Below are 57,671 nucleotides of genomic sequence, written 5' to 3'. Positions count from 1 at the left end.
CGACAACCATGGGTCGTTTATGGCTTGATGAAAACTAGTCAGGCGGTATCAGATATTGCTTTGGAAGAAGTCGTTATATCATTTGCCCTGCTGATTATAGCTTATGGTATTGTATTTGGATTTTTCCTTTATTATGTTTTTAAGTTGATTCGTAAAGGGCCCAAAGAATTAACGCTTCATGATACTGAACATCATTCATTCCAGTATATGACTGATCTCAAAAAAAGAGGAAATTAAGATGTTACCTTTTGTTTTTGCTGCGCTGATAGGTTTTATACTTATCATGTATGTCATACTTGATGGATTTGATTTAGGAATTGGCATTTTGTTTCCTTTGACAAGTAATGAACGTGATCGAGATAGAATGATGAATGCGATTGCGCCAGTATGGGATGGCAATGAGACTTGGTTAGTTTTCGGTGGAGCAATGCTATATGGGGCTTTCCCCCAAGTATATGGGACACTTTTACCCATTTTATATATGCCAATCATGCTAATGCTAATTGCATTAATTTTCAGAGGTGTGAGTTTTGAGTTTCGATTTAAGGCACATCGCTCAAAACCATTATGGAATTGGGTTTTTTCATTGAGTTCTATATCTGCTGCCTTTTTTCAAGGCATTGTACTTGGATGCTTTATTCAAGGTTTCCCTCATGAAAATGGACAAATACTATCTCAAGAAATCATTTGGCTGACGCCCTTTAGCTTGGTTACAGGGATTGCATTGGTATGTGGGTATGCCCTTCTTGGAGCAACTTGGATGAACATTAAGAGTGACAAGCGGCTCCAACGGAAAATGGCCCATGCTGCGAAGGGACTACTCATCATGGTATCAATCTTTCTTGTTATAATAAGTATCTGGACTCCACTACACAATGACGAAATATTTAATCGATGGTACAGTGTTCCCAATATTTTCTTATGGTCACCACTCCCATTACTTACCATTGGCATGGTCTATATGACATGGAGCAGTTTAAACAAAGGCCAGGAATGGCGCCCATTTCTGTATAGTATTTTTATCTTTCTTTGCGCATATGCTGGGATTGCGATTAGTATCTACCCATACTTAGTTCCCTATCATCTCACATTCTGGGAAGCAGCTGCGCCTGATACGACACTAAAATTTATATTGATTGGGGTGGCAATTATGTTACCTATATTAATAAGTTACACCGTCTATGCATACCATGTTTTTAGAGGAAAATCAGATGAGGGATACCACGAATGAGTGATGGAAATTTAATCGTTATTTTAGGGGATCAACTTTCCATGGCGATCTCGTCTCTGAAAGATTTTAGACTAGATACCGATCAGATTCTGATGATGGAAGTGATGGCAGAAGGACAATACGTACCTCATCATAAACATAAACTTGTCTTTATCTTTTCTGCCATGCGGCATTTTTCCGAGGAATTAGCAGAAAAGGGATATCGGGTTAACTATATTAGTTTAGACAGTACTGACAGTAGAGGAAATTTTGCAAAGACGCTAAATGCTTTTATACAGAAAAAAAACTTTAAAAAAGTGATTGTAACCGAACCTTCAGAATATCGTGTATTACAGGATATAAAAAATAATTGGACCCAATATTTGCCGATTGATATTCGAGAAGACTGTCGATTTTTTTGCTCCATCGATGAATTTAAGAAGTATGCAAAAAATCATTCCTCATTACGCATGGAATACTTCTATCGGGAAATGCGAAAGCGTACCGGTCTTTTAATGGATGGGGACAAACCCCATGGTGGGCGGTGGAATTATGATAAATTTAACCGGAATGCCTATGATTTCAAAACGCCTTTTCCAACTGCTATGACAAATGCGAATTCTCCTCTTACATTAAAAGTTATCGACATGGTGAATCAACTGTTTCCCGATAATATTGGGAAAACCACAACATTTCATTGGGCAGTTACCCGTAATCAGGCATTAAAGCAGCTCAATTTTTTTATAGATAATTGTCTTCCTTTTTTCGGAGAATTTCAGGATGCGATGTTATCGAGTGATCATCGTTTGTTTCATAGCATGCTATCCGCCTATATCAACGTTGGTCTGCTATTACCCAAAGAAGTCGTGACTCGGGCTATTGAGGCATATGAGACTAAAAGTGAAATTTCGATAGAATCTGTCGAAGGATTTGTCCGTCAAATATTAGGGTGGCGTGAATATGTGCGGGGTATTTATTGGCTTAAAATGCCGAATTATAAAAACAGCAATGAACTGAGTGCCAATAAACCTTTGCCTGATTTTTATTGGAATGCACAAACGGATATGGCCTGTATGAAAAGCGTTATTCAGCAAACCATTGATTTTTCTTACTCTCACCACATCCAACGTCTGATGATTACCGGTAATTTTGCGTTGTTGGCTGGGTTAAACGTTGGTGAAGTCTGTGATTGGTATCTTGCTGTTTATCTTGACGCATTTGAGTGGGTTGAGCTTCCGAATACATTGGGCATGGCCTGTTATGCCGATCAAGGCCTGATGGCTTCAAAACCTTATGCGGCTAGCGGTAATTACATTAATAAAATGTCAAATTTTTGCGGCGGTTGTTTCTATGATGTTAAAAAGAAAACGGGTGAAAACGCATGCCCATTTAATTCCCTATACTGGTGGTTTCTAATTAAAAACGAAAGCAAGCTATCACCTAATCCAAGACTTAAATTCCCCTATGCAAATTTAAAAAAAATGCCGCAGGGTATGAAGGCGGAACTGGTGGCCCAGGCTAAAGACTTTTTAAAAAAACTATACCCATGACAATCTCTTTAAATTAGCGTCACATCCTATTATCTTTGTGAGTATATTAAAAGAAATGAACTAGACTGCTTGGTATTACTTGCAGCGACGGCGAAGGTATTTTTAGACGGTTTTCAGTCCGGCGTTGACGGGACTCAAAAAAATACGCTTTGTTCTTCAAGTCCGCTATACTATACTGAGTAAAGTTTGAATTTAATTGGCTGTAGAGTGCGTTTGTAATTATGTTTGAACAGAACTGGAGCATTGTCATGACAAAAGCTATATGGAACAATACCGTCATTGCAGAAAGTGATCAATGTGAGCAAGTTGAGGGGAATTATTACTTTCCCCCAGATTCCGTAGAACGCAATTATCTTAGCGATAGTCCCCATACTTCACGATGCCCTTGGAAAGGCGTGGCACACTACTATGATCTGAACGTCAAGGGCAAAGTCAATCCTAATTCAGCCTGGTACTACCCTGAACCAAGTTCCGCCGCGGCGCACATCAAAGATTATGTCGCATTTTGGAATGGCGTCGATGTGGTTGAGTAATTTTTTCTCATTAATTCGATAAGCAAAGGTGTTAACTGTTTAAATGTAATAGGCTTATTTGTATTTAAGGGGGAACTACACTTTGTAGGAGCATTTTGCCGATTGGTTCCGATCAAACATCTATTTTCGACGTTGTAAATAAGCTATAAATACAATATCTTGGTTACCAAGGATAGGATTAATCCATTATTCAGGAGGAAAATTATGTCTCTATTCAAATTAGTATTGGCGACCACAATCACGTTTTTAATTCTTGATGCCATTTGGCTTGGATATCTTGCAAAAGCATTCTATATAAAGCATATGGGAGAGCTTATTCATGTAAAAAATGGAAATATTCAAGCTAATTGGATTGCGGCATTACTAGTCTATATCGTCTTGATTGGCGGAATTCTATGTTTTGTTCACCCACTTGCTGGTGATAGTCTAAAGGCTGCATTCGCTTATGGATTGCTTTATGGGCTGATTACATATGGTACCTATGATTTAACCAATATGGCGGTCATTAGAGACTGGTCTTGGACAGTAACAATAGTCGATATTCTTTGGGGTATGACCATTTGTTCAATCACATCGATTGTTGGGGGCTTTTTTAAAATATAGGAAAATATATTATCTCAGGCATTTATAGGCAATCTTTAAAACACTAAAATATAAAGGCAGGCATCTCATTGAAATTATTAAGCATATTAAAAATTACCATCTGGGTTGTTGTATTTGAAGGAATTGGTTTTATATTAGGTCTAATGACTAAACAAACTATGTCACCTTGGTATGAAAACTTAAACAAATCAGCATTGACACCACCAGCCATTGTTTTTCCAATAGCTTGGTCTTTGCTTTATGCAATACTCGCAGTTGTTGGCTTTTTGTTGTGGAAGGAGCGTTATAACGAAAAGCTAAAACCGGTATTATTTTTATTTATAGTGCAAATGATTATGAATTGGTTTTGGACTTTCATATTTTTTCGCTGGCATTATCTTGGGTTTAGCTTCCTATGGATTGTCATATTAACTTGTCTGGTTTTAGCATGTATTTATTTAAGTGTTGCAAAGAAAAAAGAGGTTGCTTTGTTATTAATTCCCTATTTTGTCTGGTTGGTGTTTGCTGCCTATTTGAATGGTGTAATTTGGTATAAGAATTGATTTAATATAGACACGAATACAACTTTAGGGTTCTGTCGGAGGCAAAAATTAATACCAATCCGATTCCTAAAACTAGCATTTATTTTTCAGCTTTAGGAAGAAAAAATCTTGCCAAGTCGATACTTTCGCTAAGATTTACTCTAGCATTTATCCAATTTAACTTGACTTGGGCTGAGGTTTGTTCGCGTTGATTTACAAGAAATAAGGTGCTATCCCCGGCGTAAAACTTTTTAGTTTCACCATTTTCAACTTGTCTTGCTAACATGAGTTCTCTTTTCAGTAAGACCACTTGTTGCTTATAGATTTTTATAGCCACTAGAAGGTTATTGATTTGATTGCGCAATTGTTCATAGGTCAATTTTTTTTGAGCACGAACCTGGTGTAATTCGCTGGTAGTGCTAATTAACTTACCTCTTGCTTCACGTTGAAAGATAGGAAATTTTAAGTTTACTCCTATCATGGCCCCTTGAGGAAGCAATAAGGGGTAGCCTCCAGTACCATTTTGCTTAAATGTATAGGCGGTTGCATCTAAGTAGGGAAGAAGCTCATTTTTTGCTAATTTTTGTTTTAATTTAACTATGTTTGAATAATTATGTAGCTTACATAAAGCAGGGTGATGTTTTAATTGAGATAGTATTTGACTTGGACGAATGGTTGGCGTGGGAAATGCCTCTGGGAGTTGAGTCTCTTCTGCCCTCAACGGATGGCCCTTGTTGTCTCGGTAAAAAAGGGAAAGATTAATTCCTGCCTGAGTGAAGACCAGTTTTCCCTGATTGACTAGCTGTTCCCGTTTTAAAATAATCTGTAAATTTTCTGCTATCGCTAATTTAGGTAATGCCCCTTGTTGCGCTTGCTGAACAATAGCATTTTGTCTTTTTTTCGCTAATTTCAACAAATGATTTAACGTTCTTAATTGTAAGCCGGCTTCAACCCATTGCCAATAAGCTTTTATGCCATCTTGATAAATTTGAATTTTTATTGAAGCGGCATCATGTTGTTTCATTTGTATGGATTGTTCTTTGGTTAAGACATTGGTTCGATCTTTATCAATTTCTCTATTGCGTAGCAAAGGCATGGAAATTCCAGCACGATATTCACCACCCGAGTTAGTCAGATAGTTTTGGTAATAAATTGGCCAATCTCCTCTGCCAATTCGATATCCTGCAAACAACTGAACACCATTGTAAAAAGTTGGTACATTAAATAGCGCATCTGCATAATTATTAATATACCCTCCAACCGGTTGAGACTGAGTATTGATATCAAAGTTAGGATCAAACTTACCCAAAGCCTTCACAAATTCGCCTTCAGATTTAGTTATCTCAAGACGAGCGATTAATACTTGCGGATAGCAACGATTGATGCTGTTTATCACCTGATCAACGACTAACGTGCTATTAGATTTCGAAATACAATCGAGAGGAAATATAATTAACAGAAGTAAACAAGCTAAAATTTTTTGGTATGATGACAATACAATCATAATGCATTATTCTCACGATCACTTTCAGGTGGAAAGCCATTAAATTGTCGCCAAATTTCATACCATAGAGGAACTTGGCCTAATTGAACCCAACCATGTACTTGCACTCCTTGTCTAAGGAAACGTGGGCTTGGCCATGGTTCATCAGGCACGATAACGACCCGAAAAGAACCAAAACCATTATCAGTTGGATCGATAAATGAGACAATCCCGCCAAACGTTCCAACCGCTATTTCAGGCCATCCTCGAAATTGAATAGCCGGCCATCCTTCAAATTGAAGACGTGCTTTTTGTTGGAGTCGAACAAAAGGGATGTCATTTCCATCTATCCAAAGCTCAACAGCGCGTGATTCCGTATCAGGGATAATTTGGGCTAATTCGTCACCCGCACTGACAACCACACTTTCCTGGCCTGTCAAACGCCTAAATATTGTTCCAGCCACGTGGGCTTTGATGATTTGAGTTTGTTGCCGAGCAATACGGACATCAATATTTACTTTATCAATGTTAGCCTGTGCTAGCTCATTTTGGTATTTTGCATATTCAATTTGTGCGAGTTCATATTGCCTTTTTGAATTGATTCCTTGGTCGTATAACTTCTTCTGCCTATCCACATTGGCTTTGCCTGCAATAATTGCTTGTTTGGCTGCTTTTATTCGCAGTAAAACAGCCTTTTTTTCTAATAAAAGGCGAGATAGTAGTTCAGGATCATTGTCACTGATATCGACAATTGGATCGCCTGGTTTAACGTGCATACCTTCATCAACGTACCACTTTTTTATTCTTCCATTAATGGGCGAATTGACCATATGCTTTCTTTCGGTTGGTGAGAACGCGATTACCTTCCCATTGCCAAGTGCAAATTGTTGCCATGGAGTAAAACTTAAAAAAAGAATGATGATAACCAAGATAAGCGAAGTGATTTTTGCTATTTTTTGTGGCTTGGGCAATTTTCTTATCATTGAGTATGCATGAAGTTTCATTTTGGAATTACCAGGGTGTTGGTCAATGGGATAAAGTCGGAGCGTTGACTGAGTACGATTAACAATTGGGTGTGTAAGCCTGATAACAATGCAAGCATCTCGATTACTTCCTGGGCATTGAAGGAATCAAATATGCGGTCAATAACAATCAGTTCAGGTTGGGCAATTAGGCACCTTATTATCATCAGTTTGGTGATTTCAACAGACGTAAACATATCTTTCCATTCATGAAGCATTGTGTGAATACCATCAGGTAAGTTCAAAATTTTATCTGCAAGACCCGCCAGCTTTAATTGCTCTATGATGACCTTGAGCGATACATTCCGGTGATTGAGGACTAAATTGTCGAAAATGCTGCCTGAAAACCATTCGGGTTTTGCGATTAATAAACTAAAGCGGCGAAGCGGAAATAAATTGTCTTTAGAACAAGGGATGCCATTTATTGTGATATTAAGAGCGGATGCTTGTTGAAAGCCAAATAATTGATCAACAAACATACGGCATTTATCGGATTGCTCAGAAATAATTAACAGCGGGTTTTGGGCATTGACTGTTGCTCTTAATGTATTGTCTAACTCAATGGATATATCATTTATAGGGATGAGAAACTCCCCATGCGCTTCATCTTTTATTTTTTCCACAGGCAAATTAAGTACAGAGTCTATTTTATTTTCTGAAGCAATTAAATCGTAGTAATTTTCTAAAAGGACGCCAAATCGTTTGAAGGAATAAATAAGAGCGCCCAGAACAATTTCTGATGCAACTAACTGTCCTAAGCTTAACTGGTTATTAATCACTAGATAGCCTCCTAACCCTAATAACAGGCTGCTTGCTAGTGCTGATAAGGTATAAAAGCCGATTTGATGTTTGATGAGTTGCTTAAAGTGCGTATTTCTTGCTTTCAAGAAAGCAACTAATTTTCTATCCGTTTGTTGTGTAACATAACGGTTATATAAATTAAAGCGGAACAAATATCGATTGATCAATATTTCCTCAAGCCATGCGCCTACTGCGTGTTTTTCATAACACTCCTGTTTTGCGCTGCTCAGGGCTGTTTTATAGGGGATAAAAATGATAAGAAGGATGCCGATTATGATGAATATATCAAACACGAGGAAAAGTGGATGGTATATCAAAATTAGTAACAACCCAAAAAAGAGTTGTAAACCCAGATTGATGCCATACAGCAATAGGCTTGCTAACGATTTTTTGATAGTAACGACTTCAAAAAATCGGTTAACCAATTCTGGACCGTGATGGGTTGAAAAATTGTCTAGCGATAAATGGGTAAAGTGTTTTGTTAAGTTTAAGCTAACCTTGACCATAAGTTTTTGTTGAACGACCTCGACAACCACTATTTGCCATACGTTGAGCGCACCTAAGGCAATCATGAAAATAAATACCATGATACTTAATGTGATGACTGGCTGTAACAATTTACCAAATGCGATTAAATTGACAAGTGTCTGTGCTGCTATCGGTATACTTAAAGAAAGTATACTAATAAGCACACTCAGCATCATAATGGATAAAAGTGTTTGACGATCTAATACATCAGTGATGGAGTTAAGTGTATTATTACGCATTCCTTATGTATCCCTTTGGTCCCTAATAAATGAATTTTTACTTTTGTAATTTTTGTAAAATAAAATATTGAAGTGATTCAATTGCCTTATTCGTTTCGCTATTTTTTAGTAAAAAAACATGAATATCATTTAAAATTGGAAGTATATCACTATCTAGCCTTTCCAAATAGTTTGGAATCATGCTCCTTTGAATCGCTGTTATTCCCAATCCCGCCTGAACAGCTGCCATTTTACCCGTGTAACTTGCGCTGCTATAAACAGGACGCCAATTGATATGTGCTTTATCCAATGTTTCAATGGCATTATGTCTATAAACACAAGGCGAAGGGGAAAGGACTAATGGAATTGAGCTATTATGACTCAATGAAGGCATCAATTCCCTTTTCCCCACCCATTCAACCGGTTCAGAACAAACATGGACAGATTTCGACGAAATCTGCTGTTCATTGGTCTTAATCAGTATTAAATCCAACTTTTTTTCATTAAATCGTTCTAAAAGATTGAGTGTTAAATCACATTCCACGTTTAGTAATACGCGCGGGTGCATTCTGGAGAACTCAACCAGCACATCAGATAAGATTATGCTGGCAAAGTCTTCAGGCAACCCAAACCGTAATTCCCCTTGTAATTCAGGTTCCTTAAATCGGTCAAGGGACTCTCGGTGTAATTCATAAATTCTTTTAGCATAGCCAAAAAATATTTCGCCATCTGTCGTTAATGAAAGCTCTTTTCCACGATTTAGCAGTGGCTTTTCAACAAGATTTTCCAATTTAGCAATTTGTTGACTAATTGCTGATTGCGTTCGACCAACGCGTTGAGCAGCTTTAGTAAAGCTGCGTGTTTCAGCAACAGCTAAAAAGCATTGCAAGGTTATGGTATCTAGAGACATAAGAAATTCTAATAAATAAGATTAATATTTTTAATTTTACTTATATTAGCATGTCTTATATATTCATGCAATATAAATAGATTCCCTAATGGAGAAAGAGTGTGTATAACATGGTAACTATATTATCAATATCCTTTTTTGTAATGCCTATTTTAGCAATGTCTAGCTATTTTCTTCTTGGAAGGCGGAGAGTCATTATTGCGACTCAGTTCGGGACAGGGTTGATGGGAATAGGGTTTATAGCGAGTTTTATCGCATTAACTTATTCATTAGAGGATCCAATAAGCCGAAGTAATTCGATGTTATTTAACGCCAACACATTAAGCTTATTGCTAACGACATTGATATTATTCATTAGCTTCATTATACATCGCTTTTCATTAAGATATATGCATGGTGATAAAATTTATCGACGTTATTTTTTTAACCTTTCAGCGATTACACTAAGCACCATTTCAATGGCCTTAGCAGACAATCTCGTTTTATTCTGGGTCTCCTGGACTGCCAGTAACGTGTTTTTAGCATCCCTTATGATTCATAAAGCCCAATGGAAAGCAGCCTACAACTCAGGCGTTCTTGCATTTAAAACACACCTGTTAGGAAGCCTGTTTCTATTAACAGCAATATTTTTTCTCTATACATTCACGGGTTCTTTCTCAATTCAAAAGGTAGTGTATGACAATGGCATTTCTTCCTCTTTAACTATCTTATTTTCATTGGGCCTCATCATTTTGACAGCAATGACTCAATCAGCCATTTGGCCATTTCATCGTTGGCTTTTAAGCTCTTTGAATTCCCCTACACCCGTATCGGCTCTGATGCATGCAGGATTAGTCAATGGAGGAGGATTTTTAATTGTTAAATTTTCTCCACTTTTGACAACCCAACGTGACTTATTAACTGTTCTTTTTATCTTTGGTGCATTGACTGCTTTGTTGGGAACGGTATGGAAGCTCATGCAATGGAATATTAAAAGCATGCTTGCTTGTTCAACGATGGCGCAAATGGGCTTTATGATGATGCAATGCGGTCTAGGTCTTTTTTCTGCGGCCATTACTCATCTTTGTTGGCATGGTTTGTTTAAGTCCTACCTTTTTCTAAACTCAGGGTCGGCTATTCATCAACAACAAATAATGAATAGCCCACATCCCACAGTAAAATCACTGTTAACATCATTTGTTGGCGGATTTATTGGAATGTATGGGTTTGCTCTGATGACAGGCAAACCAATCCTATCAACCCAGACGACTACATTTCTTTTAGGCTTTGTTTTTATGACAGGGACCCAGCTAATGCTTAGCATTATTGCAGAAGAAAGATCATTTAAAAGAATCACATTGGCTTTAATATTAGTTTTTATCAGTGGTAACTTTTATGGGACAAGCATTCATGTTATCGAAATGCTTCTGCCGAATCTTATGACTGATGACCAGCAACAATTAAGCATCTTACAACTATCAACACTCGTTGTTTTCTTTTCTCTATGGATTCTTTTTAGCTTAGGGATCTATCAAAAAATAACCGATAAAAAATTATGGGATTGGTTTTATATTAAAATGCTTAACGCAAGCATGCCTCACCCTAAAACAATCACGGCAAATCGAAATACGTATAACTACTAATGAGGAGTCTCAAAATGAACCACTCGGCAGCAATCAAACCAAAGTTATCAAATAGTAAAAAAACGCAATCAGTCAATTATAAAATTGAAAATCAACGCGTCGCTATAAGAGCAATTGTTGATAATGCATCGAAAGAAATTGCACCTGTCTGGCCGCTTGAAAATTTCATTGCCTGTAATCCACTACATGGGTTTGAAACAATGCCATTTGAACAGGCTTTAGCACAAAAGAAAACAGCAAAAAAGGACGCATTATTCAACGAAAATTTAGAAAAAGTAAATTGGCATATGATTAAATGGTGTGGCAGTTTTCTCGACATTGGACAAGGCACGATTGAAATACCTCATCGTGACAAGGGGTTATATATCGGATTTTTAAAGCTAGCTCAGTTTGACAGCACGCTACACCAAAATAATATATCATCGAAGCAATGGTTATCCAGCCTGCCAACTTGTGCTGAAGATGCAATCGTTGCGTGCCTTGATAAACTGAGTGTATCCGCTGAAAACCATGAGGAATTTCTTAAGGATACCTTGTCGCACTTACCTGGTTGGGCTGGTTACATCAAATGGATGAGCGATTGGAAAGCTGACAAAAAAAGTGAAGAAAATCCAATTTGTCTCACTGATTTCCTAGCAATACGACTCGTTATTACCTGTTTATTATGGCCAGACGCAGCGATAGAAAAAAAAAATTTTTTGAGTTTGATCACCAAGAAATTATTCAGTTAATAAAAAACAATGAAGATAATTACAGGCAATGGCTTTTTAAGAAGCTTTTGCCTGAGTTAAAAAAGGTCAATGCGAAAATAGAAAGGGCTGAGGTACAAATGGTATTTTGTATTGATGTTCGTTCCGAGCCCTTTAGACGCTCCATAGAAAAATTAGGCAATTATGAGACATTAGGTTTTGCAGGATTTTTTGGATTACCGGTTAGTATTAAAGACTATGATAGTGAAAAAATAAAGGACTCTTGCCCCGTATTATTAAAGCCCCGCTTCCATATTGTTGAAAAACCAATTGCTGCAAATGAGCATTACCTGGCGCGTCATAAGCAAGGAAAAAAATTTAAAACGCTTATAAGGCAGGCTTATCAGCAATTAAAGTATAATTTTTCAACACCTTTTGCGCTAGTCGAGTCATTAGGGGTTTGGTGCGGGATTAATATGTTCTTAAAATCGTTCACCCCGCGCTTCTATCGACGGATCACGAGAGATTTTAATCATATGATATGTCCTCCAATTCAAGGCAAACAAGATTTTGAATTAGATAGGGTTGATACAGACAGTGGAATGTCGCTTGAAGAGCAAATAACCTATGCTGAAATGGCATTGCGGTTAATGGCATTGACTGATAATTTCGCGAAACTTGTCATTTTCTGCGGGCATGGCAGTTCAACCCAGAATAACCCTTATGCTTCTGCGCTGGATTGTGGCGCGTGTGGAGGCAATCAAGGAGGGAAAAATGCACAATTACTCGCTTTTATTCTTAACAAGGAAATAGTCAGACAGGCATTAGCAAAAAATGCAATCAATATTCCCTCTGATACCCAATTTTATGGAGCTCAGCATGATACGACGACCGATGAAGTAACTATTTATCCTCCAAATCATAGTCAAAGCATTCACCAAAGCAGATTGGAGCAACTTCAAGCGGATCTAAAATTGGCAAAGAGAAATAATAACTTGCAAAGAGCGTGCGACTTAAATGCATTTGAAAATTCTGAAAGTAATATTGATCGTCGAAGCGCAGATTGGTCCGAAACTCGACCCGAATGGGGCCTTGCGCGTAATGCAGGATTTATTGTTGCGCCTAGGCAGTTGACGAAAGACATTAACCTTGAAGGCCGTTGCTTTTTACATTCATACGATTGGCGCCAGGATAAAGAGGGGCAATTACTTGAAACCATTTTGACCGCACCTATGGTGGTTGCCCAATGGATAAATGCTCAATACTTATTTTCAACCATTGATAATGCGGCTTATGGCAGTGGGAGCAAAATCACGCATAACATCACTGGAAAAATTGGGGTTATGCAGGGAAATGCGAGCGATTTAATGCATGGATTGCCTTTGCAATCAGTCATGTCCCATGACGACATACCTTATCATGAGCCACAGCGGCTATTAACTATCGTCTACGCTCCTCGAGCGATGGTAACTGAGATAATTGCAAAGCACCATCTCCTAAAAACGCTATTTTTTAATCAATGGGTGCATATAGCCGTAATTGATCCTCAAAGCAATCAGTTTTTTTGTTTAGAAAAAAACAATACTTGGCAATTAATTCAATAAAAGGAGTGCTCAATGAACATCATTCAGGTCTTAGATAAAAAGGATATGAGTATTACGCTGCATCCAATGAAAAAAATTGAATTGGTGGTACCTAGTGAGAATGAACATGTGGTGGCAGCCATGATTGAAAAAGCAAATATTACGGGATTTACGTTAATAAAAAATATTTCTGGAAAAGGCCATAGTGGGTTTCATGAGGGATCAGCCATATTCAATGATAAAGAATCCTTTGTGATGTTCATTGCTGTTGCGCCAGAAGACGCAATTGCATCGATTGCCTTTGGGATGAAAACATTATTTCAAAAAAACTCGGGTGTGATGTTTGTATCAGATGTTTCTGTTGCAAGAGTTGACTATTTTTCGTAACTCAAAAAATCAATGCAGGGAGTATCGACATGTACTATAAAGATAAAAAAGTATTATTAGCCACAAAGCATGAAAAAGAAAAAGTGATTAAACCTCCCTTTGAACAAAACCTAGGTTGTCATATTCATGTTCCAGATGATTACGATACGGATCAGTTTGGAACCTTTTCAGGAGAAATTCCAAGAACTGCTTCAGCATATGAAACATTAATTTTAAAGGCTAAAAAAGCGGCACAAGCTTATGCATATCAATATTGCATATCCAGTGAAGGCAGTTTTGGGCCTCACCCTCAAATTTACTTTTGTCCTGCAGATACAGAGCTCATGGCATTTATCGATTTAGAAAATGATTTAATTATTATGGAGTATGAGTTAACCACAAAGACAAATTTTAATCATATCGATATTCGCGCTAACGATAATTTCGAGGGCTTTCTCAAAACCGTAAAGTTCCCCAGTCACGGGATGATAGTTCGAACTCTTGATTCAGAAAATGAAATGATTGAAAAGGGCATTCAAGAATACACTCGTCTTAAAGAAATTATTAGAAAAGCATTCGACTACAGTAGCATTATTCGCCTTGAAACAGACATGCGAGCCATGATGAACCCACTTAGGATGCAGGTTATTGGCATTTTGGCTAAAAAATTAGTTAAGCGCATTCAACAACGTTGCCCACATTGTCAAACGCCAGGGTTTGGGGAAGTTTCAACGCAAGGATTTCTAAACTGTAGTTATTGTGGCACACAAACGGGACTCTATAAAAATCAGGTTCTAAGTTGTCTTAAGTGTGAATATAAGACCTATAACAAGCGTGAAGATGGGAAAGAATTTGCTGAACAAAGTTATTGTCCTCATTGTAATCCTTAACGTAGACAAGTATTTGGCGATCGAATGTTTCAGTTACGAGGCAATGTTTATGATTTATCATTCCTTAATTACCCCATTTGTTCTAACTAAATGGATTTTCTAATATTGTCTTGCGATACACCATAAATCAACCCGACTAGCACCTTGCCTTTTCAACTCCTTCGCCAATGCATTCGCTGTGGCTCCGGTTGTCATAATATCATCGATAATGACAAGATTTAATTGATCGGCTGGTTTAGAGCGGAATGCATTTTTAATATTGCTTTGTCTGCTTGTTTGGTTCAATAGCGCTTGCGGACTATGAAAAACGATGCGTTGGCAAAGCGTTTGGTTCATGGGTATCCCCGTTTGTTTACTTAAGGCCTTTGCTAATAAACTTGTTTGATTAAACCCACGGCTGCGTAAACGTTTGCGATGTATTGGCATTGGGATCAAATAGTCAATGTCTGTTAAAGGTTGGGGGAGATGGCGCTGCATGCAGTGGGCTAAGAAGGGTGCTAAAAATAATTGATTATGATATTTGAAATCATGGATTAAGCCAGTTAAGGGTGGGGTGTATCGCCAAAAAATATGCGCGTTATCAATATAGCCCTGAGACGGTTGGCATTGGCCACATAACGTATCTGAGGAAGTTTGCATGGGCATAGCACATCGTCGACATGCTTGATTAATTTGCTCGAAATAACGTTGGCAGCGTGTGCAAATGGCGTGTTGATTATCGATTGGCAAACGACATAAATAACATCGACAAAAAGCGCAACGCAATGAATGGATAAAATGACTAAACAAGGTTGGATTTCCTATAGCTAACACGTGTGTCAAAGCATGCAATACCTGCTTTTAAAATGCAAGTGCATTAGGCATGGGTGGCTAAGGTTTGTGCTGCAGCAATTTCTGTATTAACCATTAACGGTTTTATCTCCTGCTCAAATTGGGTTAAAAGCGCATGCAAGCTGAGTTCGTAGCCTGGTTGCTCTGGTTTAACGCGAGGGGGGAAATGGGTAAGCCCATACTGAATTTTTGCTTGCAAATGACTTTTACAATCAGGGTCGCCAGGATTAGCGACTAAAGCTTGTGTTATATTCGATAACTGGGCAACGTATTGTTCACGTTGGCTTTGGTCGGTTTGATAGCCAAAACAGCCTAAGAAAACGGCTAGGATATTTCTCAAAATATCTTTAATAGCATATTTTGCCGCGCGCTGGTGAAGATAATCCGCAAAAATACCGCCATACTTTGCCTCCACACTGCCAAAATAACGCTGATTAACTGGCAAATTTTGAAAAATTTGGCTGGTCTGTTTTGAGAGATTTTGTTTTGGGGGTATCACTTGGATGGCATCAAGGCGTTGTTTTAACAGAGCAAGTGCGTTTGTTTCATGATTATTTGAATTATCCGAAATAGGGTTGTCTTCCTTAAGATGGAGTTGGTCGAATTTAATTGTAAATGATGTGATTAGTTCGGTTAGTTTCTGTTTAGTCTTGATTTGCATCGTTCTTGTTAACGTTGCTTTCTCGAAATCATTAACGATGGCTTGGAGGCATTCTATGATAAATGGTTCGATCGATAAGCTATAGGTTTTGTTATCAAGGCTTTGTTGAACCCTTGTATTTATGTGCTTTATAGCATCCGCTTTTTCTTGCACAGAAGTTTGATATTCTATGGCCTGGCTCTGATATTGATGATGCAAAATATCGGTATCATCTGCTTGGATAAGCTCTTGAATAGACTTGCACAACTTGCGCAGATCGAGTTCCTTTTCCTCTAACGATTTGAGCAGTATTGGAATACTTGAGTTATGGCCCGATTCGATTGGTTGAATGGTGCCATAAGTTTGAATCGCCTCATCAATCAAACCAATCGAATCATCGATGGATAGACTCTTAGACTTATCCAATTCTCGGATGCTTTTTCTTACACTGGTTTCTAACGCCAGCTTGTTGGCTACGTTATGGTTCAATAATAGAATATATTTTTGTTGAAGCAATAGCTCATAATCAAGTTGGCAAAACAAAGCTTTCATTATAGAAGAATAAATAGCTTGGCGTAATGGTTGTTTTTGTTGGTATGTGATTGCTTGATCCAGGTGCGATAGCTTAAGAAACTCACTGGCTTTCAGAAGGCTCAATGGAGAGGTTGTTGGCATCTGTCCCAATTGTGAACGATATAGGGATAATTTGTCTTTAACGATATCTTTTAAATAATCAATATCCGTTGACTCTACATCAGAAATATAATGATAAGCGTGATATTTAAATTGGTATAACAAACTGTTTGCATAATTCTCGCCTTCATCTAGAAAATGGTCTAAATATTTCCTCAACTGTTTCCATCCGGGAGCGGGAATGTCTTCATTTTCGTCGAGAGATAGATAGTATATTAAGTCGCGTCTAGTTGCCTGCGATAATTGGATAGGAGAATTACTAAGCTTTGCTAAATCAATGAGGAGGTTCTCAAAAAATGAGCAAGCATTCACCATGTTGTTATGTAGGGCTTGACGTTGTTCTACTAACTGGCTGGATGAATACTGTAATAAAGAAGGTAAATTAGGCTTGGCTTCAAAACCACTATTATTGGCTTGTTTAACTTGAATGAGATCTTGATTGGCTTTTCGATACAGCTCCAATGCGATTACTTCTTGTTTTTCAAGCGATTCAAGTTCAAGCTCAATATCTTTTTTGCTTAGCATGCTCCCAAGAGAACCATTTTTATCAGAAAGAGCCAATTTGCACTGTTGGATAAATTTAGCAATCTTGCTTTTACTTAAAAAAAAATATTGTGCGCTTTCTGTTAGTGTGTCAGAGGGGTGTGCTTGAATGAAATCGTGAAAATTAGCAAAGGCTTGATCATTTGCCATAAGTATCTGTTCATGACTTGAGACTTCTCTATAAAGCTCCATAGCGACGTCTGGATCATTGGTTTTGCGTATGCGTTCCAAGAGATTGTTTGTTTGATGATGATCATAGGAGTGGCAAAGCTTTATAAATTCGTAGTAGTTAATGCGATTTTTTAACAGTTCGAGTTTGGTTTTAAGGGTCGCTCTATCTAGTTTGCCCGCTTGAACAAGGGCATCGACGATTTCATTGACAGCTTGTTCTTCAAGCACTTTAGAAAATTGGAGGATAGCAATCCCCATCTGGTAGGTTTTCTCACTATTTATTTGGGGGACCCTATCTTCACCGATTTTTTCAAGAAGTGCTTTTAGCTGTTCCGAATCGGTATTTAAAAGCCCTATCATCGATTTTGGGAATAATTCGATAGCGCTAGCAATTGCGTAAAATACAATTTTATCGTAATTATCTTGACTTGCATTAGCAGGAATAACGCTAGACCACGGTTTCCCTTCGATTTTCATGATGGTTGCCCGGAGATCATTGATAGCATCAGTTATCAAACTGAAGCCAGCTGAGGCATTGGTTGCGATTTTGATAGCAGAAGTAAAAAATTCAAACATCCTTATAATCCAAAATTTTACATATTAATAGTGAACTTTGACCAAATGTTATCCGAATGGTTTTGCTTATGCAAATATCTTTTTCTACTTCGTACCGGGCAAAAAACAAAGAACTAATACGAGTCCGTGAGCGTGCCCGAGCCCGAGTCCGGTTTAAAGAATTAAATGATAAACTTTGATCTTGAAACAGCCCACCGAAAAATAGTGAACTATGCCCATTAAAACCCGGGCACGGGCACGGGCTCGGGCACGTACTAGTTATTAGTTATTGTCCGGCACAAAGCTTTTTCTAACATAAATCCATCATTTGAAGCAATGGTATGCTAAACTATGGGCTTTAATATTTAGCAATATACATATCCGTATGACAAGAAACGTTGAAATTGGCAAAGCATTTGATCGTGTTGCAACACAATATGAAAAATCAGCCATCATCCAACAAGAAATTGGTAATCGCTTAATTGAACGTTTGGATTATCTAACCATTACGCCAACTCGTATTTTAGATTTAGGCTGTGGGGTCGGGCAATTTAGTCAGGCATTAAAAAAACGATACCCAAAAGCGCATATTGTTGGCATCGACTTATCCTATCAGATGCTTAACGTGGCGAAATTAAAGCAAAGCTGGCGTTCAAAATGGAGTTTGGTTGGTGGTGATATAGCGACATTACCTTTTGCCAATGAGTCGTTTGACTTAGTGTTTTCGAATCAAGCTGTCCATTGGGTAGAAAATGTTAACGCACTCTTTTCGGAGTTACATCGAATCATGGCCGTCAATGGGTGTTTGATGTTTTCAACGCTTGGGCCTGATACCTTTAAAGAACTATCAACCGTGTTTAAAGCCATTGATGATTATGAGCATGTCAATATCTTTCAGGATATGCATGATATTGGCGATAGTTTGTTGCAAGCGCAATGGCTTGACCCAGTGATGGATATGGAATTTATCACTGCTCAATATGCCTCGGTGAATGATTTGTTGAAAAGCCTAAAACGTCAAGGGGTGAAGAACATTCATCCACAGCGTAAACTTGGGCTCAGTGGTCGTCAATTTTTACAGCAATTATCCTCCCTCTATCAGCAGACATTCGCACAAGCAGGAAAAGTTCCGTTGACTTATGAGGTTGTATACGGACATGCCTGGCGAGGGGAGTTGAAAAGCAAGACCATTGGTCAGGATACATTTGTGCCAATCGATAGTATAAAGCGTTGGTAAAATCTGGGTCTAAGCAATATCTGTCAACAAATACGTGAACGTTTGCGTTACCGTTTCCGTTACCGAAATGACAAGATTCCTTTGTGTCGATATTATTAGGTTCGGAAACGGTAACGCAAACGTTCACGTAAAAGTCAATTGATTGTTCTTGGCCTAGCCCCGCACCCAGCTTGTATTTATATGGATATTAAGATACATTTCTAGTATAAGCAGTTATTTTTTGGGGAATACTTCATGGAGTTTGTCAGTAGTTATGTATCCCATCAACCCGATATACAAGGCTATGTTCAATACAGTGCAGAGGATAATTTCGTCTGGAAAACCTTGTATGAAAGGCAAATTGAAATTTTACCTGGGCGGGCCTGTTCTGCCTTTATGGAAGGGTTGGAGGCTTTAAACTTATCAAAAGATGCAATCCCTCAATTGCCAGAGGTGAATAAGCGCTTAGAAAAGATGACAGGCTGGCGAGTTTCTCCTGTTCCGGCTTTAATTTCAGCCGAAGCGTTTTTTAAGTTGTTAGCAAGGCGCCATTTTCCGGCAGCAACGTTTATCCGGACTATGGAGGATCTGAATTATATTCAGGAACCCGATATTTTTCATGAATTATTCGGTCACTGCCCTTTGTTAACACAGACCCATTATGCTGAATTTGTTCAACAATATGCTCAGTTTGTCCTTGATTCAAAACCAACAGTATGGCCTTTATTACAGCGTTTATTTTGGTTTACCGTTGAATTTGGTTTAATTCGTGAAAACGGACAGCTTCGAGCCTATGGTGGTGGAATTTTATCCTCAATCGGTGAAACCCCTCATTGCCTCGAAAGCGATGAACCAATGCGAGTGCTTTTTGACCCTGTGGTGGCATTTAGAACACCCTATCGAATCGATCAAATGCAACCTATCTATTTTGTCATTGAAAACTTCCAACAGTTGTTTGATTTTGTTCAACAAGACATTGATAGACTAATTCACCGAGCACGAGAATTGGGTGAATATCCCCCTTTTTTTTTAGTCGATGAGAATAATCCTAATATTCATATTAGGGCTTGCTAGCTAATGCAGGAATAATGATCACCGGTTTAAAAGCCATAGAGCTTTGTACCAGTCATTTTTAAAAAAAGCCGTCCTTGCGAACGTAGTGAAGCAATCCAGAGCGGCTTCTTGTTCGGGGATCGAACTTGATTGCTTCGCAAAGCTCGCAATGACGGTGTTTTTTAAAAAAATTGTCCGGTACGAAGGTCATTGAGATGTTCCTTTTCATAGCAATTGTGATTTACACAAAACGCTGTTATGATGGATGCTCCCGCTTTATCTTTGTGATCTATGATTGAGGGAGCATTACTTGATAAGGGTACTGATTGTTGACGATCATGCGCTAGTCCGCATGGGAATACGTCGTTTGCTTGAAGATATGCAGGATATGGAAGTTGTTGCTGATGCCGAAAGCGGTGAACAAGCCTTACAGCTGGTGAAATCGCTTAAGCCGGATGTTGTCTTGTTAGATATGAAAATGCCCGGTATCGATGGCTGGGAAGTCACAAGGCGATTAAAAAAATCTCATCCTCAAATTAAAGTGATTGCGGTGACGGCGATGGCTTCTGAACCACTTCCAAACCGGGTTTTACAGCTGGGGGCTATGGGGTATTTAACCAAAGAGTCAGGTTCTGATGAAATGGCTGCGGCTATTCGCAAAGTCGCAAAAGGGGATAAATACCTAAGTGCAGAAATAGCCCAGAAAATGGCAATTAATAGCTTGGATTCATCCCACAACTCACCGTTTGAATTATTATCTGAGCGTGAAATGCAAGTCATGTTGATGATTACCAGCGGCATGAGTGTTCAAGATATTTCTGAAAGACTCTACTTAAGCACGAAAACAATCAATGGCTACCGATATCGAATGTTTGAAAAATTGGGTATCAAAAATGACGTGGAGCTAACCTATTTAGCGTTGAAACATCGCGTCATTGAAAAACCCGTCGATCTTGATGAATAGCCGCTTATACTCATAAAATAGATCCAATTCGACATAGGGATGTTCCCTAAAATGGGTATATACTTCTGTGACTAAATCCACTTTAAAAGCGATTATATCGCGCCTAACTACAGAGCCTGGCATCTACAAAATGAAGAATGCTGAAGGCGAGATTCTTTACGTCGGCAAAGCTAAAAATTTAAAAAAGCGCGTTAGTAGCTATTTCATGAAACAAAACCAAGGTGTCAAAACAAAAACCTTGGTAGAACAAATAGCGGATATCGAGATAACCGTTACTCGTAGTGAAACAGAGGCACTTTTACTGGAGAGTAATTTAATCAAGTCCTTACGCCCAAAATATAATGTATTGATGCGCGATGATAAATCGTACCCCTATATTCATGTCAATGAGCACACTTTCCCACGCATGGAAATGTATCGAAGCAAGCGTAAACCAAAGAAAGGGGAGTTCTATGGACCATTTACTAGTTCGACTTCCGTTAAAACAACACTGAATACCATCCAAAAATTATTCAAAATACGTAATTGTCGCGATAGTTATTTTGCTGCTCGTTCAAGACCTTGCCTGCAATATCAAATAAAGCGATGTTCTGCGCCTTGTGTGAACTACATCAGTGAACAAGATTATGCAAAATCGGTCGATAATGCCCGGCGTTTTCTACAAGGTAAATGTGAGCAGATTATTAATGAACTCACGGTTCAAATGGAGGAAGCTGTATCCGATTTAGCATTTGAGGTTGCCGCTAAGCTGCGCGATCAAATCAAACTGTTACGGATGGTGCAAGAGCAACAGGGAATGGTACAGCTTCGTGGTGATGCAGATGCCTTGGCAATCGAAGCCAAACCGGGTTTTGCTTGCATACAATTGGTGACTATTCGAAATGGTGAGTTGCTGCATAGCCAATCGTTTTTTCCCTCTGTGCCCAATATATCGCTATCAGCTGAAAATGAACAAGCACTCCATCAAGCGGTTTTTGAAGCGTTTGTCAGCAATCGCTACTTTGAACAGCCTGAACGGATACCGCAGGAAATCATTACGGATGCACACGTTGAAAATAAAGAAGCAATCGAACAAATGCTGACGGAATTAAGAACGAGTCGATGTCGGCTATTGCAAAAACCCAAAGGTAACAAGCGTCGCTGGTTGGACTTTGCCCATAACAACCTTCAATTAGCAATTCGAGACTACCAACAGTCTGCGCAAACGATGGTAAACCGCTACCAAGATCTTGAAAAGTTATTAAATAGACATCAACCCATTCATCGCATGGAATGCTTCGATATTAGCCATTCCTCCGGTGAGGCGACCATAGCGTCTTGTGTTGTATTCGATCGCCAAGGCCCAAGAAAATCCGATTATCGCCGATTTAATATTGAGGGCATTACAAAAGGCGATGATTTTGCGGCGATGAACCAAGCATTGACTCGTCGTTATCGGCGATTGGTTACAGAGGATAATTTACCGGATGTGTTGATCATCGATGGAGGAAAAGGACAAGTCAATGTTGCGCTAAAAGTACTTGCGGAATTAGGCATTGAAGAAACCACGGTTTTGGGGGTTGCTAAGGGGCCTGAACGCAAAGCCGGCTGGGAACGCTTAATATTAGCAGATACTAACATTGAGCGAACTTTACCTGAAAATTCACCTGCACTCCATTTATTGCAACAAATCCGTGATGAAGCACATCGGTTTGCCATCACGTCTCATCGAAGAAAAAGGGATAAAAGCCGGTTTGAGTCCTCTCTGGAGTCAATCGAAGGCATTGGTGCAAAGCGCAGACAAGCCTTACTCAAACGCTTTGGTGGCATTCGTGATGTCAGCTCCGCCTCTATGGAAGAAATTAGTAAAGTACCGGGCATCAGCCAAGCGTTAGCCGAACGTATTTATCATCATTTTCACCGCTAACTATAATGCTAGCAAAGATGCAGGAATTATTTGACTGAAACCTAGTTGCAAAGCCTGTTCAATAAGTTGTGATTTTGTTTGGCAGTTAAATTTGTATTTGAGCTCATTAATATGATCTTCAATGGTTCGTGGGGAACGATTTAATAGAATAGCAATCTCTTTAGAGGTCTTGCCTCTCAATATATAGAATAAGCATTCCGATTGTTTATGGGTAATTTTAAACGGGTAGTTAGCTGTTTGAATTTGATAACTTTGTACCTCCCATTTTGGATCCTTTGACGATTGAATTATATTAAATAAAGCGCTACTAATCGATTTTATTGGAATATCCGTAGTGGAAACAAGGACGAATGTGCGATTTTGTTCATCATCAATTTTTATTTTGGAGGTATATAATATTTTTAAGCAATGTTTACTTGGATAATAGCCAATATCTAGAAAAAACTGATTATCAGTTGCCAAAACAGAGCGATCTTGTCTAGTAATTTCTTCATGTAAGGAAGAAGCGGCGCAATTTAGTTGCGAATCATTCAACCCAATCATATCAGCACTCTTTTTGAACCCAGTTAATTGTGCAGCTTTTTGATTGGCGGCTACAAAATTTAAACGGCTATCTTTAATCAGTATCGATTGTGGCAGCTTATTGAAAATTTTAACAATATCCCAATGAATGAAGTTTTCACAGTAAACGAGTGTATTCATAATAATTAATTCAATTGCAGCGTTTGATTATACTCCAGCAATCTAACATTAATTTTGTTTCAACGCACTCTTGTCAATATTATGGATAAGCTGTTAAACCAATTTCTTAAGAAACGTAGATAACCAATTAATCCTAGTCTCGATAAAATTTAATGGACAAAGTTTTTACCAGCTTAGTCCGGTTTACTCGTTTTGCCCAATATTTCGAATCAATAAAACCGTAAATATTACGGTGTTTTGGCAACGAATTGCGAATTAGGCTTGTAATGGATAATTTAACATTCTCAGAAGGAGTTAAGGGTGAAAAAAATTCTATGCATATTCTTATGTCTCATTTCCACGGCTACGTTTTCACACCATTTTTTTCTAGGTAAAGAAAAGAGCGCTACATTAGATCGAATCAGTTGGTCGTTAAAAGGAAATGGCCATTCTCATATCATTCAAAATGTATCGGGCAAGCCACTTCGGTTGGATTTGTGGGTTGATAAAATTGTTGCTGGTACATTAGACACACCGAGCGATGGCATTTACGTTTTGTGCGGCCAAGGCTTCCAAAAAATGGAGGCTGGAACAGGTATCATCTGCGATATTCCATATCCTGGATATGTCATGTTTGCGGTTTATCCATTTGTTAATGGCGCAACTGGCCATTTTGGTATTCACTATTGAAAGCAAACAGGAGAATAGAATGAAAAAAATATGTATCGGGATGCTATTTTGCCTACTGTCTTTAAACGCTACAGCAAGCCAAATTGTTCCTCAATCGCAATATGCTACAAATTCGGCCGTATATCCTTGGAGTCTGTCATCCCCTGGCGAACTTAACTTGTACAAAAATATTTCCAGTAAAGAAGTAACCTTTATTTATTCGACTAATACTAACTCAGACACGGTTGTCATACGCTGCCCATTGAATGATATTGTGCTGAGAGCAAATTTCACCTATATCTGCTGGTTACCACCAGGGGAAAGCGCGAAAATCGAACTAAAACCCTATTATTTTAGTCAGGGGGCCTCAGGTAGTTATTCCATAATCTTCTAATCCAAAAAATCCCGGCTCTTTAGAGCCGGGCTCAATTTGATAATCAAAAATTGCTTGTTCAAACCAGGTATTGAGCGAGCAGTATGTATGTAATAGTTAATGAGTGTAATATGTCTAAAATAAAGATGGAAACGGAAGATTATCTACTGAACGTTCACGCATCTGATAAACTATTTACTAGGTTGGGCCTGAATCTTGCTGGTTTATGCATTTCACTCCGTTATTTTTAATGCTATGATGATGCTATTTGAGTCATAAGAATGACTGTGTCAAAAACGTTGGTTAACCCAAAACAATCTCTTGTTCGTTCGACATCAATTGTCTCATTATTCACCTTTCTCTCTCGAATTCTTGGGTTTGTTCGCGATATGGTGATTGCGCATTTTTTTGGAGCTCAAGCTGGAGTTGATGCCTTCTTTGTTGCTTTTCGTATTCCTAATTTTATGCGTCGATTATTCGCAGAAGGTGCTTTCTCACAAGCGTTCGTCCCCGTTTTAGCAGAATATCAACAAACTCAGCCAATACAGGATGTTCGCTTATTCATTGGCCGCATTGCTGGAAGCTTAGCGTCCGTGTTGACTTTGGTGACGCTTGTTGGTGTCGTCGCTGCACCTATTATCGTGATGCTATTTGCTCCGGGCTTTGAATTTGATAATGGGCGAGCGGAACTAACTACTCATATGTTACGGATTACCTTTCCCTACCTGATGCTGATTTCGCTCACAGCACTTGCAGGGGCTATACTAAATACCTATGGTTATTTTGCAATTCCTGCTTTAACACCGATTATTTTAAATTTTTCGTTGATCTTTAGTGCGGTTTATCTCACCAGTTATACATCCCCGCCGGTTGTGGCATTGGCTTGGGGGGTTTTGATTGCAGGGTGCGCACAGTTTTTATTCCAAATTCCGTTTTTAAAGCAACGAAATCTCCTGGTTCGACCATTCATCCATTGGGGCGATCCGGGCGTGAGACGGGTATTAAAGCTAATGGTGCCAGCCTTATTTGGCGTCTCAGTGGCTCAAATCAATTTGTTAATCGATACAATTTTTGCCTCATTCTTACCAGTGGGAAGCGTTTCTTGGCTCTACTATACCGACCGATTAACCGATTTTCCCTTAGGCGTTTTTGGTGTTGCTGTGGCGACGGTAATATTACCTCATTTATCTCGTAAAAGAGCGAATCAAGACCCGCTTGCATTTTCTCGATCCCTGGATTGGGGTATACGCATGATTTTACTGGTTGGTGTCCCTGCCTTTGTTGGCCTGGCATTTTTCTCGATGCCCTTAATTGCTTCCTGTTTTGCTTATGGAAAATTTACTCAATTGGATGTGATACAAACCCAAAAGAGCTTAATTGCGTTATCATTGGGTGTGCCACCCTTTATGCTGGTGAAAGTGTTAGCGTCAGGATTTTATTCAGGCCAAGATATTAAAACCCCAGTGAAAGCGGGGGTATACGCAATGATTGTTAATAGTTTACTGTGCGCCGCTTTGATTTTCCCCCTAAAACACGCAGGCCTTGCCTTAGCTTCTGCACTCGCTGGTTATGTTAACGCTGGCCTATTGATGTATTGGTTGATACGGCGCAAGATATATCATCCAAGTGCGGGATGGCTTAAATATGCATTACAACTCATTGTTGCTAATTTGGTTATAAGTGGCTATCTCTATTGGCAAATGGGGAATCTTGCAAAGTGGTTAGCCCTTTCCCCCATATTTCGTTTAAGCTATTTGCTCGCGCAAGTGATGGTGACTTTACTTATCTATCTTGTAGCACTTTTTGTTTTAGGCTTACGGTATAAGCAGTTTAAAGGACGGCAATCATGACAACACTCCCGCCATTTTTTTTAACTAACATCGAGGATGGCGCTTGTGTCATTGAATTGATCGATGAAGCTGACTATGAACAGAATTTGGCAAAAATGACCCCTAGAGAGCAACAATGGCTTTCTCACCATTCAATAGCTGGCAAAGTTGGTGAGGTATGCTTTATCTACGGCGATAACGGTCAACTACAAAAAGCTATTATGGTGGATAAGGCAGATAACCGCTATCTAAGTTTGGCAAAACTAGCCAAACAATTACCATCGGGCCATTACCAATTAGCGAATAACTTGGATAATGAAGATTTGCTGGGTTGGGGGAGCACACAGTATTCCTTTACTAAATATCGAGAATCCAAAGAAAAGTTGAAGACCTTGCAAGTGACACCTGCTCAACTGGATTGGTTACACGATGAGCTAGAGGCAATATTTTTGGTAAGAGATCTCATCAATACACCCGCCAATGATTTGGGACCTAGTCAATTAGCCGATGCGGTGAAACAATTGGCAGTCCAGTTTCATGCGGAATATGAGGAGTGCGTTGGCGATTCGTTGTTAACCCACAATTATCCGGCTATCCATGCGGTTGGAAGAGCAGCAGCCGATGCGCCACGGCTAGCAAGTTTGCATTGGGGTAAAAAAGGCGATCCGTTAATTGCAATCGTTGGGAAGGGCGTGTGCTTTGATAGTGGTGGGCTTGACATTAAACCGGCTCAAAACATGCGCTTAATGAAAAAGGACATGGGAGGGGCTGCTAATGCAATCGGTCTTGCTCATTGGTTAATGCGTAAAAAATTACCCATTCGAATTAGTTTATATGTCGCTGCTGTTGAGAACGCGGTAGGTGCTGGTGCATTTCGCCCCGGTGATGTGATAACCATGCGCAATGGTTTAACGGTAGAAGTGGATAATACGGATGCCGAAGGTCGATTAGTTTTGGCCGATGCAATAACACGAGCTTGTGAAGACAAGCCGCAGCTAATGATTAATTTAGCGACTTTAACGGGTGCAGCACGTGTTGCTGTTGGAACCGATATTTCAGCGATGTTTTGCAACAATGAGGCATTGGCTAGTGCTGTCGAAACAGCATCGTTAGCTGTCCATGATCCCGTTTGTCGGTTACCGCTTTTTCCAGGCTATGAAAAAATGTTAGACTCATCCATTGCTGATTTAGTCAATGCGCCGTCATCCTTCTATGCGGGTGCCATCACTGCCGCTTTGTTTTTACAACGATTTGTTGAAAAAGGGATACCCTGGATTCATTTTGATGTGATGGCTTGGAATTTAAGCAGTAAACCCGCTAAACCAGAAGGCGGGGAGGCCATGGCGATACGTGCATTAGGACAGTACTTGAAAGCGAAACATGGTGGATAAATCATGAGTCATAGTGACCGATATATTCAAGCACGGCGAGCTACACTGATTGGTGCCGTTACCAATTTACTTTTAGCCGTTATGAAAACCATCGGGGGGGTTGTTTTTTATTCCCATGCCTTAGTCGCAGACGGCATTCATTCATTTGCGGATTTATTAACCGATCTCTTAGTGCTCTTTGCCTCCAAATTTGGCAGTGAGGAGGCGGATTCACAGCATCCATATGGACATCAACGTATAGAAACGGCCGCTACATTTATGTTGTCCGTTTTTTTAATGATTGCTGGTGGGGCGATTGGTTGGGATGCGATTGAAGCGTTGTTTCATGTTGGCAAATCCCCTGACAAAATCGCCATTATCATTGCGATAATATCTATTCTTGCGAATGAAGGCCTATTTCAGTACACAAAATTGATAGGGACACGCATCCAATCAGAACTATTAATTGTGAACGCTTGGCACCATCGTTCTGATTCGCTCTCATCCTTGGTTGTTGCGGTAGGCTTAATGGGTGTATGGCTTGGATTTTATCATCTTGATGCCGTTGCTGCCATTGTCGTTGCTTGGATGATTATCAAAATGGGGTGGGATTACTCCTGGAATAGTGTCAAAGAATTAATTGATACGGCGGTTGATGATGAAACAATTCGTCAAATTGAAGATAAAATTACGGCTGTGCATGGTGTCAAAAAAATGCATCAATTAAGAACCCGTTCTATGGGCGGTGATGTGTATATTGACGTGCACGTTCAGGTCTCACCTATGATATCTGTTTCAGAAGGACATCATATTGCTCAAAATGTCCATCGATCGCTATTGTTATCAATCGAAAAAGTGAAGGATGTTACTGTCCATATTGACCCTGAAGATGATGAGGAAGTATGCCCATCGTTTCATTTACCCAGCCGTGACATCCTGGAAAAATCGATTTTTTCGGATTTAAAAAAGCAGTTTTCTGCTATCGACAATATTGTTATCCATTATATTGATGGCGATATATTTATCGATATCTTTGTCAAAAATGAAGCTATCGATATGATCCAACTTGAAAAAGCGGTTGTCTCAAAGTGCCAAGCATACGCCGAGATTAAGAAGATACAAGTGTTGCAATGTATATCAAAAATTGCTAATTAAGTCATTTGCTCTTATTATATGCATCTGAATAAACAAATAACGCGATTATATTATCAAGTTAGGCGTGTGCAATTGCCAATTTTGATGTTTCCTAGTTCTATTCTGATTCATGATGGTGAATGAAAAACATGGTTTCCTCCTATATGTTAAAATTACTGTTTGCCTTAGCCATACTTGCCGTAACATGGTTAGCCGGTTGGTATCCCTTTCGTCATAAAAAAAAGCATAGTACCCATTTTGAGCTGCCTGTTGGGGAGTCGTTAGCAACGGGGGTTTTTCTTGGTGCAGCGTTAATGCATATGTTGCCAGAGGCTCACCAGTTATTTCAAAATTTAGGGTACCACTTCCCTTTTTCGTATAGCTTGGTGGGTATCGTGTTCCTTGGTTTTTTATGGTTAGAACATCTTGGCAAGGAACTGTATGAACACCGTGATACCTCGGATGTCGCTTTTGCAATACTTGCGATGGTGATGATGTCAGTTCATTCCATTATTTCGGGCACAGCGCTTGGGATTACCCAACATAATTCCGTTATTATTATATTGTTTTTAGCGATTATTGCTCATAAATGGGCTGAAAGTTTTGCAATTTCTATCCAATTAAATAAAAGCAATATGTCGTTACGAAATGGACAACTATTATTTATGATATTCTCCTTCATGACACCATTAGGTATTCTAATAGGTGGTCTTTCTGGGCAGCAGGATCACAATGATTCGCTGTTTGATGCGGTCATCATGTCGATTTCAGCAGGGACCTTTTTATATTTGGGAACACTGCATGGCCTTGAGCGCTGTGTCATGGTGCAACGGTGTTGCAATTTACGCGATTTTAGCTTTGTGATCATTGGTTTTCTAATGATGGGTTTGGCGGCAATCTATGTCTAAATTTCTCCAACAAAAGCCAATCATACTTGCTTCCTCATCTGCCAACCGACATGAACTGTTAGCATCGATTGGCCTCGAATTCACTGTGCATGCAGCAGAGATAGATGAACAAGCTATCAAACATCACTTTCAAGATGAAGATCCTAAGCAAATTGCTAACAGACTTGCTCAACAAAAAGCATTGACTGTCAGTGAGCGATATCCTCATCAATACATCATTGCTGCTGATCAGCTTTGTCATTGTGAGGGGGTGCTCTTTGACAAACCATTGACACACGAGCGAGCTTTGCAGCAGTTGATGGCATTACAGAGCAAAACCCATCAACAAATTTGTGCCATGGCTATCGCCTACCAAGGAGCGATTATCTGGTCTGAGCAAGATATTGCAACCCTAACCATGAAACCATTATCCGCTGATACGTTAGATGCTTATTTGCAAGAAGATAGGCCTTACCATAGTTGTGGTTCCTACCATTATGAGCAATCGGGTAAGTGGCTCTTTCAGTCTGTGATAGGAAGTGACACATCTATCCAAGGCCTGGCTCTAATGCCTTTGGTTAAAGCGCTGGAAGAATTAGGGATTGTCGCATTAGCATTGCCAATGGCTTAGAATCATGACAAGATGCATGGAACTTAAGGACGTTCACTCATATCGATTCGGAGTATTGAATGACGAAAGCAGAGAACTTTGAACAATCGTTGCGATCATTAGAAGAAATTGTGCAAAAACTAGAAGCCGGTGAATTATCGTTAGAAGATTCGCTGAAAGCATTTGAGGAGGGCGTCAAGCTTGCAAGGCAATGTCAGAAAACTTTGAGTGAAGCGGAGTTAAAAGTGGAAAAAATCACCCAAGAGATGATGCGAGAAGATGAGCGTTCTGATGATGTCTGATGTGATTCAAACACACTTATTGAAATTTGAAGATTATCTTAAAACGGTTGTTCACCAAAAACCAATTCCATCGACTCGTCTTAAAGCGGCTATTGAGTATAGCCTCCTAAGTGGCGGAAAACGCTTTAGGCCGTTATTGGTCTATCTAACGGGTGAACTGTTGCATATTGATTCGAAAATTTTGAATGTGATTGCTGCTGCGGTCGAAATGGTCCATTGCTATTCTCTCATTCATGATGATTTACCCGCGATGGATGATGATGATTTTAGACGAGGAAAGCCCAGTTGTCATAAAGCGTTTGATCAAGCAACTGCCATTTTAGCCGGTGATGCTTTATCTTCCTGGTCAATTGAACTATTAGTGACAGAATTATCAGGACACCTACCAGCAAACACCATTCTGCTCATTTGTAAGCGATTATTAAAGGCAATTGGTGTCGAGGGGATGATTAGTGGTCAGAGTTTGGATTTGACTGTTCTTGCATCCATGGCTGTGACAGAGCTTGAACTTGAAGCGATTCATCAATTGAAAACAGGTTTTTTAATACAAGCTTGTATCTTAATGGTAGCGGATTTAATTGATTTAGACGACACTAAACAACAGGCCTTGCAACAGTTTGCAAACAAGCTTGGATTGGTTTTTCAAATGCAAGATGATTATCTTGATTATTACGCCCCGTTGTCAACGCTCGGTAAAATGCGCTCTTCTGATTTAGCAAATGATAAAACGACTTATGCGCAGCTTTATGATAAAAATGTATTAAAGGATAAAATTAACCGATTATTTCGTAGCTGCCATGAATCGTTATTGTCTTTTTCCGATGGAAAAAGTGCTTTGAATAATTTAGTAGAATGGCTCCAATCAAGAATTGAATAAACTATTGATAAACACTATTTGGTAATATGGAACAACAAATCGAACAATCGCTTTATATGCGCGCCTTGAAGAGGCAATCTGTTGAACGAACGCCCGTTTGGCTAATGAGGCAGGCGGGTAGGTATTTACCTGAATATCGTCAAGTTCGCCAAAAAGCAGGCGATTTTATGAGTTTATGTCGAACACCTGAGCTTGCTTGTGAGGTGACCCTTCAACCACTGAGGCGTTTCCAGTTAGATGCGGCCATCTTGTTTTCAGATATTTTAACAATTCCTGATGCTATGGGGTTAGGGCTCTATTTTGCAGAAGGGGAAGGTCCTTGCTTTGAAAAACCATTGCGAAGTGAATCGGACTTTGCCCAAATTCCCAACATTGATGTGGGTGAAACGCTTGATTATGTGATACAAGCTGCATCTTTGATTAGACAAAATATGCCTGCTCATATACCGCTTATTGGATTTGCCGGTAGTCCTTGGACGCTTGCGTGCTATATGATTGAAGGGCATGGCTCACGCGAATTTAAGCAAGCTGTTACATTAATATATCAACGCCCTGAGCTTGCCCATCGCCTCCTTGAACAATTAGCTAAAACAACGCAAGATTATTTGGCTGCGCAAATTGAAGCGGGCGTCAATTCCTTAATGATATTTGATACCTGGGGCGGACTGCTAACACCCCAACTCTATCAAACATTTTCGTTAGCTTATATGAAAAAAATTGTTGGTGGGCTTAAATATTCCTATCCAAATATCCCCATCACATTATTTACCAAAGGAGGGGGGCAATGGCTTAATGAGATATCGTCATCGGGGTGTGACTGTGTTGGGTTAGATTGGACAGTCGATATTGGCAAAGCGAAAGAACAAGTCGGCAATCAGGTTGCCTTACAAGGAAATTTGCACCCGCTCGTTTTACTTAGCAATCCGCAATCGATTGAACAAAGCTGTCGGCAAATTATCGAAGCGATGGCTGACCATCCTGGCCATATATTTAATCTAGGGCATGGTATAACCCCCGATGTGCCGCCTGAGCATGTCAGTGTTTTAATTGAAGCGGTTAAAAAGTATAGTCTTCGTGTTTAAATCGAGGATGAGTTTTTAATGTCAACCATCTCAAATGTTATTTAAAATATTAGAGATACCTGTTGGTCCAGCTACTGCACCGCCAGTGGCAAATCCTGTATATCCAATGCTGGCTAATATTGCCGGCAAGAAAACTAACGAACCTGCTATGAAAACCAAGGCAATGGGCGTACCAATCGGTATTTGCGTTGGGTTATCTTTATGTTGTTTAAATTTCATGATGGCAGCAATAAAAAACGCGAGACCACCAATATAAGCCCCTGCGGTGATTAACTTCGCTACCGCAGTAAAGTTGCTTGTTGTATTTGCTGCAACAAGGCCAAGGCCTGAGTCAAGTGTCGCAAATTGGGCACATGTCACACTTGAGAATAAAATTAGCATGCCTGTTAGCAAAATTTTATCAAAAGCGGCACTATTCATAATTACCATCCATATAATTTATATGGGTAAATATAGCACAAAGAGCCAATATGGTGTGTAAGAAGAGATATTAATGTTCGATTAAGGGGGTTGTAGAGTGGATTTAAAACAGCGTGCGCTCATCTGGAGGTAGCGATATTGCTATTAGTTCCTTCGAGTCAATTTAGTTTTTCGATTGATTATAGACAATGAATGCAAGGTGGCAATAATCAAGATAAAAACGCCATTGCATATGAATAGCAGGTGGATGTGATTGTTTGGATGAAATGCAAGTTTAATATAAGGAATGTAATTGGTGGCAAAAAAGATGGTTGAAAAAACCACTGCAATATAAGCAACATAATACCCCCAAGGTTTAGTTAACACCAGGCCTATGATGCTTAGTAGATTGAATAGAAAAAATAAAACGATAAGTAGATGTGCCCAAGTATATTCATGCGCTTTTTGCATCAAAAATACAGACATTTCCATATTATGGACGACTATGATTCCTATGATTAAGCCCATTGCAATACTGCCAATTTTGATGCCTTTCATACTATCTGTCCTTAGCAAACCGCTTTCAAATGTTTAATATAATTAATGTTTGTAAATTAATTATAGCAATTGAATTAAATAAAATTAACGCGCTTATCTGGGTTGATTCGTAGAACTTGCAGCACGATCTCGGGAACTTGTTCTTTAGTCATGTTATTTGGAGGAATGAGAATCACGATATTCAGTCGGAGTTAACCCTGTCCATCGTTTAAAGGCTTTACTGAAGTTTGAGGTGTCATGAAAGCCTAATAAAAAACTTATTTCAGACATACTAATTTGTTGATTGAGCAAGTAGGCATACGCTTTTTGCTTTCGCACTTCATCCACAATTTCTTGATAGGTGATGCTTTCCTTTTGTAAGTGCCTTCGAAGCGTTCTAGCTGACACGCATAATTGACTTGCTACTTCATCCATACTTAATTGATATAAATCATGACTTAATAAGATTGTTTTGATTTTGCTAGCCCAATCTGCTTGTTGAGCTAGGCGGGTTGCAATTTTTTGTAATTGGGATTTTGCCAGTTGATAGCTTGTATCATCCGCAAAACTAATCGGATAGTCTAATTCCTTTTTCCAAAGCCACACTTGATTATGCAAGCAGTTGAATTGTATTTCTGTTTTTAAGATATCTTGGTAATAGCTAGCATAGCTCGGTGGTGCATAATTCAAATCAATTTTGACACAGCTATCAGTTGCTGAGATTAAAAACTGGCGCATATTAATCAGATGCACAATGACCATTTCAACAATAAAACGCGATAATACTTGGTTTTCCATTAAAACATGAACACCAATGCATACTTTATCACCACTGAGTTCTGAATCGAGGCTTATGAGATTGGTGCGAGTATTGATATAATTTAGCATCGTATTCAATGCATTACCCATCGTAGGGCTACTCATAGCCGCATAACCTAAATAACCGTGATTGACTATGGATAAATGTTGGCCGAATTTAAGCCCTAGGTAGGAACAGTTTGTCATGGATATTGCTTTCTCGACGATTCTTGTGAATTCACTGGCAGTAACAAAGGCTGCCGGATCTTGCAGCCTTGTTAAATCAAAACCAATTGTCTTAAGAAAGTTGGGAACGCCGAGTTGCTCAACGCATTTATCCAAGCAGGCAGCGTAATTAGCAGCTATGACTTGTTCCATTTTTGGTGTTCCAGATTAATAGCGATAATAGTCCGGTTTAAACGGTCCATCAACAGGCACACCGATATAATCCGCTTGTTCCTTAGTTAGCGTTGTTAATGAGGCGCCGATGCGTTGCAAATGTAAGGTAGCCACCTTTTCATCAAGCTTTTTAGGTAATACATAAACGTCAATATTGTATTTCTCATGGAATTTAAATAATTCAATTTGCGCTAATACTTGATTGGTAAAGGATGCCGACATGACAAAACTTGGGTGGCCAGTGGCGCAACCTAAGTTCACCAATCGCCCTTGTGCAAGTAAAATAATACGATTTCCATTTGGGAAAATAACATGATCAACTTGTGGTTTTATGTTATCCCATTCATATTGGCGTAAACTCGCGACATCAATTTCGTCATCGAAATGACCAATGTTGCATACAATGGCTTGGTTTTTCATGCGTAGGAGATGATCATGGTTTATCACATGGAAATTTCCAGTTGCCGTGACAAATATATCAACCTGCTCTAGGACTTGATCCACGGTTACCACACGGTATCCCTCCATAGCTGCTTGCAGTGCACAAATGGGGTCGATTTCAGCAATAAACACCGTTGCACCTTGGCCTCTTAACGCTTGCGCACAGCCTTTTCCAACATCGCCATAGCCGAGAACAAGGACGATTTTGCCTGCGATCATGACATCCGTTGCGCGCTTTATGCCATCTAATAATGATTCACGGCATCCATATAAATTATCAAATTTCGATTTTGTGACGGAATCATTCACATTCATAGCAGGTATTTTAAGGGTCTTTTTCTTAGCCATGTCATACAAACGGGCAACACCCGTCGTTGTTTCTTCGGATAAGCCGCGAATGTTGTCAATCAGTTCAGGATGTTTTTGATGGATAATTTGTGTTAGATCGCCGCCATCGTCCAGTAACATATTAGGTGTCCAGCCATTGGGGCCATGAATAGTTTTCTCAATACACCACCAATATTCTTCTTCAGTTTCTCCCTTCCATGCAAAAACAGGAACGCCAATTGCTGCCATAGCTGCAGCGGCATGGTCTTGAGTTGAATAGATATTGCAAGAAGACCAACGAACTTCAGCTCCTAGCGCGATTAGTGTTTCAATCAAAACAGCCGTTTGAATCGTCATATGCAAGCAGCCTACAATACGGGCACCCTTTAAAGGTTGGCTGTGACCAAACTCTTCTCTTAAAGCCATCAATCCAGGCATTTCAGTTTCAGCAATGGCGATTTCCTTACGACCCCATTCAGCTAAGTTGATATCGGCGACTTTAAAATCTGTGGTGTTATTTAGTTTAACCGTTGATTGCATTGAATGATCCTCATATTTTGATGCTTGCATTTCCAACAGGACTAAATATAAACACCAACCGTTGCCATAAAATGCAATAGTAATACAGCTAGTTAGGGTCAAAATACCCTCAATAAATTACTTTGTTGGCGCTATGGCTAGTCCTGTCCATTTAGTATAATTACATGCTTGACTTTAATTTTTCAACTTTGTTCAGCCTCTCCCAGGGAAACTCGGGTCGACCGTAGTGTCCATAAGTAGCAGTTTGGCGATAGATTGGCTCTAATAAGTTGAGTTCATCGATAATCCCTTGGGGCGTTAAATCGAAGTGTTCTCTAATCAGTTCAACAATTTGTGCGTTGTTCATACGACCAGTACCAAACGTTTCAACCGAAATTGATACGGGATCGGGTATGCCAATTGCATAGGAAAGTTGAATTTCGCATTGTTCAGCGATGCCTGCTGCAACAATATTTTTTGCAACGTAGCGGGCGGAATAGGCGCCAGAACGATCCACTTTAGATGGATCTTTCCCCGAAAAACAGCCCCCACCGTGTCTAGCGAAGCCGCCATAAGTATCAACAATAATTTTTCGGCCAGTTAAACCACAATCTCCTTGGGGACCACCAATGACAAATCGACCTGTTGGATTGATAAAATATTTTGTATCCTGGCTTAACCAATGGGTAGGAATAATTGGGAGAATGATATGCTTTTTAACTTCTTCGCAGAGATCCTTATGGCTTATATCAGGGTGATGTTGGGTGGACAGAACAATGGTATCAACAGCAATGGGTTTGCCATTTTCATATTTGAACGTCAATTGACATTTAGCGTCTGGTCGGAGCCATTCCAACTGCTTGCTATGCCTTAATTTCGCTTGTTGCTTCATCAATCGATGAGCATAAGCGATAGGGGCGGGCATGTATTCTTCTGTTTCGTTAGTAGCATAGCCGAACATCAATCCCTGATCGCCGGCACCCAATCGATTGGTAATGGTATTATCCACACCTTGAGCAATATCGGTTGATTGTTTGCCAATAGCAGAGAGCACCGCACAAGATTCCCAGTCAAAGCCCATGTCAGAGCTATTGTAACCAATATCACGAATAACATGTCGGGTCACTTCTTCAACATCAACCCAGGCATTGGTGGTAATTTCACCGCCCACCAAAACCATACCTGTTTTTACAAATGTTTCACAGGCAACACGGGCTGCTTTATCTTGCTTTAACAATTCATCTAAAATGGCATCTGATATTTGATCGGCAATTTTGTCTGGGTGACCTTCAGAAACAGACTCAGACGTAAATAGTGCAAATTCGTTCACAATTCCCTCGTCGATTTATATTCACTCATTGCTGATATGAATGGTTTAAAAATTTTTTCAGCATCATGCGGCCCAGGCCCTCCTTCAGGGTGACCTTGAAACCCATATGCTGGCGCAGATGTATGTTTGATCCCTTGTAAACTTTGATCAAACAGCGAACGGTGTGTGGCGATTAATTCATTTGGCAGGGATGTTTCTTCAATCATGAAACCATGATTTTGGCTGGTAATCATGACTCGATTAGATTGCAAGTCAATAACCGGGTGGTTACCACCATGGTGGCCAAACTTCATTTTTGTTTCTTTAGCGCCACAAGCTAAAGCCAAAATTTGATAGCCTAGGCAGATTCCAAATAAAGGGACTTTCGCAGATATAAATTGTTTAACTGCTTTAATGGCATAGTCACAGGCTGCAGGGTCTCCAGGACCATTTGACAGAAATATGCCATCGGGATTGCTTCGCAGAACATCTTCAGCAGGGGTTTTTGCTGGCACGATGGTGACGTGACAACCTAACTCTTGCAGAATACGCAAAATATTATGTTTTGCACCATAGTCATAGGCTATGACGTGAAAATTCTGGGGCGTGGACTTGGGACCCCACTCACCTCTGTCTGTATCCCAGCGTTGTTCTGTTTTACAAGACACCTCTTTAGCAAGGTCCCTATTGCTAAGACCACTGAATGATTGTGCTAATTGGACAGCTTTGTCTGGCTGACTGGCATACTCGGTGGTAATACATGCACCTTGACTGCCATGATCCCTGAGATGCCTGGTAATGAAGCGGGTGTCGACTCCAGCAATAGCTGTCACGTGATTGTGATGAAGCCAATCAGACAAGGTGGTTTGAGCGCGCCATGAACTTGGATAGGGTGAGTACTCACGGATAACTAACCCTTTGGCCCAGATTTTTTTAGATTCAATATCTTCTTCATTACAACCCGTGTTTCCAATATGGGCTGCTGTTAAGGTGATAATTTGTTCACTATAGGAAGGATCCGTCAACATTTCCTGGTAACCCGTCATTGAGGTATTAAATACAAGTTCCCCAATGTGAGTACCTTCATGTCCAATGGCATATCCATGGCATATTGTTCCATCAGCCAGCGCTAAAATTGCAGGAGTGGGTTGTGTCATGAAATCGTCTTTAAATGAGCAAAATTGCGCTTATTGTATCGTTATATGTTAGAAAATAGAAGACCTAATAGCTGCGTTTTCTTCTCCCTATTTCCGGGAAGAAGAAAAAAATGTAGGAATTCATTTAGAAGTAACCAAATATCACAGATCTATACCCGCCAGGGAGCGTGTCTCTGTCCGGTTTTTCGTAAGCATTTTACGAACTTGGTACCACACATCAGGATAGAATTTCATTTCAAAAACCCCGCTCCCGCCCTTTGGGCACCCTCTCCCCGTTTCCGGGGCGAGGGGAACAATGTGGAAAATTATATATAGAAGTCCTGAAGGAGTTAAAATAACGCTCCGAATTGCCCCGCAGATATGATGTAATTGATGGCTAAGACTTCATATCTTCGAAAAACTTTTTCACCGCATCAAACCATGTGCTCGTTCTTGGCGAATGTTTGTTCTTACTATGTTCCAGCGACTGGATAAATTTTTCCAGTAATTCCTTTTGTTCTTTTGTTAAATTGATTGGGGTTTCCACAACAACTTTGCAAAGTAAATCACCGGTTGAATAACCGCGAACGGATTGAACGCCCTTGCCGCGTACACGAAATACTTTGTCCGTTTGTGTTTCCGGTGGTATTTTCAAACTGACTTTTCCGGTGAGTGTAGGCACTTCAATAGTGCCGCCTAAGGCTGCAACATCGAAACTAATGGGTACTTCACAATGTAAATCGGAGCCTTCTCGTTCAAATATTGGGTGAGATTTAACCGATATCAGAACATATAAATCGCCTGAAGGGCCGCCATGCAGACCTGCTTCACCTTCACCGGTCAAACGAACGCGATCGCCGTTATCAACACCAGCAGGAATTTTCACCGTTAATTTTTTATTTTCCTTAACGCGGCCTTGTCCATGACATTCAGAACACGGATCGGTTATGACTTGACCTTCGCCATGACAATTGGGACACGTTTGTTGAATAGAGAAAAAGCCTTGTTGGATTCTAACTTGGCCTACACCATCACATGTCCCACATTTTTTGGGAGTGGAACCCTTTTTAGCGCCACTTCCTTGACAACTGTTGCAGGCAGCCTGCCTGGGTACATTAATTTCAACTTGTTTTCCCGATGCGGCTTCTTCGAGCGTAATGGTCATATTGTATTGAAGATCGGAGCCACGCTGAGCTCTCGTCCGGCCAGCCCCCCCTCTGCCACCAGAAAACATACTGTCAAAAATGTCGCCGAAAATATCGCCAAAATCAGAGAAGCCACCTGGACCAGCGCCACCACCCATGGATGGATCAACGCCTGCATGACCAAATTGATCATAAGCAGCACGCTTTTGCGAGTCAGACAAGATATCATAGGCACGCTGGATTTCTTTGAATTTCTCTTCAGCGGCTTGATCTCCTGCATTTCTATCAGGATGATGTTTCATCGCTAGTTTTCGATACGCCTTTTTGATCTCAGCATCGTCGGCACTTCGACTGACACCTAAGATTTCATAATAATCCTGTTGACTCATTGTTTCTCACACATAAAAACTTAAACCGCGAATACGCTCAATTCAACCAGTCATATGTCACGGTAGGATGTTGTCTTGCGCCCAATTGATTCCAGGCGCTCTTAAAAATAACCAATTATACCATAATAAATCAATATATGGTCAAAATGCATCAATTAAAAGCACCTCTGACCAATAAATGTTAATCAAGAGATGCCTTTAACGATGTATAATCCAGTAGCATAGGCTATTGGGATTGCTTATCGTCGTCTTTTACTTCTTCGAACTCTGCATCAACCACTGAATCATCGGCTCCCGATGACTTATTGTCTGGTTTTCCGCCTGCTTGCGCTTCTGACTCGGATGCTTTTTTAGCATAAACTCTCTCAGCCATGTTCGAGTTAGCGTCAGTTAATGCTTTGAGCTTGCTTTCAATTAACGCTTTGTCATTGCCTTTAATGGCCTCTTTCAGTTCGCTTATCGCATTTTCGATATTGGATTTTTCATCACTGGATAATTCAGTTTCTAAGTCTTTCAGCGATTTTTGGGAACTGTGTATCATTGCATCCGCTTGATTACGAACCTCTGCCAATTCTTTAAACTTACGATCTTCATCTGCATGGGCTTCTGCATCTTTAACCATGGCATCAATTTCTTGGTCTGACAGACCGCTCGACGCTTTAATGACAATGGATTGTGCTTTTCCAGTCGCTTTGTCTTTAGCAGAAACGTTCATGATACCGTTTGCATCGATATCAAATATCACTTCAATTTGTGGCACACCCCGTGGTGCAGGTGGAATGTCAGATAAGTCAAATCGACCGAGTGATTTATTGGCTGATGCTTGCTCACGTTCACCTTGAAGCACATGGACAGTAACAGCGGTTTGGTTGTCTTCTGCTGTTGAGAAAACTTGGCTCGCCTTGGTAGGAATCGTGGTGTTTTTTTCGATTAATTTCGTCATCACACCGCCCATTGTTTCTATCCCCAATGATAACGGCGTGACATCTAACAAAAGGATATCTTTCACTTCGCCTGACAATACACCGGCTTGTATTGCTGCCCCTAAAGCGACCGCTTCATCCGGGTTAACATCTTTTCTTGGCTCTTTTGCAAAGAACTCTTCCACTGTTTTTTGTACCAAAGGCATCCTTGTTTGACCACCCACAAGAATGACATCGTTAATTTCTGATATGGATTTACCGGCGTCTTTTAGGGCTATTTTGCAAGGTTCGATGGAGCGTTTGACCAAGTCTTCAACCAATGACTCAAGTTTAGCTCGAGTGAGTTTGATATTCATGTGCTTTGGTCCGCTGGCATCTGCGGTAATGTAAGGTAAATTAACGTCTGTTTGCTGAGAAGAGGATAGTTCAATTTTCGCTTTTTCTGCGGCTTCTTTCAGACGTTGTAAGGCAAGTGGATCATTATGAAGATCAATGCCTGCATCTTTTTTAAATTCATCCGCTAAGTAATTAATTAATGCCAAGTCAAAGTCTTCACCACCTAAGAAAGTATCACCATTTGTGGCCAATACTTCAAATTGATGTTCGCCATCCACTTCGGCTATTTCAATAATAGAGATATCGAAAGTACCACCACCGAGGTCGTAGACTGCAATAACAGAGTCACCCCGTTTTTTATCCATGCCATAGGCAAGGGCGGCAGCGGTGGGTTCATTTATGATTCGTTTTACCTCAAGACCAGCAATTTTTCCGGCATCTTTTGTGGCTTGACGCTGAGAATCATTGAAGTATGCAGGTACTGTGATAACAGCTTGTGTGACTTCTTCGCCTAAATAATCTTCAGCGGTTTTCTTCATTTTTCGCAAAACTTCCGCAGAAATTTGTGGCGGGGCTTTTTTGTCATTTTTAACACTAACCCAAGCGTCACCGTTATCTGCTTTAATGATCTTGTAGGGAACCATTTTGATGTCTTTTTGTACGACAGGATCATCGTAGCGTCGACCAATTAACCGTTTGACGGCGAATAGTGTATTGCTTGGATTTGTCACAGCTTGGCGTTTGGCTGACTGACCAACTAACGTCTCGCCATCGTCAGTAAATGCGACAATCGAAGGAGTTGTTCGATGACCCTCTGCGTTTTCAATTACTTTTGGTTTGTCACCTTCCAAGATAGCAACGCAAGAATTAGTCGTACCTAAGTCAATTCCGATTATTTTAGCCATTGTTGATATGCTCCGTACTTAAAAATTGTTACCTAATGACAGTCATATGGGGATTGAATTAATAAATTCAACTTAAATTTTATTTATTTTTTAGCATCTCAAACATATTAAGCAACACATGCAATTTATACCTTCGATTCACAAACCCCTCATCCGCCCATTGGGCACCTTCTCCCCATGTCTGGGGAGAAGGGAAAAGTAAGGACGTTATTTGGAAGAGACGATTACTCTAGCAGCCCGAATAACTCGTCCATTTAATTCATATCCTTTTTGGAACACATTTAAAACGGTATTGGGTTCAGCGTCCTTACTTGGTTGCATCGATATTGCTTCGTGTCGCTCAGGATTGAAAACCTCACCAACTGGGTCTATTTGAACTACCCCCTGTTTTTCCAAGGCATCAAGGAATACTTTCATTGTTAACTCAAGTCCTTCTTGCATGGCGGTATCTTCATTTTCAATGGCGAGCTGTAGCGCTTGTTCAAGGCTATCTATCACGGGGAGTAAGGATTCAATCAGTTTAGATGTTCCAAATTTATGCGCTCGTTCAACATCTCTTTCAGCTTGTCGACGCACATTTTCTAATTCCGCTTTAGCACGAATGGCTGCGTCCCAGTTTTCTTGAACTCTTTGTTCGGTTTCGAATAGTTTTTCTTCAAGCGCTTCATAGTCAGGGTGTTCAAGGGCACCACGAATTGTTGGTTCACGTTCTTTAGAATTTGGATCGTGTTGGGTGGAGTCATCTTCCTTATTCGCATCGATGGTTTGCTCATTTTCTTCATTTTCAGCTTTAAATTTTGCCCAGTCTTTTGGCTCATTGGTCATCTTTTTCTACTCCATATCAGACTTAAATAATATGCATTTGGGGGTAATATTTTGATTTTCAAGTGGTGTTTTGCCTTTTTTTGACCTAAAATTCTGATATCTTAATTTAGATAGATAAATAAAAAATGAAAGAGTGGACTCCGACAAGCTGGCAATCAAAGCCCTACGAACAATCTGCGAGTTATCCTGATGAGCAACAGTTAGACATTGTTGTTAATAAACTAAGTCAGCTGCCACCACTGGTGACTAGTGGTGAGGTAAAGCGATTAAAAACAGAAATAGCTATGGCTGGAAAGGGGAAAGCGTTTATTTTACAAGGCGGCGATTGTGCAGAGCAATTTAATGAATGCCGCTCGGATATTATTAGTAATAAATTGAAAATATTGTTGCAGATGAGTTTGGTGTTATTGCATGGACTGCGAAAACCAATCATTCGAGTGGGTCGAATAGCAGGTCAATACGCTAAGCCGCGTTCTTCTGATTTTGAAACGGTGGATGGCGTCACACTGCCTAGCTATCGTGGCGACCTAGTTAATTCTCCTGAATTTACAGCCGAAGCACGCCGACCTAATCCAAAGCTACTTTTACAAGGCTACAGCTGTAGTGCAATGACCCTTAATTTTATCCGCAGTTTGTTAGATGGTGGATTTGCAGATCTGCATGATCCCCACAAATGGGATTTGAGCTTTGTCAATCATTCAAAACAAGCGGATCGCTATTTTCAAATTGTAAAGTCTATTACTGATTCACTTGAGTTTTTAGAAGCCATTGACGGACTGCGTAGCAGTAACCTTCATAAGGTTGATTTTTATACATCGCACGAAGCCTTGCATCTTCATTATGAACAAGGTTTAACGAGAAAACTAAAAGATGGCCGTTGGTATGACTTATCCACGCATCTACCCTGGATAGGTATGCGCACAGCAAAAATGAATGGCGCTCACGTTGAATTTATACGCGGAATTGATAATCCTATTGGCATAAAGATTGGTCCAAGCGCTGACCCCAAAGAGGTCGTTGAATTGGTACAGTATATTAATCCAAGAAATGAGGAAGGACGCGTTTTGTTAATTTCGAGAATGGGGAATAGCAAGATTAAAGAGTGCTTACCTCCCTTTATTGAAGCGATCAACCAGCAGAAAACACCGGTTACCTGGTCTTGCGATCCAATGCATGGGAACACAGAACAAACAGAAGATGGCATTAAAACACGGCATTTTGATAAAATTCAGGGAGAGTTATATAAAGCGGTAGAAATTCATCGTGCACATCATTCCAATCTAGGCGGGGTACACTTTGAATTAACGGGAGATAATGTGACTGAATGTATTGGTGGCGCGCGCGGATTAAGCTCTTCTGACTTGAAGCATGCGTATCGGACCTTGGTGGATCCTCGTCTGAATTATGAACAATCTCTGGAAATGGCTTTAGGTTTAAGCCAGGCATTTCACACTCGTGACTAAAGTCTGGACTTTCGCTGCTTGCTCTAGTTGTTGGAAGAAGCAAACGGTGCTTAGAAAGTAATAATCTTTTTCCGTTTCGCTGATTGATATCTCTCTTTATGCTCAATATCGATATAGCGATCCGTTGTCGCACTTGAGCTATGTCCAGCGTCATCACGCACATGCTCGCGAGGGCGGTGTTTGACATCTTCCGAGATTCCGGTATGGCGAAGCCAGTGAACCGTTGCAGCCTGCAGGCTGTCTGCTTCTTCAGCGTCGCCATGTTGTCTTAATTGCATGGCTGCTAAATCAAAGCATTGTTGCACTAACCGACGTATGGGGGCTGTATCTGACATTGGACCGTGTCCTCGCACTCTTGGTATCAAAGGACTATTATCTGCAGCTGAAGGGAGGGGGGGCAGACCTAGAAAAATACGCCATCGCGCAAGCGCGGACATAACATCGTCGCTAACAGCAATTTGTCGCTGCTTATTACCTTTCCCGACAGTTGTAAACCACCAAAAACCGTTACTATCTTTAGAGAAATCATTCATTGTTGGAACCCAGCGATCGGTCGCTGTGAGCTCTGATATACGCAAATACAAGCCAAACAAAAGGTTGATAATAAAGCGGGTACGTTCATGCAATTCTGGATTTTCACTAGCAAGGTTCTCGGCTGCTTGCCATACAGAACGCCATTGATTATCTGATAGCCGTCTCACAGGCGCATTGTGCTGTTGTTTGCGAATAAATTTACTCTTCTGGCGGATTAATGATACGGGATTGGTGGCTAAATACTCTTCCGCAATCAAAAAATTAAAAAAAGTGCTTAAAATGGCAAGTATTTCTTGAACAGCGCCTTGAGATAACTGATAGGCTTCTATGGAAGGTTGCGCACCTTGTTTTCTTGCTGATTTGCTAATCGTAACGGTGTAAGGACGCCAATCTTCATTAGGTACCCGTAGCCCGCCCTTATTTTTATAGCGAGGAACCTTTTTAGTATTGATCCAGGGTTTTGGCGGAGACTGGCAAAACCGGATGAAGGCCTCAATGTCTTCCTTTTTTAAATCGTTGAGACGCTTATTGGCAATATGCCATGTCCATTGCAATAGACGTTCTGATTCTCGGCGATAACTATTGAATGTTCCCAGTGACCCTGTATAACTTCGCAAAAAATTCAGCGTATATCGAAAATCATCATAGCAATTAGGAGAAGGCAAGATAACATGTTGATCATTTTTGTTTAGATGATTGATGTTATCGAACAAAGGTAGAATTTTTTTCATGGGTTTTTTGGGGCCTATGTTAGTGATTTCCCTTAGAGGGTTTGTTGACGACGGAATAGGGTACGTATTTGCCGTCAATAGTTAACTCAATTATTACTCGTTTTTAAGTGGAAATAAATTTTTTTTTAAATATTCTTGACGTTAAATAGCGGAAAGCTTATCATTTGGCCTCTGTCTTAGGGACGGGTATGCGGGGTGTAGCGCAGTCTGGTAGCGCGTCTGCTTTGGGAGCAGAATGTCGGGGGTTCGAATCCCTCCACCCCGACCAATGTTGCGCCCGTAGCTCATCTGGATAGAGCATCGGCCTTCTAAGCCGAGGGTAGCAGGTTCGAATCCTGCCGGGCGTGCCAGCCTTTCAGGGTTCATGAAAATAATGGTGAGCGTAGCTCAGTTGGTAGAGCCCCGGGTTGTGATCCCGGTTGTCGTGGGTTCGAGTCCCATCGTTCACCCCATTATTATAGAATTGATTTGTTACAAACAATTTGTCAGAGTACCAAAATCAGTAATACTGATATATAATGCCAACCAGTTAGCGAAAGTGGCGGAATTGGTAGACGCGCTGGATTTAGGTTCCAGTGGGGTAACCTGTGAGAGTTCGAGTCTCTCCTTTCGCACCAAATTCTTACACAGACAAATCCAAGAGGTGAATCGATGCAAGTTTCGGTTGAAACGTTAAATGGCTTAGAACGGAAGGTAACCGTTTCAGTCCCAGCAAAAGAAGTTGACAACATGGTAAATAGCCAGTTAAAAGAACTGGCCAAAAAAGTCAAATTAGATGGTTTCCGTCCTGGGAAAGCCCCCTTGAATATTGTTAAACAGCGTTTTCTTACGAACGTCCATCTTGATGTTATGGAAAAAATGGTTCGAGAAACTTTATTCAAAGCAATCGATCAATCTGAATTAAAGCCAGCAGCCTATCCCAGCATAGAACCTGAACAAATTAAGTCGGGTGAAGACTTCACTTACCATGCATTATTTGAAATTCTGCCTGAAGTTGAAGTTCGTGATTTGGGTGGCGCAAAAGTTGAAGTGATCAAATCAAACGTGAGCGATAAAGATCTCGACCTAATGATGGAAAAACTTCGAGAACAACATAAAGAATGGAAAGAAGTTAAACGCAAATCAAAGAAAGGCGATAAAGTTGAAATTAACTTCGAAGGATTTATTGGCGATGAAGCATTTGAAGGTGGCAAAGCCAGTAACTTTGAGTTAGAGCTGGGCTCAGACTCGATGATTCCAGGCTTTGAGAAAGGAATCATCGGCCATAAAGCAGGGGATTCTTTTGATATTGAAGTGACTTTCCCAGAACAGTATCATCAGAAAAATTTGGCAGGAAAGAATGCGCGTTTTGCGATCGAATTAGTTAATGTGTTTGACCCAAAACTGCCTGAATTAGACGATGCCTTTGCAGAAAAGTTTGGTATTAAAACAGGTGGAGTCGAAGCACTTAAAGAAGACATTCAAAAAAATATGGTTAGAGAGCTAGACAGACGGCTATCAGAGATGAACCGTGATAAAATTTTTGATGTATTCCTTGAAGCGAATACGATTGATGTGCCAAAATCATTAGTTGACAATGAAATTGAGCAGTTAAAAAAAGATATGTTGCATCGGATATTTGGTCATGAGCAAACCAATAAGAAATTGCCTGACTTACCCAGCGATATGTTTAAAGACCAAGCAGAAAAACGCGTTAAGCTTGGTTTATTGTTTGCTGAGTATGTGAAGAAGTTTGAAGTGGAACCCACCGATGAGCAAGTTAATGAGAAAATAGATACACTTGCTGATGCCTATGAAGATCCCGATGCATTTAAGAAACATTACAAGGGTGATAAAACGCAGTTTGACAATATTCGTTCGTTAGTCGTGGAAGAGCTCGTTGCGGAAAAGTTATTAGAATCAGCAAAAAAGGTAGAGAAGAAATTGGATTACGATGCTGTTATGAATCCTAAAAATACCCAGGCAGAACAGGGAGAATAGTAATGCCGATGAACCATGATGAAGTAATTCGCAATGCCAGCGGTCTTGTTCCAATGGTTGTGGAACAAACCTCTCGGGGAGAACGATCCTACGATATTTATTCTCGATTACTAAAAGAACGAATTATCTTTTTATTAGGTGAAGTGGAAGACCATATGGCCAACTTAGTAGTTGCCCAGATGTTATTTCTCGAATCGGAAAATCCCGAAAAAGATATTTATCTATACATCAACTCGCCGGGAGGCGTTGTAACGGCTGGTCTTGCTATCTACGATACGATGCAGTTTATCAAGCCGGATGTCAGCACGCTGTGTATTGGTCAAGCCGCAAGTGCGGCTGCATTATTGCTCTGTGCCGGTGCGGATGAAAAGCGATTTTGCCTACCCAACGCACGGGTTATGATACACCAACCGTTAGGTGGTTATCGTGGCCAAGCAACAGACATTGAAATCCATGCTAGAGAGACATTAGCCGTCCGTGAAAAACTCAATAATATTATGGCTCACCATACACGTAAAACTCCCGATCAAATCATGCGTGATACCGAGCGGGATAATTTTATGAGCGCATCCCAGGCGGTCGAGTATGGCCTGGCCGATAAAGTTTTGTATAACCGAGCGGATGGATCTTCATCCAATAGCTAAACTAATTAATTTATCGCTATTAAGCCTGCTTTTCGCAGGCTTTTTAATTTCCTAGGATCTGATTTTATAAGCTAATTGGAAACATAGATCGTCCATAGTGTTTATACATCCTGAAGACGTTTCTATGCGCTTAGGTAAGAATAGAGAATTTTCTTGCAATTTAGACTTTAAATATTTTTTCAAGCCCATATATGGGGAAATACAATTTGGAATATGATAATATGCAAATCTTGCTATAATAAAATTAGAATTTAGTGGCGTGTATTACTGCAATAGACTTGCATATCCTAATTCTTGCTATTATTCAGAGTTCATTTGATGGTTAATGACAGCGATGGATCAATGACAATGAGGTTGATCGAGTTTGTCATACCACCGAAGCGTTTATAGGGGTTTTAATCATGAGTAAAGATGGGGACGGAAAAAATGAAAAGGTACTGTATTGTTCCTTTTGTGGTAAAAGCCAACATGAGGTAAAAAAACTAATTGCCGGACCATCCGTATTTGTTTGTGATGAATGTGTTGAATTATGTAATGACATTATTCGTGAAGGCGCAGAAGAAATTACATCAGAAGAAGCGCAAGTTGAATTGCCAAAGCCGAAAGAAATTGCTTCCTTTTTGGATGGATATGTCATCGGTCAAGAGCATGCTAAGAAAGTGTTATCTGTTGCCGTATATAACCACTATAAGCGACTGAAGCATAAAGGGGATGATGGCGTCGAATTAAGTAAGAGTAATATCTTACTGATTGGGCCAACAGGTAGTGGTAAAACGTTATTAGCTCAAACATTAGCTCGAATGCTTAATGTACCTTTCACTATGGCTGATGCAACGACGTTAACAGAAGCAGGTTATGTGGGGGAAGACGTCGAAAACATCATTCAAAAATTATTGCAAAAATGTGATTACGACCTTGATAGAGCACAGCAGGGCATCGTGTACATTGATGAAATCGATAAAATTTCAAGAAAATCGGAAAACCCATCGATTACCAGGGACGTGTCCGGTGAAGGTGTTCAGCAGGCTTTGCTCAAGTTGATTGAAGGGACTGTTGCTTCAGTACCCCCTCAAGGTGGTAGGAAACATCCTCAGCAAGAATTTTTACAAGTCGATACCTCCAATATTTTGTTCATCTGTGGCGGTGCCTTTTCTGGCTTAGAAAAAATTATCCAAAATCGCAGTGACAAATCAGGTATCGGGTTTGCTGCTAGTTTGAAACAGATGGAAAGCGATGAACAAAAGCAGATGCTGCTTGATCAGCTAGAAGCAGATGACCTAATCAAATATGGGTTGATTCCAGAGTTTGTAGGACGTTTACCGGTTGTGACTAGTTTACATGCGCTGGATGAAGAAGCCTTAATTGAAATCCTGACTAAACCCAAAAATGCGTTAACAAAGCAGTTTATCTCTTTGTTTGAAATGGAAGGCGTTGAGTTAGAATTCCGCGAAGAAGCGTTAACTGCGATTGCCAAAAAAGCTTTGGAAAGAAAAATTGGCGCCAGAGGATTGCGTTCAATTTTAGAAAACGTACTATTAGATACAATGTATGAGCTTCCAACACTGCAAGGTGTCCATAAAGTTGTGGTTGACGAAAGTGCTGTTTTAAATCGATCAAAACCCATTCTGATATATGAAGAAGAAGAGGTTAAAAAACCTATCGCAAAAACAAGTAAATAGAAACGACCTGAGGAACCCACCAAATAGATTGGTGGGGAGCAAATAGTAAGAAATGAAGTTAGATTTATCTCATTTGCAACCCTATGATAACTATCGGGACGGTTCCAAATATACAATTAACGTTGCTCTACCTTATTAATTGAAAATAACAAAAGGGTAATATATGACAACTGCTACTGAAATTGCTGAACAAGAGCAAGATTACTCTCAGCCTCTTCCTGTTTTACCACTAAGAGATGTTGTTATTTTTCCGCACATGGTGATACCTCTATTTGTTGGCCGCGAAAAGTCAATTCAAGCGCTTGAGGCTGCCATGCTGGATAATAAGCAAATTTTTCTTGTTTCACAAAGAAAATCAAGCCTTGACGATCCCTCTCCTTCCGATATTTATACAATTGGCACCATATCCAGCGTATTACAGATGCTAAAACTGCCCGATGGCACCGTTAAAGTTTTGGTCGAAGGAGAAACACGTGCGAAGGCTGTTTCTTACTCCCAAGAAAAAGAATATATTGAAGCCGTGCTTGAGCCTATTAAAGACATAAGTAAATCGATGAGTGAGCAGGAGATTGAAATTATCATGCGTGCACTCATGTCTCAATTTGAACAATACATCAAGTTGAATAAGAAGTTGCCGCCTGAAGTGCTAGGAACCCTTGCAAGCATTGAAGAACCCAGCCGACTGGCTGACTCCATTGCGGCCCATCTGATTTTAAAAGTAGAAGATAAGCAGGAAATTCTGGAAATCCAAGATTTTGGTGAACGTTTGAAACGCCTTATGGCTGTTATTGAAGGTGAGATAGACCTATTACAAGTTGAAAAACGTGTACGAGGCCGTGTAAAAAGGCAAATGGAAAAAAGCCAACGGGAGTACTATCTTAATGAACAAATGAAAGCTATCCAAAAAGAATTGGGCGAAATCAACGAGGAAGGGAATGAGATTGAGCAGCTCGAGAAATCGATAGCCAAAGCTGGCATGCCAAAAGATGCTAAAGAAAAATCATTAGCCGAACTTAATAAGCTTAAAATGATGTCTCAAATGTCAGCAGAGGCGACTGTGGTTCGCAACTATTTGGATTGGATGCTAAGTGTTCCCTGGAAGAAAAAAAGCAAAATTCAATATGATTTAAAGCAAGCGGAAAAAGTGCTTGATCAGGATCATTATGGTCTTGAGAAGGTTAAAGAACGGATAATTGAGTATTTGGCTGTTCAACAACGCGTGAAGCGTCTAAAAGGCCCCATTTTATGTCTTGTTGGACCACCAGGTGTTGGTAAGACCTCCCTGGGTCAATCGATTGCTAATGCAACCGGTAGAAAGTTCATTCGCATTGCTTTAGGTGGCGTTAGAGATGAAGCAGAAATTCGTGGTCATCGACGAACCTATATTGGTTCGATGCCGGGAAAGATCATTCAAAAGTTATGCAAAGCCAAAGTAAAAAATCCGCTTATCATGTTGGATGAAGTCGATAAAATGGCGATGGATTTTCGCGGTGATCCAGCATCTGCGTTATTAGAAGTACTTGATCCTGAACAAAACAATACGTTTAGCGACCATTATCTAGAAGTGGATTATGATTTGAGTGATGTGATGTTTATTGCCACGGCCAATTCCTTGGAAATTCCAGCGCCCTTGTTAGACCGGATGGAAGTCATAAGATTGGCGGGTTATACCGAAGATGAAAAAGTTCATATTTCAGAAAGACATCTTGTTCCAAAACAACGCGAGCTGAATGGTCTAAAAGAAGAGGAGATTACAATCTCTGAAAAAGCTGTCCGTGATATAATTCGAAATTATACCCGGGAAGCTGGGGTTCGTAATCTTGAAAGAGATATTGCAACCATTTGCCGCAAAGTTGTCAGAGACATCTTAAAAAGTAAAAAAGTCAAACACGCGCGGGTCACTCACACGAATATCAATAAATACTTGGGTGTTAAAAAGTTTCGATATGGTTTGGCCGAGCAAATGGACCGTATTGGTATGGTAACAGGTCTTGCATGGACAAGTGTTGGTGGTGAGCTGTTAACAATTGAAGCTTCCAAAATGCCTGGGTCGGGAAAAACCATTCAAACGGGGCAACTAGGTGATGTTATGAAGGAGTCCATACAGGCTGCAACCACCGTTGTTCGTTCCAGGGCCGCACAATTTGATTTAAAACCCGATTTTTATGAGCATAGCGAGTTCCATATTCATGTTCCTGAAGGAGCGACGCCGAAGGATGGTCCCAGTGCTGGCATTGGAATGTGCACAGCATTAGTATCCGTAGTAACACAAATTCCAGTGAGAGCGGATGTTGCCATGACAGGCGAAATCACTTTACGGGGCGATGTGTTGCCAATCGGCGGTTTAAAGGAAAAACTTTTAGCAGCCCATCGAGGCGGGATAAAGCACGTTCTTATCCCTTATGAAAATGAAAAGGACCTAGAAGAGATACCTCAAAACATTTTGCGGCAGTTAAAAATACATCCCGTTAGAACGATTGAGCAGGTGCTTGAGTTGGCTTTGGTAAGCAATCCGGTTAAGAATAAGGCAGAGAATGCGAAAAGTGCTGCTATTTCGGGAAAAAATCGAAAAAAAACCATGAATAAGGATTTACACGCGCATTAAAAACAGATATATTTTTTAACGTTGCCCAGCATTATTGGGCAAGGCAGGGATGTTGAACTTGAGATCAAGAGAAACCCTTCTTTTGACTGAGTAACTACTTAACTGGATAGAGGTTAAAATGAAAAAAAGTGAACTAATTGATGCAATCGCAAGAGCGACAGGTGAAACTAAAGCTTGCGTAAGTAAAGTGTTAGATATGTTTGTAAAAACTTCCATAGATGAGTTGAAATCAGGTGGACAAGTAGTTATTCCTGGTTTTGTTTCTATGTCAACAACAACTCGTTCTGCTAGAACTGGACGAAATCCACAGACTGGCGCTTCCATTAAGATTCCTGCGGCTCGTGTACCAAAAATCAAAGCAGGTAAGAACTTAAAGGATGCTGTTCAACAAGGCTAATACTGTTGGGTACTTAGCTCAGCTGGTAGAGCATCGCCCTTACAAGGCGAGGGTCGCAGGTTCGATCCCTGCAGTACCCACCAAGGCTTGGAGTGGTAGTTCAGCTGGTTAGAATACCGGCCTGTCACGCCGGGGGTCGCGGGTTCGAGTCCCGTCCACTCCGCCACACAACGCGCTCTTAATGAGCGCGTTTTTTTTTTGATAACAAGTTAGGTCTTTCCCATAATCTTAAATTATTCACTAAACTGTATGTCAATTCTTATAAGCTCATGAGGACAAGCGCGATATGGGAAAATTGCTTGGATTTAAATATCCTTCACAAATTTTCAAAAACTCATTGACATCGATCCGAAGATTTCATAAGATTGCGCCTTCGACACATTTCGCATGATGGTTATGCAAATGGGTGCTTAGCTCAGCTGGTAGAGCATCGCCCTTACAAGGCGAGGGTCGCAGGTTCGATCCCTGCAGCACCCACCAAAAATGGAGTGGTAGTTCAGTTGGTTAGAATACCGGCCTGTCACGCCGGGGGTCGCGGGTTCGAGTCCCGTCCACTCCGCCAACTACCTTAATATCAACACACAGATTGATACCTGTGATCATACTCTCGGCTTTGAATAGGTTACAGTCCCATGGAATAGTGACAGTATTACCCAAGCCCTTTTCATTTAAGAATACGAAAAGTACTTGATACGATGGTATCATTATGACACTATAGGCAAATTTACAGGATTGGTAAAAAACATCTATCCTTTTCCTTCTCCTCAAACCTGGGGAAAAGGTACCATAAAGGGAATTAGGGGACACCCTGAGTGCCAAAATGTGAAAAACAAACTATTTAAACGGATACTGTCATGCTACAAAAGCTAAATGAACGTGTAAAAGGCGTTGTTGCTTGGATAATTGTTATTTTGATTGCTTTCACTTTTACGTTATTTGGAATTGATTATTATCTGCAATCGCGAAACTATTCAGATAGTGTACTCGAGGTGGATGGGGTCAAATTATCAAAACAAGAATTTGAAATATATTATCGCCGAGCACGGCAGCAAATTGATCTTTCTACTTTGACAAAGAAAAAAGAGCAAGAGTTGAAAGATCAAATAATGCAGGATATCGTCAATAAGCAAGTGGCGCTATCTTCGGCTGAGAAAAATGGATTTTATGTCGATGCCCAACAAGCGAATGCGGCAATACTCGCTATCCCCCAATTTCAAGAAGATGGTAAATTTTCGACAGCCCTATATCAACAAGCTTTATCTTCTGCAATGTATACACCAGAGAGCTTTCAACAAGAGGTACGTCAAGGTTTGCTGATGAATCAACAACGATTCGCATTTATGGGCACAGAATTTGCACTTCCCTATGAAGTTAATCGGTTCATAAAATTATATTATCAGCAACGAGACTATGATTATCTTGTCATCCCTGTTAAATCGTTTCTCGATGATCAAAACGTATCTGCGCAAGAGGCGAAACAATACTATGATGCGCATCAATCTGAATTCTTAAATCCTGAACAAATCAGTGTGAAATATATTCTTTTATCACTAGCAAAAGAACGCCAAGCACAAGATAAAATTATATCAGATAAGCAGGTAAGGGCTTATTATGAAGAGAATAAACAGAACTTTATAGAGCCCGCTAAATGGCAGGTTGCTCGTATTCTAATTGCTTCAGATGATGCCAACGCCGTTAAAAGTAAGGAAAAGGCTGAAGAAATTGCAAAACAAGCTCAAACAAATCCTGAGCAGTTTGATGCATTGAAAGCGAAATACACAGACGATAAATTAGCATTAACCAAAGATAATGGGTTGCCTTGGATTACAGCGGGTCAAGGTGATTTGGGTAAAGTTCTTATGCACTTGAAAACGATTGGCCAAGTCAGTGCCCCCGTTAAAACAAAGTATGGGTATGAAATATTCCAAGTTAAAAATTATACTCCAGCAAGTGCCAAGCCTTATGAAGATGTTTCATCCTTGCTTCGCCAGCAATTGGTCAATACAAAAGCGGAGAAACGCTTTAATGAAAAACTGGAATCACTGACTGACTTAACCTTCCAGACCCCGGATAGTTTAGACGCCGCTGCAAAATCAGTATCGGAGCCTCTTTTAGAAACATCATTTTTCACCCGAAAAGGGGGAAGCGAGGCGATAACGAAGCATCAACAATTGATTCAATCAGCCTTCAGTCATGATGTATTAGATTTAGGTAATAACAGTGAACTAATACAAATAGATGGCGATACGATTGTATTTCTTCGCATTAAGGAGCATAAACCTGCCACGGAAAAATCATTTGATGCGGTCGCGCCTATGATTAACGCCAAATTGCGCCAGCAAAAAGCAGAAAAGTTTGTACGAACACTTGGACAGTCGTTTGTTGAAGGTAAAATCTCTGCTGAGAAACTAGCATCCCTGCTGAAACAGTCAAAACTTGATTGGAAAGAACAGAAAAATGTGGCACGTGAATCCGATACAGTCCCTGCGAATGTCAATCATTTGGCTTTTATGATTCAATCCATTAATCGTATGGCTGGAAAGTCCATTGCTAATCAGGGCTATTTGATAGTTAGACTGACTGCTATCCATCCTGGTAAGAAAGCGACGGTTGATGTCGAGCAGCGAAATTCCTTAAGGCAACAACTTGAATCGAACCTCGGTATCATGGCTTACGATCTATACATTAACGGATTAATCTATAACGCCAAGGTTGATAGCCATATTAATAGCAGTATTTAGGAAACGTCCGTAAGCGATCACTCTGATAAATAGGCTAGCAATTTTACAAAAATAGTACTAAAATAGTACTAGATAGATAATGAATTTTTCTACACGTTGTTAGTGTTATTTTGGTTTCATCAAAGATCACATTAATAGAGGCAGTTATCCCAAGGAACGACGTTCCCTATTTTGCATATTGTCTACTTCGATCATTGGCATGTTATAACCCAAATTAAGACTAAATTAGTACTAGATTATTTTGCCTGGAGGTGTTATGCTCCGCATCAGTAAATTAGCTGACTATGGAACCGTCGTGATGGTTTATTTAGCTAATAACCAACAGCAGTTATTGAATGCCAGAGCAATTTCAGAAGCAACTAAATTAGCGGTGCCCACAGTTAGTAAAATTTTAAAACTACTAGCGACGGCTGGCTTACTTCGTTCAGAGCGAGGTGTTGCCGGTGGCTATCAATTAATAAGAGCTGCTAATGAAATCTCAATTGCTGACATTATTTATGCCGTGGAAGAACAGCGGGGTTTAACGTCATGTAGCGTCTCGCACGGTGATTGTGCGATTGAGCCGTATTGTGTCATTCAAGGTAATTGGCGCTTGATAAGCCGAGCGATTGAAACAGCGCTTGAAGGCGTAACGCTAGCAGAGCTTGCTAAACCAGGTTTAAGAACCATTCAGGTAGATGGTATTCGAAGAATCGTAAGTGGAGAATATAGTGGTTAATAGTAATCAACACTTAAACACGCTCATATCACGAGAATATGAGCATGGTTTTGTCACAGATATTGATGTCGATACCTTTGAGCCAGGACTAAATGAAGATGTTATCCGACGTTTATCGGCAATAAAAAATGAGCCAGAATTCATGCTTGAATGGCGTTTACAAGCATTTCGCCACTGGCAGACAATGAAGCATCCTAACTGGTCTAGTGTGCATTACCCACCCATTGATTACCAAGCAATATCATATTACTCGGCACCTAAGAAAAAAGCAGACGGTCCAAAAAGCTTAGATGAAGTCGATCCTGAATTACTTCGTACATATGAAAAATTAGGAATCCCATTAAGAGAGCAAGAAATGCTTGCGGGCGTTGCAGTGGATGCTGTGTTTGATAGTGTCTCTGTTGCAACCACTTTTAAAGAAAAACTCGCTGAAGCCGGTGTTATTTTCTGCCCATTTTCAGAAGCTGTGCAAAAATATCCGGATTTAATCAAAAAATATTTGGGTTCAGTGGTTCCGTATCGCGATAATTTCTACGCTACTTTGAATTCAGCTGTGTTCAGTGATGGATCATTTGTTTACATCCCAGAAGGTGTGCGTTGCCCTATGGAACTATCGACTTATTTCCGCATTAATGCCGCTTCCACAGGCCAGTTCGAAAGAACGTTGATCATAGCCGATAAACGAAGTTATGTTTCCTATCTTGAAGGCTGTACAGCACCTATGCGAGACGAGAATCAACTCCATGCTGCCGTCGTTGAATTGGTTGCTTTAGACGATGCTCAGATTAAATATTCGACCGTTCAAAATTGGTATCCTGGTGATGAAGAAGGGAAGGGGGGTATTTATAATTTTGTAACCAAGCGAGGTGCTTGTAA

51 protein-coding genes and 8 tRNA genes (2 of these 59 cut by a window edge) are annotated in these 57,671 nt (G+C 40.1%); 42 read left to right on the top strand and 17 right to left on the bottom strand.

All coding sequences use genetic code 11. The features are described from left to right. From AB3348_RS02770 to AB3348_RS02745, 6 genes are all read left to right on the top strand, one after another. Nucleotides 1-237, top strand: the final stretch of a protein-coding gene (locus AB3348_RS02770) for a cytochrome ubiquinol oxidase subunit I (RefSeq protein ID WP_367606020.1). Its footprint begins 1,134 nt before the window's first position; 237 of the gene's 1,371 nt are visible here — the last part of the coding sequence; its start codon lies beyond the left edge, outside the window; it ends in the stop codon at nt 235-237. A 1-nt stretch (nt 238) separates the two neighbouring features. Continuing rightward, on the top strand, nt 239-1,231 hold the full coding sequence (cydB, locus tag AB3348_RS02765) for a cytochrome d ubiquinol oxidase subunit II (RefSeq protein WP_367606019.1): 993 nt from the start codon (nt 239-241) through the stop codon (nt 1,229-1,231). After that, nucleotides 1,228-2,760, top strand: coding sequence for a cryptochrome/photolyase family protein (locus tag AB3348_RS02760; protein WP_367606018.1), 1,533 nt, complete (start codon nt 1,228-1,230; stop codon nt 2,758-2,760). The genes cydB and AB3348_RS02760 overlap by 4 nt, the downstream gene beginning before the upstream one ends. Before the next feature lie 248 nt (nt 2,761-3,008). Beyond that, nucleotides 3,009-3,293: a DUF427 domain-containing protein gene (locus AB3348_RS02755; protein ID WP_367606017.1), complete on the top strand. Its 285-nt coding sequence runs from the start codon at nt 3,009-3,011 to the stop codon at nt 3,291-3,293. Nucleotides 3,294-3,497: 204 nt separating this feature from the next. Continuing rightward, nucleotides 3,498-3,896: a DUF2177 family protein gene (locus AB3348_RS02750; RefSeq protein WP_367606016.1), complete on the top strand. Its 399-nt coding sequence runs from the start codon at nt 3,498-3,500 to the stop codon at nt 3,894-3,896. A 68-nt stretch (nt 3,897-3,964) separates the two neighbouring features. Next, nucleotides 3,965-4,438, top strand: coding sequence for a TspO/MBR family protein (locus tag AB3348_RS02745; RefSeq protein ID WP_367606015.1), 474 nt, complete (start codon nt 3,965-3,967; stop codon nt 4,436-4,438). Nucleotides 4,439-4,517: 79 nt separating this feature from the next. Here AB3348_RS02745 and AB3348_RS02740 read toward each other — a convergent pair whose 3' ends face one another. The 4 genes from AB3348_RS02740 to AB3348_RS02725 are packed head-to-tail and all read right to left on the bottom strand — an operon-like array spanning nt 4,518 to nt 9,379. Further along, nucleotides 4,518-5,921: a TolC family protein gene (locus AB3348_RS02740; protein WP_367606014.1), complete on the bottom strand. Its 1,404-nt coding sequence runs from the start codon at nt 5,919-5,921 to the stop codon at nt 4,518-4,520. Beyond that, nucleotides 5,918-6,904, bottom strand: a complete 987-nt coding sequence (locus AB3348_RS02735; protein WP_367606013.1) for an efflux RND transporter periplasmic adaptor subunit — start codon at nt 6,902-6,904, stop codon at nt 5,918-5,920. The genes AB3348_RS02740 and AB3348_RS02735 overlap by 4 nt, the downstream gene beginning before the upstream one ends. Continuing rightward, nucleotides 6,901-8,490, bottom strand: coding sequence for an ABC transporter transmembrane domain-containing protein (locus tag AB3348_RS02730; RefSeq protein ID WP_367606012.1), 1,590 nt, complete (start codon nt 8,488-8,490; stop codon nt 6,901-6,903). The genes AB3348_RS02735 and AB3348_RS02730 overlap by 4 nt, the downstream gene beginning before the upstream one ends. Before the next feature lie 37 nt (nt 8,491-8,527). Further along, a complete protein-coding gene (locus AB3348_RS02725; protein ID WP_367606011.1) occupies nt 8,528-9,379 on the bottom strand; it encodes a LysR substrate-binding domain-containing protein in 852 nt (283 codons plus the stop codon). A gap of 110 nt (nt 9,380-9,489) precedes the next feature. Here AB3348_RS02725 and AB3348_RS02720 point away from each other — a divergent pair, with 110 nt between their 5' ends. Genes AB3348_RS02720 through AB3348_RS02700 form a run of 5 tightly spaced genes read left to right on the top strand, consistent with a single transcriptional unit; the run spans nt 9,490 to nt 14,529 of the window. Then, a complete protein-coding gene (locus AB3348_RS02720) occupies nt 9,490-11,001 on the top strand; it encodes a proton-conducting transporter membrane subunit (protein ID WP_367606010.1) in 1,512 nt (503 codons plus the stop codon). 14 nt (nt 11,002-11,015) lie between these two features. Further along, entirely contained in the window at nt 11,016-11,732 is a 717-nt protein-coding gene (locus AB3348_RS02715; RefSeq protein ID WP_367606009.1) for a putative inorganic carbon transporter subunit DabA, read from the top strand. Further along, entirely contained in the window at nt 11,666-13,294 is a 1,629-nt protein-coding gene (locus AB3348_RS02710) for a putative inorganic carbon transporter subunit DabA (RefSeq protein WP_367606008.1), read from the top strand. Before AB3348_RS02715 ends, AB3348_RS02710 begins: the two co-directional genes overlap by 67 nt. Nucleotides 13,295-13,306: 12 nt before the next feature. Continuing rightward, complete coding sequence (locus AB3348_RS02705; protein WP_367606007.1) at nt 13,307-13,660, top strand: P-II family nitrogen regulator; 354 nt, start codon at nt 13,307-13,309, stop codon at nt 13,658-13,660. Nucleotides 13,661-13,689: 29 nt separating this feature from the next. Then, complete coding sequence (locus tag AB3348_RS02700) at nt 13,690-14,529, top strand: DUF6671 family protein (RefSeq protein WP_367606006.1); 840 nt, start codon at nt 13,690-13,692, stop codon at nt 14,527-14,529. A gap of 99 nt (nt 14,530-14,628) precedes the next feature. On the opposite strand, the gene AB3348_RS02695 is transcribed toward AB3348_RS02700, so the two are convergent. Together AB3348_RS02695 and AB3348_RS02690 are read right to left on the bottom strand one after the other, a co-directional pair. After that, nucleotides 14,629-15,351, bottom strand: a complete 723-nt coding sequence (locus tag AB3348_RS02695) for a ComF family protein (RefSeq protein WP_367606005.1) — start codon at nt 15,349-15,351, stop codon at nt 14,629-14,631. Between the two features lie 34 nt (nt 15,352-15,385). Continuing rightward, complete coding sequence (locus tag AB3348_RS02690; protein WP_367606004.1) at nt 15,386-17,983, bottom strand: hypothetical protein; 2,598 nt, start codon at nt 17,981-17,983, stop codon at nt 15,386-15,388. A 364-nt stretch (nt 17,984-18,347) separates the two neighbouring features. On the opposite strand from AB3348_RS02690, the gene bioC reads away from it, so the two are divergent. The 4 genes from bioC to uvrC all read left to right on the top strand — a co-directional run bounded on the left by bioC (nt 18,348) and on the right by uvrC (nt 23,101). Then, nucleotides 18,348-19,199, top strand: coding sequence for a malonyl-ACP O-methyltransferase BioC (bioC, locus tag AB3348_RS02685; protein ID WP_367606003.1), 852 nt, complete (start codon nt 18,348-18,350; stop codon nt 19,197-19,199). A 234-nt stretch (nt 19,200-19,433) separates the two neighbouring features. Continuing rightward, the gene (gene phhA / locus AB3348_RS02680) at nt 19,434-20,252 is read left to right on the top strand and encodes a phenylalanine 4-monooxygenase (protein ID WP_367606002.1); all 819 of its coding nucleotides are present in this window, start codon (nt 19,434-19,436) and stop codon (nt 20,250-20,252) included. 289 nt (nt 20,253-20,541) lie between these two features. Next, nucleotides 20,542-21,195 (top strand): two-component system response regulator LetA, encoded by a 654-nt coding sequence (gene letA, locus AB3348_RS02675; RefSeq protein ID WP_367606001.1) that lies wholly within the window; start codon nt 20,542-20,544, stop codon nt 21,193-21,195. Nucleotides 21,196-21,262: 67 nt separating this feature from the next. After that, nucleotides 21,263-23,101 carry an excinuclease ABC subunit UvrC gene (uvrC, locus tag AB3348_RS02670; protein ID WP_367606000.1) on the top strand — a complete coding sequence of 613 codons (1,839 nt, stop codon included), beginning with the start codon at nt 21,263-21,265 and terminating at the stop codon, nt 23,099-23,101. Here uvrC and AB3348_RS02665 read toward each other — a convergent pair whose 3' ends face one another. Continuing rightward, nucleotides 23,102-23,803: a LuxR C-terminal-related transcriptional regulator gene (locus tag AB3348_RS02665; RefSeq protein ID WP_367605999.1), complete on the bottom strand. Its 702-nt coding sequence runs from the start codon at nt 23,801-23,803 to the stop codon at nt 23,102-23,104. A gap of 300 nt (nt 23,804-24,103) precedes the next feature. Between AB3348_RS02665 and AB3348_RS02660 the strand changes: the two genes are divergently transcribed. The 10 genes from AB3348_RS02660 to hemE all read left to right on the top strand — a co-directional run bounded on the left by AB3348_RS02660 (nt 24,104) and on the right by hemE (nt 32,915). Next, the gene (locus AB3348_RS02660; RefSeq protein ID WP_367605998.1) at nt 24,104-24,472 is read left to right on the top strand and encodes a hypothetical protein; all 369 of its coding nucleotides are present in this window, start codon (nt 24,104-24,106) and stop codon (nt 24,470-24,472) included. 19 nt (nt 24,473-24,491) lie between these two features. Beyond that, nucleotides 24,492-24,845: a hypothetical protein gene (locus AB3348_RS02655; protein ID WP_367605997.1), complete on the top strand. Its 354-nt coding sequence runs from the start codon at nt 24,492-24,494 to the stop codon at nt 24,843-24,845. A gap of 260 nt (nt 24,846-25,105) precedes the next feature. After that, complete coding sequence (gene murJ / locus AB3348_RS02650) at nt 25,106-26,674, top strand: murein biosynthesis integral membrane protein MurJ (protein WP_367605996.1); 1,569 nt, start codon at nt 25,106-25,108, stop codon at nt 26,672-26,674. Then, nucleotides 26,671-28,044 (top strand): M17 family metallopeptidase, encoded by a 1,374-nt coding sequence (locus AB3348_RS02645; RefSeq protein ID WP_367605995.1) that lies wholly within the window; start codon nt 26,671-26,673, stop codon nt 28,042-28,044. The genes murJ and AB3348_RS02645 overlap by 4 nt, the downstream gene beginning before the upstream one ends. 3 nt (nt 28,045-28,047) lie before the next feature. Then, nucleotides 28,048-29,178 (top strand): cation diffusion facilitator family transporter, encoded by a 1,131-nt coding sequence (locus AB3348_RS02640; RefSeq protein ID WP_367605994.1) that lies wholly within the window; start codon nt 28,048-28,050, stop codon nt 29,176-29,178. 128 nt (nt 29,179-29,306) lie between these two features. Further along, complete coding sequence (locus tag AB3348_RS02635; protein ID WP_367606198.1) at nt 29,307-30,065, top strand: ZIP family metal transporter; 759 nt, start codon at nt 29,307-29,309, stop codon at nt 30,063-30,065. Next, complete coding sequence (locus AB3348_RS02630; protein ID WP_367605993.1) at nt 30,058-30,675, top strand: nucleoside triphosphate pyrophosphatase; 618 nt, start codon at nt 30,058-30,060, stop codon at nt 30,673-30,675. The genes AB3348_RS02635 and AB3348_RS02630 overlap by 8 nt, the downstream gene beginning before the upstream one ends. Before the next feature lie 59 nt (nt 30,676-30,734). Beyond that, complete coding sequence (locus AB3348_RS02625; RefSeq protein WP_367605992.1) at nt 30,735-30,956, top strand: exodeoxyribonuclease VII small subunit; 222 nt, start codon at nt 30,735-30,737, stop codon at nt 30,954-30,956. Then, nucleotides 30,946-31,833, top strand: a complete 888-nt coding sequence (locus AB3348_RS02620; RefSeq protein ID WP_367605991.1) for a polyprenyl synthetase family protein — start codon at nt 30,946-30,948, stop codon at nt 31,831-31,833. Before AB3348_RS02625 ends, AB3348_RS02620 begins: the two co-directional genes overlap by 11 nt. 26 nt (nt 31,834-31,859) lie before the next feature. Beyond that, a complete protein-coding gene (hemE, locus tag AB3348_RS02615) occupies nt 31,860-32,915 on the top strand; it encodes a uroporphyrinogen decarboxylase (RefSeq protein ID WP_367605990.1) in 1,056 nt (351 codons plus the stop codon). 30 nt (nt 32,916-32,945) lie between these two features. On the opposite strand, the gene AB3348_RS02610 is transcribed toward hemE, so the two are convergent. The 9 genes from AB3348_RS02610 to grpE all read right to left on the bottom strand — a co-directional run bounded on the left by AB3348_RS02610 (nt 32,946) and on the right by grpE (nt 43,303). Further along, a complete protein-coding gene (locus tag AB3348_RS02610) occupies nt 32,946-33,296 on the bottom strand; it encodes a type IV secretion protein IcmD (protein WP_367606197.1) in 351 nt (116 codons plus the stop codon). A 183-nt stretch (nt 33,297-33,479) separates the two neighbouring features. Then, on the bottom strand, nt 33,480-33,872 hold the full coding sequence (locus AB3348_RS02605; RefSeq protein WP_367605989.1) for a hypothetical protein: 393 nt from the start codon (nt 33,870-33,872) through the stop codon (nt 33,480-33,482). 153 nt (nt 33,873-34,025) lie between these two features. Further along, on the bottom strand, nt 34,026-35,027 hold the full coding sequence (locus tag AB3348_RS02600) for an AraC family transcriptional regulator (RefSeq protein WP_367605988.1): 1,002 nt from the start codon (nt 35,025-35,027) through the stop codon (nt 34,026-34,028). Nucleotides 35,028-35,042: 15 nt separating this feature from the next. After that, on the bottom strand, nt 35,043-36,356 hold the full coding sequence (ahcY, locus tag AB3348_RS02595) for an adenosylhomocysteinase (RefSeq protein WP_367605987.1): 1,314 nt from the start codon (nt 36,354-36,356) through the stop codon (nt 35,043-35,045). Between the two features lie 160 nt (nt 36,357-36,516). Next, nucleotides 36,517-37,665 (bottom strand): methionine adenosyltransferase, encoded by a 1,149-nt coding sequence (gene metK / locus AB3348_RS02590; protein WP_367605986.1) that lies wholly within the window; start codon nt 37,663-37,665, stop codon nt 36,517-36,519. Next, a complete protein-coding gene (gene carA / locus AB3348_RS02585; RefSeq protein ID WP_367605985.1) occupies nt 37,662-38,801 on the bottom strand; it encodes a glutamine-hydrolyzing carbamoyl-phosphate synthase small subunit in 1,140 nt (379 codons plus the stop codon). Before carA ends, metK begins: the two co-directional genes overlap by 4 nt. A gap of 376 nt (nt 38,802-39,177) precedes the next feature. Further along, nucleotides 39,178-40,314, bottom strand: coding sequence for a molecular chaperone DnaJ (dnaJ, locus tag AB3348_RS02580; protein WP_367605984.1), 1,137 nt, complete (start codon nt 40,312-40,314; stop codon nt 39,178-39,180). A gap of 226 nt (nt 40,315-40,540) precedes the next feature. Then, a complete protein-coding gene (gene dnaK / locus AB3348_RS02575) occupies nt 40,541-42,478 on the bottom strand; it encodes a molecular chaperone DnaK (RefSeq protein ID WP_367605983.1) in 1,938 nt (645 codons plus the stop codon). A gap of 207 nt (nt 42,479-42,685) precedes the next feature. After that, nucleotides 42,686-43,303 (bottom strand): nucleotide exchange factor GrpE, encoded by a 618-nt coding sequence (grpE, locus tag AB3348_RS02570; RefSeq protein WP_367605982.1) that lies wholly within the window; start codon nt 43,301-43,303, stop codon nt 42,686-42,688. 125 nt (nt 43,304-43,428) lie between these two features. On the opposite strand from grpE, the gene AB3348_RS02565 reads away from it, so the two are divergent. Next, nucleotides 43,429-44,766 carry a 3-deoxy-7-phosphoheptulonate synthase class II gene (locus tag AB3348_RS02565; RefSeq protein WP_367605981.1) on the top strand — a complete coding sequence of 446 codons (1,338 nt, stop codon included), beginning with the start codon at nt 43,429-43,431 and terminating at the stop codon, nt 44,764-44,766. A 50-nt stretch (nt 44,767-44,816) separates the two neighbouring features. On the opposite strand, the gene AB3348_RS02560 is transcribed toward AB3348_RS02565, so the two are convergent. Beyond that, entirely contained in the window at nt 44,817-46,031 is a 1,215-nt protein-coding gene (locus AB3348_RS02560; protein WP_367605980.1) for a tyrosine-type recombinase/integrase, read from the bottom strand. A 191-nt stretch (nt 46,032-46,222) separates the two neighbouring features. Between AB3348_RS02560 and AB3348_RS02555 the strand changes: the two genes are divergently transcribed. The 16 genes from AB3348_RS02555 to sufB all read left to right on the top strand — a co-directional run. Further along, nucleotides 46,223-46,299 (top strand) — tRNA-Pro (locus AB3348_RS02555). A gap of 5 nt (nt 46,300-46,304) precedes the next feature. Next, nucleotides 46,305-46,381, top strand: a tRNA-Arg gene (locus AB3348_RS02550). Between the two features lie 26 nt (nt 46,382-46,407). Beyond that, nucleotides 46,408-46,483: transfer RNA gene (locus tag AB3348_RS02545), tRNA-His, on the top strand. An 80-nt stretch (nt 46,484-46,563) separates the two neighbouring features. Beyond that, nucleotides 46,564-46,648 (top strand) — tRNA-Leu (locus AB3348_RS02540). Between the two features lie 34 nt (nt 46,649-46,682). After that, nucleotides 46,683-48,011 carry a trigger factor gene (gene tig, locus AB3348_RS02535; protein ID WP_367605979.1) on the top strand — a complete coding sequence of 443 codons (1,329 nt, stop codon included), beginning with the start codon at nt 46,683-46,685 and terminating at the stop codon, nt 48,009-48,011. Between the two features lie 8 nt (nt 48,012-48,019). Next, entirely contained in the window at nt 48,020-48,655 is a 636-nt protein-coding gene (clpP, locus tag AB3348_RS02530) for an ATP-dependent Clp endopeptidase proteolytic subunit ClpP (protein WP_367606196.1), read from the top strand. A gap of 401 nt (nt 48,656-49,056) precedes the next feature. Then, entirely contained in the window at nt 49,057-50,334 is a 1,278-nt protein-coding gene (gene clpX / locus AB3348_RS02525; RefSeq protein ID WP_367605978.1) for an ATP-dependent Clp protease ATP-binding subunit ClpX, read from the top strand. A gap of 163 nt (nt 50,335-50,497) precedes the next feature. Then, on the top strand, nt 50,498-52,939 hold the full coding sequence (gene lon / locus AB3348_RS02520; protein ID WP_367605977.1) for an endopeptidase La: 2,442 nt from the start codon (nt 50,498-50,500) through the stop codon (nt 52,937-52,939). Nucleotides 52,940-53,057: 118 nt separating this feature from the next. Next, nucleotides 53,058-53,336, top strand: a complete 279-nt coding sequence (locus AB3348_RS02515) for an HU family DNA-binding protein (protein WP_367605976.1) — start codon at nt 53,058-53,060, stop codon at nt 53,334-53,336. Between the two features lie 7 nt (nt 53,337-53,343). After that, nucleotides 53,344-53,419, top strand: a tRNA-Val gene (locus AB3348_RS02510). Between the two features lie 6 nt (nt 53,420-53,425). Beyond that, nucleotides 53,426-53,502, top strand: a tRNA-Asp gene (locus tag AB3348_RS02505). 238 nt (nt 53,503-53,740) lie between these two features. Then, nucleotides 53,741-53,816, top strand: a tRNA-Val gene (locus tag AB3348_RS02500). Nucleotides 53,817-53,821: 5 nt separating this feature from the next. Further along, nucleotides 53,822-53,898, top strand: a tRNA-Asp gene (locus AB3348_RS02495). 292 nt (nt 53,899-54,190) lie between these two features. Further along, nucleotides 54,191-56,077 (top strand): SurA N-terminal domain-containing protein, encoded by a 1,887-nt coding sequence (locus AB3348_RS02490; protein ID WP_367605975.1) that lies wholly within the window; start codon nt 54,191-54,193, stop codon nt 56,075-56,077. A 256-nt stretch (nt 56,078-56,333) separates the two neighbouring features. Then, a complete protein-coding gene (locus AB3348_RS02485) occupies nt 56,334-56,795 on the top strand; it encodes an SUF system Fe-S cluster assembly regulator (protein WP_367605974.1) in 462 nt (153 codons plus the stop codon). Then, on the top strand, nt 56,788-57,671 hold the 5' portion of the coding sequence (sufB, locus tag AB3348_RS02480; RefSeq protein WP_367605973.1) for a Fe-S cluster assembly protein SufB. It continues 565 nt past the right edge of the window; only the first 884 of its 1,449 coding nucleotides appear in the window; the start codon lies at nt 56,788-56,790; the stop codon falls past the right edge of the window. Before AB3348_RS02485 ends, sufB begins: the two co-directional genes overlap by 8 nt.

Source organism: Legionella sp. W05-934-2 (genome assembly GCF_964199965.1).
GTDB lineage: Bacteria > Pseudomonadota > Gammaproteobacteria > Legionellales > Legionellaceae > JAFIFT01.
This window is presented reverse-complemented; position numbering and strand designations above follow the sequence as displayed.

Excerpts from the sequence above, each read along its gene's own strand:
- AB3348_RS02700 (WP_367606006.1), top strand. The coding sequence starts at position 13,690 with ATGTACTATAAAGATAAAAAAGTATTATTAGCCACAAAGCATGAAAAA.
- AB3348_RS02515 (WP_367605976.1), top strand. The coding sequence starts at position 53,058 with ATGAAAAAAAGTGAACTAATTGATGCAATCGCAAGAGCGACAGGTGAA.
- AB3348_RS02735 (WP_367606013.1), bottom strand. The coding sequence starts at position 6,904 with ATGAAACTTCATGCATACTCAATGATAAGAAAATTGCCCAAGCCACAA.
- tig (WP_367605979.1), top strand. The coding sequence starts at position 46,683 with ATGCAAGTTTCGGTTGAAACGTTAAATGGCTTAGAACGGAAGGTAACC.
- AB3348_RS02740 (WP_367606014.1), bottom strand. The coding sequence starts at position 5,921 with ATGATTGTATTGTCATCATACCAAAAAATTTTAGCTTGTTTACTTCTG.
- AB3348_RS02600 (WP_367605988.1), bottom strand. The coding sequence starts at position 35,027 with ATGGAACAAGTCATAGCTGCTAATTACGCTGCCTGCTTGGATAAATGC.
- AB3348_RS02705 (WP_367606007.1), top strand. The coding sequence starts at position 13,307 with ATGAACATCATTCAGGTCTTAGATAAAAAGGATATGAGTATTACGCTG.
- AB3348_RS02755 (WP_367606017.1), top strand. The coding sequence starts at position 3,009 with ATGACAAAAGCTATATGGAACAATACCGTCATTGCAGAAAGTGATCAA.
- ahcY (WP_367605987.1), bottom strand. The coding sequence starts at position 36,356 with ATGCAATCAACGGTTAAACTAAATAACACCACAGATTTTAAAGTCGCC.
- cydB (WP_367606019.1), top strand. The coding sequence starts at position 239 with ATGTTACCTTTTGTTTTTGCTGCGCTGATAGGTTTTATACTTATCATG.
- hemE (WP_367605990.1), top strand. The coding sequence starts at position 31,860 with ATGGAACAACAAATCGAACAATCGCTTTATATGCGCGCCTTGAAGAGG.
- clpP (WP_367606196.1), top strand. The coding sequence starts at position 48,020 with ATGAACCATGATGAAGTAATTCGCAATGCCAGCGGTCTTGTTCCAATG.
- AB3348_RS02630 (WP_367605993.1), top strand. The coding sequence starts at position 30,058 with ATGTCTAAATTTCTCCAACAAAAGCCAATCATACTTGCTTCCTCATCT.
- AB3348_RS02760 (WP_367606018.1), top strand. The coding sequence starts at position 1,228 with ATGAGTGATGGAAATTTAATCGTTATTTTAGGGGATCAACTTTCCATG.
- AB3348_RS02490 (WP_367605975.1), top strand. The coding sequence starts at position 54,191 with ATGCTACAAAAGCTAAATGAACGTGTAAAAGGCGTTGTTGCTTGGATA.
- AB3348_RS02640 (WP_367605994.1), top strand. The coding sequence starts at position 28,048 with ATGAGTCATAGTGACCGATATATTCAAGCACGGCGAGCTACACTGATT.
- murJ (WP_367605996.1), top strand. The coding sequence starts at position 25,106 with ATGACTGTGTCAAAAACGTTGGTTAACCCAAAACAATCTCTTGTTCGT.
- grpE (WP_367605982.1), bottom strand. The coding sequence starts at position 43,303 with ATGACCAATGAGCCAAAAGACTGGGCAAAATTTAAAGCTGAAAATGAA.
- bioC (WP_367606003.1), top strand. The coding sequence starts at position 18,348 with ATGACAAGAAACGTTGAAATTGGCAAAGCATTTGATCGTGTTGCAACA.
- AB3348_RS02750 (WP_367606016.1), top strand. The coding sequence starts at position 3,498 with ATGTCTCTATTCAAATTAGTATTGGCGACCACAATCACGTTTTTAATT.
- AB3348_RS02730 (WP_367606012.1), bottom strand. The coding sequence starts at position 8,490 with ATGCGTAATAATACACTTAACTCCATCACTGATGTATTAGATCGTCAA.
- AB3348_RS02625 (WP_367605992.1), top strand. The coding sequence starts at position 30,735 with ATGACGAAAGCAGAGAACTTTGAACAATCGTTGCGATCATTAGAAGAA.
- carA (WP_367605985.1), bottom strand. The coding sequence starts at position 38,801 with ATGACACAACCCACTCCTGCAATTTTAGCGCTGGCTGATGGAACAATA.
- clpX (WP_367605978.1), top strand. The coding sequence starts at position 49,057 with ATGAGTAAAGATGGGGACGGAAAAAATGAAAAGGTACTGTATTGTTCC.
- AB3348_RS02620 (WP_367605991.1), top strand. The coding sequence starts at position 30,946 with ATGATGTCTGATGTGATTCAAACACACTTATTGAAATTTGAAGATTAT.
- AB3348_RS02720 (WP_367606010.1), top strand. The coding sequence starts at position 9,490 with ATGGTAACTATATTATCAATATCCTTTTTTGTAATGCCTATTTTAGCA.
- AB3348_RS02565 (WP_367605981.1), top strand. The coding sequence starts at position 43,429 with ATGAAAGAGTGGACTCCGACAAGCTGGCAATCAAAGCCCTACGAACAA.
- AB3348_RS02485 (WP_367605974.1), top strand. The coding sequence starts at position 56,334 with ATGCTCCGCATCAGTAAATTAGCTGACTATGGAACCGTCGTGATGGTT.
- AB3348_RS02715 (WP_367606009.1), top strand. The coding sequence starts at position 11,016 with ATGAACCACTCGGCAGCAATCAAACCAAAGTTATCAAATAGTAAAAAA.
- AB3348_RS02635 (WP_367606198.1), top strand. The coding sequence starts at position 29,307 with ATGGTTTCCTCCTATATGTTAAAATTACTGTTTGCCTTAGCCATACTT.
- AB3348_RS02610 (WP_367606197.1), bottom strand. The coding sequence starts at position 33,296 with ATGCTAATTTTATTCTCAAGTGTGACATGTGCCCAATTTGCGACACTT.
- AB3348_RS02560 (WP_367605980.1), bottom strand. The coding sequence starts at position 46,031 with ATGAAAAAAATTCTACCTTTGTTCGATAACATCAATCATCTAAACAAA.
- dnaJ (WP_367605984.1), bottom strand. The coding sequence starts at position 40,314 with ATGAGTCAACAGGATTATTATGAAATCTTAGGTGTCAGTCGAAGTGCC.
- AB3348_RS02710 (WP_367606008.1), top strand. The coding sequence starts at position 11,666 with ATGGCCAGACGCAGCGATAGAAAAAAAAAATTTTTTGAGTTTGATCAC.
- dnaK (WP_367605983.1), bottom strand. The coding sequence starts at position 42,478 with ATGGCTAAAATAATCGGAATTGACTTAGGTACGACTAATTCTTGCGTT.
- AB3348_RS02725 (WP_367606011.1), bottom strand. The coding sequence starts at position 9,379 with ATGTCTCTAGATACCATAACCTTGCAATGCTTTTTAGCTGTTGCTGAA.
- AB3348_RS02690 (WP_367606004.1), bottom strand. The coding sequence starts at position 17,983 with ATGTTTGAATTTTTTACTTCTGCTATCAAAATCGCAACCAATGCCTCA.
- phhA (WP_367606002.1), top strand. The coding sequence starts at position 19,434 with ATGGAGTTTGTCAGTAGTTATGTATCCCATCAACCCGATATACAAGGC.
- AB3348_RS02665 (WP_367605999.1), bottom strand. The coding sequence starts at position 23,803 with ATGAATACACTCGTTTACTGTGAAAACTTCATTCATTGGGATATTGTT.
- lon (WP_367605977.1), top strand. The coding sequence starts at position 50,498 with ATGACAACTGCTACTGAAATTGCTGAACAAGAGCAAGATTACTCTCAG.
- AB3348_RS02655 (WP_367605997.1), top strand. The coding sequence starts at position 24,492 with ATGAAAAAAATATGTATCGGGATGCTATTTTGCCTACTGTCTTTAAAC.
- AB3348_RS02645 (WP_367605995.1), top strand. The coding sequence starts at position 26,671 with ATGACAACACTCCCGCCATTTTTTTTAACTAACATCGAGGATGGCGCT.
- AB3348_RS02605 (WP_367605989.1), bottom strand. The coding sequence starts at position 33,872 with ATGAAAGGCATCAAAATTGGCAGTATTGCAATGGGCTTAATCATAGGA.